The 57,671-nt window shown below is 72.7% G+C and carries 48 protein-coding genes; 22 read left to right on the top strand and 26 right to left on the bottom strand.

Going from position 1 to position 57,671, the window contains the following annotated elements:
• The first annotated feature begins 210 nt into the window (after positions 1–210).
• Positions 211–1,092: a hypothetical protein gene (locus M8C11_RS06265; RefSeq protein WP_252448748.1), complete on the top strand. Its 882-nt coding sequence runs from the start codon at positions 211–213 to the stop codon at positions 1,090–1,092.
• 72 nt (positions 1,093–1,164) lie between these two features.
• Here the strand turns inward: M8C11_RS06265 and M8C11_RS06260 are convergent, their stop codons facing one another.
• Positions 1,165–1,635 (bottom strand): hemerythrin domain-containing protein, encoded by a 471-nt coding sequence (locus tag M8C11_RS06260; RefSeq protein WP_252448747.1) that lies wholly within the window; start codon positions 1,633–1,635, stop codon positions 1,165–1,167.
• A 235-nt stretch (positions 1,636–1,870) separates the two neighbouring features.
• Here M8C11_RS06260 and M8C11_RS06255 point away from each other — a divergent pair, with 235 nt between their 5' ends.
• A complete protein-coding gene (locus M8C11_RS06255; RefSeq protein ID WP_252448746.1) occupies positions 1,871–3,037 on the top strand; it encodes a serine hydrolase in 1,167 nt (388 codons plus the stop codon).
• 59 nt (positions 3,038–3,096) lie between these two features.
• Here the strand turns inward: M8C11_RS06255 and M8C11_RS06250 are convergent, their stop codons facing one another.
• Together M8C11_RS06250 and M8C11_RS06245 are read right to left on the bottom strand one after the other, a co-directional pair.
• Positions 3,097–3,750: a response regulator transcription factor gene (locus M8C11_RS06250; protein WP_252448745.1), complete on the bottom strand. Its 654-nt coding sequence runs from the start codon at positions 3,748–3,750 to the stop codon at positions 3,097–3,099.
• Positions 3,738–4,964: a sensor histidine kinase gene (locus tag M8C11_RS06245; RefSeq protein ID WP_252448744.1), complete on the bottom strand. Its 1,227-nt coding sequence runs from the start codon at positions 4,962–4,964 to the stop codon at positions 3,738–3,740. Before M8C11_RS06245 ends, M8C11_RS06250 begins: the two co-directional genes overlap by 13 nt.
• A gap of 167 nt (positions 4,965–5,131) precedes the next feature.
• Here M8C11_RS06245 and M8C11_RS06240 point away from each other — a divergent pair, with 167 nt between their 5' ends.
• The 4 genes from M8C11_RS06240 (at position 5,132) to M8C11_RS06225 (ending at position 10,217) form a co-directional block, all read left to right on the top strand.
• Positions 5,132–5,344 carry a hypothetical protein gene (locus M8C11_RS06240; protein ID WP_120570380.1) on the top strand — a complete coding sequence of 71 codons (213 nt, stop codon included), beginning with the start codon at positions 5,132–5,134 and terminating at the stop codon, positions 5,342–5,344.
• 113 nt (positions 5,345–5,457) lie between these two features.
• Positions 5,458–5,928, top strand: a complete 471-nt coding sequence (locus M8C11_RS06235; RefSeq protein WP_252448743.1) for a low temperature requirement protein A — start codon at positions 5,458–5,460, stop codon at positions 5,926–5,928.
• Positions 5,929–6,027: 99 nt separating this feature from the next.
• The gene (locus M8C11_RS06230) at positions 6,028–7,410 is read left to right on the top strand and encodes a glycoside hydrolase family 43 protein (protein ID WP_252448742.1); all 1,383 of its coding nucleotides are present in this window, start codon (positions 6,028–6,030) and stop codon (positions 7,408–7,410) included.
• Between the two features lie 53 nt (positions 7,411–7,463).
• Positions 7,464–10,217, top strand: coding sequence for a beta-L-arabinofuranosidase domain-containing protein (locus M8C11_RS06225; RefSeq protein WP_252448741.1), 2,754 nt, complete (start codon positions 7,464–7,466; stop codon positions 10,215–10,217).
• Between the two features lie 62 nt (positions 10,218–10,279).
• On the opposite strand, the gene M8C11_RS06220 is transcribed toward M8C11_RS06225, so the two are convergent.
• From M8C11_RS06220 to M8C11_RS06200, 5 genes are all read right to left on the bottom strand, one after another.
• Entirely contained in the window at positions 10,280–11,464 is a 1,185-nt protein-coding gene (locus tag M8C11_RS06220; RefSeq protein ID WP_252448740.1) for a hypothetical protein, read from the bottom strand.
• A complete protein-coding gene (locus M8C11_RS06215) occupies positions 11,451–12,026 on the bottom strand; it encodes a SigE family RNA polymerase sigma factor (RefSeq protein ID WP_308212725.1) in 576 nt (191 codons plus the stop codon). The genes M8C11_RS06220 and M8C11_RS06215 overlap by 14 nt, the downstream gene beginning before the upstream one ends.
• Positions 12,027–12,080: 54 nt before the next feature.
• The gene (locus M8C11_RS06210; RefSeq protein WP_252448738.1) at positions 12,081–12,899 is read right to left on the bottom strand and encodes an endonuclease/exonuclease/phosphatase family protein; all 819 of its coding nucleotides are present in this window, start codon (positions 12,897–12,899) and stop codon (positions 12,081–12,083) included.
• A gap of 114 nt (positions 12,900–13,013) precedes the next feature.
• Entirely contained in the window at positions 13,014–14,969 is a 1,956-nt protein-coding gene (locus M8C11_RS06205) for a translation factor GTPase family protein (RefSeq protein WP_252448737.1), read from the bottom strand.
• A 107-nt stretch (positions 14,970–15,076) separates the two neighbouring features.
• A complete protein-coding gene (locus M8C11_RS06200; RefSeq protein ID WP_252448736.1) occupies positions 15,077–16,120 on the bottom strand; it encodes a hypothetical protein in 1,044 nt (347 codons plus the stop codon).
• A gap of 63 nt (positions 16,121–16,183) precedes the next feature.
• Between M8C11_RS06200 and M8C11_RS06195 the strand changes: the two genes are divergently transcribed.
• On the top strand, positions 16,184–16,765 hold the full coding sequence (locus M8C11_RS06195; protein WP_013285698.1) for a TetR/AcrR family transcriptional regulator: 582 nt from the start codon (positions 16,184–16,186) through the stop codon (positions 16,763–16,765).
• A gap of 9 nt (positions 16,766–16,774) precedes the next feature.
• Here the strand turns inward: M8C11_RS06195 and M8C11_RS06190 are convergent, their stop codons facing one another.
• The 7 genes from M8C11_RS06190 to M8C11_RS06160 all read right to left on the bottom strand — a co-directional run bounded on the left by M8C11_RS06190 (position 16,775) and on the right by M8C11_RS06160 (position 23,600).
• The gene (locus M8C11_RS06190) at positions 16,775–17,329 is read right to left on the bottom strand and encodes a DedA family protein (protein WP_252448735.1); all 555 of its coding nucleotides are present in this window, start codon (positions 17,327–17,329) and stop codon (positions 16,775–16,777) included.
• 49 nt (positions 17,330–17,378) lie between these two features.
• Entirely contained in the window at positions 17,379–17,540 is a 162-nt protein-coding gene (locus M8C11_RS06185) for a hypothetical protein (protein WP_252448734.1), read from the bottom strand.
• Positions 17,534–19,198, bottom strand: coding sequence for an RICIN domain-containing protein (locus tag M8C11_RS06180; protein WP_252448733.1), 1,665 nt, complete (start codon positions 19,196–19,198; stop codon positions 17,534–17,536). The genes M8C11_RS06185 and M8C11_RS06180 overlap by 7 nt, the downstream gene beginning before the upstream one ends.
• A gap of 55 nt (positions 19,199–19,253) precedes the next feature.
• Positions 19,254–20,747: a family 43 glycosylhydrolase gene (locus tag M8C11_RS06175; protein WP_252448732.1), complete on the bottom strand. Its 1,494-nt coding sequence runs from the start codon at positions 20,745–20,747 to the stop codon at positions 19,254–19,256.
• A gap of 23 nt (positions 20,748–20,770) precedes the next feature.
• Positions 20,771–22,222 (bottom strand): family 43 glycosylhydrolase, encoded by a 1,452-nt coding sequence (locus M8C11_RS06170; protein WP_252448731.1) that lies wholly within the window; start codon positions 22,220–22,222, stop codon positions 20,771–20,773.
• 129 nt (positions 22,223–22,351) lie between these two features.
• Complete coding sequence (locus tag M8C11_RS06165; protein WP_252448730.1) at positions 22,352–22,792, bottom strand: OsmC family protein; 441 nt, start codon at positions 22,790–22,792, stop codon at positions 22,352–22,354.
• Complete coding sequence (locus M8C11_RS06160) at positions 22,785–23,600, bottom strand: TIGR02452 family protein (RefSeq protein WP_252448729.1); 816 nt, start codon at positions 23,598–23,600, stop codon at positions 22,785–22,787. The genes M8C11_RS06165 and M8C11_RS06160 overlap by 8 nt, the downstream gene beginning before the upstream one ends.
• Before the next feature lie 223 nt (positions 23,601–23,823).
• Here M8C11_RS06160 and M8C11_RS06155 point away from each other — a divergent pair, with 223 nt between their 5' ends.
• The 11 genes from M8C11_RS06155 (at position 23,824) to M8C11_RS06105 (ending at position 39,269) form a co-directional block, all read left to right on the top strand.
• A complete protein-coding gene (locus M8C11_RS06155) occupies positions 23,824–24,933 on the top strand; it encodes a carboxypeptidase-like regulatory domain-containing protein (RefSeq protein ID WP_252448728.1) in 1,110 nt (369 codons plus the stop codon).
• Positions 24,934–25,487: 554 nt separating this feature from the next.
• Positions 25,488–26,138, top strand: coding sequence for a transaldolase family protein (locus M8C11_RS06150; RefSeq protein WP_252448727.1), 651 nt, complete (start codon positions 25,488–25,490; stop codon positions 26,136–26,138).
• Between the two features lie 27 nt (positions 26,139–26,165).
• The gene (locus M8C11_RS06145) at positions 26,166–26,870 is read left to right on the top strand and encodes an HAD family phosphatase (protein WP_252448726.1); all 705 of its coding nucleotides are present in this window, start codon (positions 26,166–26,168) and stop codon (positions 26,868–26,870) included.
• A gap of 81 nt (positions 26,871–26,951) precedes the next feature.
• Positions 26,952–28,655 carry a class II aldolase/adducin family protein gene (locus M8C11_RS06140; protein WP_252448725.1) on the top strand — a complete coding sequence of 568 codons (1,704 nt, stop codon included), beginning with the start codon at positions 26,952–26,954 and terminating at the stop codon, positions 28,653–28,655.
• Complete coding sequence (locus tag M8C11_RS06135) at positions 28,652–32,089, top strand: DUF4915 domain-containing protein (protein WP_252448724.1); 3,438 nt, start codon at positions 28,652–28,654, stop codon at positions 32,087–32,089. Before M8C11_RS06140 ends, M8C11_RS06135 begins: the two co-directional genes overlap by 4 nt.
• Positions 32,082–33,491, top strand: coding sequence for a glycosyltransferase (locus tag M8C11_RS06130; RefSeq protein WP_252448723.1), 1,410 nt, complete (start codon positions 32,082–32,084; stop codon positions 33,489–33,491). The genes M8C11_RS06135 and M8C11_RS06130 overlap by 8 nt, the downstream gene beginning before the upstream one ends.
• Positions 33,491–34,465 (top strand): aldo/keto reductase, encoded by a 975-nt coding sequence (locus tag M8C11_RS06125; RefSeq protein WP_252448722.1) that lies wholly within the window; start codon positions 33,491–33,493, stop codon positions 34,463–34,465. Before M8C11_RS06130 ends, M8C11_RS06125 begins: the two co-directional genes overlap by 1 nt.
• A 20-nt stretch (positions 34,466–34,485) precedes the next feature.
• Positions 34,486–36,048 carry an alpha-amylase family glycosyl hydrolase gene (locus M8C11_RS06120; protein ID WP_252448721.1) on the top strand — a complete coding sequence of 521 codons (1,563 nt, stop codon included), beginning with the start codon at positions 34,486–34,488 and terminating at the stop codon, positions 36,046–36,048.
• A complete protein-coding gene (locus M8C11_RS06115; protein ID WP_252448720.1) occupies positions 36,038–37,336 on the top strand; it encodes a D-arabinono-1,4-lactone oxidase in 1,299 nt (432 codons plus the stop codon). The genes M8C11_RS06120 and M8C11_RS06115 overlap by 11 nt, the downstream gene beginning before the upstream one ends.
• On the top strand, positions 37,333–38,232 hold the full coding sequence (cysD, locus tag M8C11_RS06110; protein ID WP_252448719.1) for a sulfate adenylyltransferase subunit CysD: 900 nt from the start codon (positions 37,333–37,335) through the stop codon (positions 38,230–38,232). Before M8C11_RS06115 ends, cysD begins: the two co-directional genes overlap by 4 nt.
• A gap of 65 nt (positions 38,233–38,297) precedes the next feature.
• Positions 38,298–39,269: a DUF4432 family protein gene (locus M8C11_RS06105; RefSeq protein ID WP_252448718.1), complete on the top strand. Its 972-nt coding sequence runs from the start codon at positions 38,298–38,300 to the stop codon at positions 39,267–39,269.
• A gap of 32 nt (positions 39,270–39,301) precedes the next feature.
• Here M8C11_RS06105 and M8C11_RS06100 read toward each other — a convergent pair whose 3' ends face one another.
• The gene (locus M8C11_RS06100; protein ID WP_252448717.1) at positions 39,302–40,351 is read right to left on the bottom strand and encodes a LacI family DNA-binding transcriptional regulator; all 1,050 of its coding nucleotides are present in this window, start codon (positions 40,349–40,351) and stop codon (positions 39,302–39,304) included.
• 400 nt (positions 40,352–40,751) lie between these two features.
• Between M8C11_RS06100 and M8C11_RS06095 the strand changes: the two genes are divergently transcribed.
• On the top strand, positions 40,752–42,011 hold the full coding sequence (locus tag M8C11_RS06095; RefSeq protein ID WP_252448716.1) for an MFS transporter: 1,260 nt from the start codon (positions 40,752–40,754) through the stop codon (positions 42,009–42,011).
• A 50-nt stretch (positions 42,012–42,061) separates the two neighbouring features.
• Here the strand turns inward: M8C11_RS06095 and M8C11_RS06090 are convergent, their stop codons facing one another.
• The 7 genes from M8C11_RS06090 to M8C11_RS06060 are packed head-to-tail and all read right to left on the bottom strand — an operon-like array spanning position 42,062 to position 50,805.
• Entirely contained in the window at positions 42,062–43,318 is a 1,257-nt protein-coding gene (locus tag M8C11_RS06090; protein ID WP_252448715.1) for a HAMP domain-containing sensor histidine kinase, read from the bottom strand.
• Between the two features lie 23 nt (positions 43,319–43,341).
• Positions 43,342–44,013: a response regulator transcription factor gene (locus M8C11_RS06085; protein WP_120570405.1), complete on the bottom strand. Its 672-nt coding sequence runs from the start codon at positions 44,011–44,013 to the stop codon at positions 43,342–43,344.
• 52 nt (positions 44,014–44,065) lie between these two features.
• Positions 44,066–45,334, bottom strand: coding sequence for a cation:proton antiporter (locus M8C11_RS06080; RefSeq protein ID WP_252448714.1), 1,269 nt, complete (start codon positions 45,332–45,334; stop codon positions 44,066–44,068).
• Positions 45,331–46,665: a cytochrome P450 gene (locus M8C11_RS06075; RefSeq protein WP_252448713.1), complete on the bottom strand. Its 1,335-nt coding sequence runs from the start codon at positions 46,663–46,665 to the stop codon at positions 45,331–45,333. Before M8C11_RS06075 ends, M8C11_RS06080 begins: the two co-directional genes overlap by 4 nt.
• Positions 46,662–47,738 carry an alpha-hydroxy acid oxidase gene (locus M8C11_RS06070; RefSeq protein ID WP_252448712.1) on the bottom strand — a complete coding sequence of 359 codons (1,077 nt, stop codon included), beginning with the start codon at positions 47,736–47,738 and terminating at the stop codon, positions 46,662–46,664. Before M8C11_RS06070 ends, M8C11_RS06075 begins: the two co-directional genes overlap by 4 nt.
• Before the next feature lies 1 nt (position 47,739).
• On the bottom strand, positions 47,740–49,305 hold the full coding sequence (locus M8C11_RS06065) for an NAD(P)-binding domain-containing protein (protein ID WP_252448711.1): 1,566 nt from the start codon (positions 49,303–49,305) through the stop codon (positions 47,740–47,742).
• Between the two features lie 12 nt (positions 49,306–49,317).
• On the bottom strand, positions 49,318–50,805 hold the full coding sequence (locus M8C11_RS06060; protein ID WP_252448710.1) for an aromatic amino acid ammonia-lyase: 1,488 nt from the start codon (positions 50,803–50,805) through the stop codon (positions 49,318–49,320).
• A gap of 63 nt (positions 50,806–50,868) precedes the next feature.
• Here M8C11_RS06060 and M8C11_RS06055 point away from each other — a divergent pair, with 63 nt between their 5' ends.
• From M8C11_RS06055 to M8C11_RS06045, 3 genes are all read left to right on the top strand, one after another.
• Complete coding sequence (locus M8C11_RS06055; protein ID WP_252448709.1) at positions 50,869–52,413, top strand: NAD(P)-binding domain-containing protein; 1,545 nt, start codon at positions 50,869–50,871, stop codon at positions 52,411–52,413.
• The gene (locus M8C11_RS06050; protein ID WP_252448708.1) at positions 52,403–53,836 is read left to right on the top strand and encodes a class I adenylate-forming enzyme family protein; all 1,434 of its coding nucleotides are present in this window, start codon (positions 52,403–52,405) and stop codon (positions 53,834–53,836) included. Before M8C11_RS06055 ends, M8C11_RS06050 begins: the two co-directional genes overlap by 11 nt.
• A gap of 255 nt (positions 53,837–54,091) precedes the next feature.
• Positions 54,092–55,660, top strand: a complete 1,569-nt coding sequence (locus M8C11_RS06045; protein WP_252448707.1) for a CopD family protein — start codon at positions 54,092–54,094, stop codon at positions 55,658–55,660.
• A gap of 33 nt (positions 55,661–55,693) precedes the next feature.
• Here M8C11_RS06045 and M8C11_RS06040 read toward each other — a convergent pair whose 3' ends face one another.
• The 3 genes from M8C11_RS06040 to M8C11_RS06030 form a co-directional block, all read right to left on the bottom strand.
• On the bottom strand, positions 55,694–56,617 hold the full coding sequence (locus tag M8C11_RS06040) for a M56 family metallopeptidase (RefSeq protein ID WP_252448706.1): 924 nt from the start codon (positions 56,615–56,617) through the stop codon (positions 55,694–55,696).
• Positions 56,614–56,976, bottom strand: a complete 363-nt coding sequence (locus M8C11_RS06035; RefSeq protein ID WP_252448705.1) for a BlaI/MecI/CopY family transcriptional regulator — start codon at positions 56,974–56,976, stop codon at positions 56,614–56,616. Before M8C11_RS06035 ends, M8C11_RS06040 begins: the two co-directional genes overlap by 4 nt.
• A 93-nt stretch (positions 56,977–57,069) precedes the next feature.
• On the bottom strand, positions 57,070–57,663 hold the full coding sequence (locus M8C11_RS06030) for a DUF305 domain-containing protein (RefSeq protein WP_252449003.1): 594 nt from the start codon (positions 57,661–57,663) through the stop codon (positions 57,070–57,072).
• Positions 57,664–57,671: the final 8 nt, after the last annotated feature.

Here is a 57,671-nt window from a genome sequence, read left to right as displayed (position 1 = left end):
GCAGCCTAACGATGGGCGTCGATGCGGTCAAACCTCGGTACGCACTGAACGATGCCGACACGCCGCCCGTATCCACTGCCGACCGGAACATCGGCCGGAACCGCGATGCCGGAGCGGGCACGAGCAGATTCCTCCAGTCGTCACTTCGCACCGCGGAGACGGGGCGGCAGCCGCCGCGCCGGGTCTCCCGGTCAACCAGAGGAGAGGTGCATGGCCAGGGGTACGCGCAAGACCGCGGTCCTGAAACTCGGCGGGGTGGGCGCCCTCGCGGCGCTGTTGTTCGCCGGTGGGCTGCAACTGGCGTCGGCGGGCGAGAACGGCCGCCCGGCCACCACCGCCGCCGCGCAGACCGTGAACTGCCCGACCGTACGCGACAAGCTGCCCGCCGTACCCGCGGCGGCCGCGGCCCAGGTGGAACGGGAACTGGCCAACCTGGACCAGGAGATCGCCCGGCAGAACGAGCGGCTGGCCCGGCAGGCGGTACGCCCCGAGGGCGGCCCGAACTTCGTCGACAACGCGATCCTCGGCCCGCTGCGCAACAAGCGGATCGCCGTGCTCGACCGGATCGAGATCGCCTTCAACCGGATCGGCGCGCAGCGCCCGGACCTGGACGCGCTCGCCACCTGCTCGCTGAACGCCCCGGGCGTGCCGAGCGCCGTCAACGGCGGCGCCACCCAGGGCGGCGACGGCCAGAACGGTGACGGCCGGAACGGTGACGGCCGGAACGGTGACGGCCAGAACGGCAACGGTCAGGGCGGCAACGGCAACGCCGGTGGTCAGAACGGCAACGCGGGCGGCGCGGCCCGGACCGTCGACTGCCCCCGGGTCGACCTGCCCGCCGTCCCGGCGGCGGCCGCCGCGCAGGTGCAGGCCGAACTGGCCACGCTGGACAAGCAGATCGCCGAGGCCGACGCCCGCCTCGCCCGGCTCGCGGTACGCCCCGAGGGCGGGCCCGCGTTCATCGACAACGCGATCCTCGGCCCGCTGCGCAGCAAGCGGATCGCGGCGCTCGACCGCATCGAGATCGCGTTCAACCGGGTCGGCGCGCAGCGGCCCGACCTGGACGCGCTCGCCACCTGCGGCCTGAACTGATCCGGCCCGGTCGCGGCCCCGCGCGGGGCCTCCCCCCCCGCCGCCCCCGCCCCCCCCCCCCCCCCACCGCTGTCACAGCGGCCCGAACACGTCGCCCGGGTCGTCGTCCAGCGAGAGCGTCTCCAGCACCGTCAGAAGCTGCCGTTCCTCGTACCGGAAGTGCGACTCCATGATCGCCGCCACGCCCTCCAGGTGCCGGGCCAGCTCGCCGGGCGGGGCGTCGCGGGCCACGGCCGCGCCCAGCCCGGTCAGCAGGTACCCGATCATCGAGTGGTCCTGCCGCAGCCGGTCCAGCGTGGCGCGCAGCTCGGGATGCCGCGCCGCGATCGCCGGGAACAGGCTGCGGTCCTCGCCCTCGTGATGCGCGGTCAGCGCCGCGCAGAACCCGTGGCAGTACAACAGCAGGTCACGCGTCGCCGGGCGGGCCGGCTCACCGTCGGCGAGCGCCCGCCGGGTCAGCTCCAGCGCCTCGCGCAGCCGCTCGTGGACGGCGCGCATCTCGCGGCTCCAGGCCACCAGCCTGGTCTGTCCGCCCTCAGCCATGTGGCGAGGGCGAAGGGACGACGAGTGTCATCGTCGTGCTCCCTTCGATCCGGCGCCTCCATGCCTGACACGGTCTGCCACCGGCACGCGACGCTGCGCGGAGCCTAACCGGCGGCACCGGTGCCATCAAGTAGTGCCAGCGCTACCCCGGTTCGGGCAGCAGGCGGTATGGAGCGTGGCGCCCGATTCTCCGAGGCTTGAGGCCGTACCCGTTCACCTCCGTCGAGGAGTTCCCATGATCCGCCGTACCTTCCCGGTCGCCGTCGGCGCCACGGCCCTGCTGACCGTCGCCGCGCTGGGTGTGCCCGCCGCGTCCGCCACGACCACCGACGCGCGGCGTCCCGCCGGCGACGCCGTTCAGCAGCGACTGGACGGCCTGGTCGCCGAGCAGGGCTTCCCCGGGGCGCTGGCCTCCGTACGCCGCGACGGCCGGGTGCGCGACTACACCGCCGGGGTCGGTGACCTGCGCACCGGCGCCGCGATCCCCCGCGACGCCCGGGTGCGCGTCGGCAGCAACACCAAGACGTTCACCGCCGTGGTCGTCCTCCAGCTCGTCGGCGAGGGGCGCATCGACCTGGACGCCACCGTCGAGCGCTACCTGCCCGGCATGGTGCGCGGCAACGGCAACGACGGGCGGCGGATCACCGTACGCCAGTTGCTGCAGCAGACCAGCGGCCTGCCCGACTACGACGACGTGGTGTTCAGCGAGGCGCAGGACCTGGTGGACCGGCGCAGCGACTACTTCGACCCGCGCCGGCTGGTGGACGAGGCGCTCACCCAGTCGCGGCACTTCCCGCCGGGCGAGAAGTGGGAGTACAGCAACACCAACTTCGTCCTGGCCGGGCTGATCGTCGAGCGGGTCACCCAGCGCCCGGTCGGCGAGGAGATCACCCGGCGGATCATCGAGCCGCTGCGGCTGCGCGAGACGTACTGGCCGCAGACCGGCGAGCAGGACCTGCCCGGCAGGCTGCCGCGCGGATACGTGGCGGTGGAGCCGGGCGCGCCGTGGGTCGACGTGACCCGGATGGACCCGTCGCTGGGCTGGGCCGCCGGCCAGCTCGTCTCGACCCCGTCGGACCTGCGCACGTTCTTCGAGGCGCTGCTGGCGGGCAAGCTGCTCGAGCCGGCCCAGCAGGCGGCCATGACGCGTACCGTGCCGGCGCCCGATTTCGAGCCCACCGGCGTCTGGGAGTACGGCCTGGGCATCGCCCGGCACGAGCTGCCCTGCGGCGGTCACGCCTGGGGGCACGGCGGCGACATCCAGGGCTTCGAGACGCGCAACCTGTCCACCACGGACGGGCGCAGCGCCGTGGTCGCGGTGACCGCGCTGCCGACCGGCCTGGAGATGATGGATGCGGTCAGCAGCACCGTCGACGCGGTCCTGTGCGGCACCGGCCGCTGATCCCGGGTCACCGCACGCGCGCCGCCTCCCCGCGAGGCGGCGCGCCTGCGCGCGTGGGCCTACCGCCGGCCGTCGAGATAGCGCAGCACGGCGGTGACCCGGCGGTCGGCGCGGTCGTCCGGCGGCAGGCCCAGCTTCGCGAAGATGTTGCGGATGTGCTTGTGCACCGCGCCCTCGGTGACGAACATCCGTTCCGCGATCGCGCTGTTGCCCAGCCCTTCGGCCATCAGCGCCAGCACCTCGTGCTCACGCGGCGACAGCTCGGCCAGCGCGGTGTCCGGCCGCCGGTTGCGGGCGAGCAGCTGCCCGACCACCTCGGGGTCGATCACGCTGCCGCCGGCCGCGACGCGGTGCAGCGCGGCGAGGAACTCCTCGACCCGGCCCACCCGCTCCTTGAGCAGGTAGCCGAGCCCCGACGCGCCGACCGAGAACAGCTCGGTGGCGAACGCCTGCTCGACGTACGCGGACAGGACCAGCACCGCGAGGCCCGGCCGGCGGCGGCGGGCCTCGACCGCGGCGACGATGCCCTCGTCGGTGTGCGTGGGCGGCATCCGCACGTCGACGATCGCCACGTCGGGGCGGTGGTCGTCCACAGCGGTCAGGAACTCCCCCGGTGTGCCGGCGGTGGCCACCACGTCCAGGTCCTCGGCGCGCAGCAGTAGCGCCAGCCCTTCGCGCAGCAGCGCGTCGTCCTCGGCGATCACGATCCGCATGGCAGCTTCACGTGCATCCTCGTCGGTCCTCCCGGTGGACTCGTCAGCGTCATCCGCCCGTCGTAGGCCCCGACCCGGCGGCGGATGCCGGTCAGCCCGGAGCCGCGCGTCTCGTCGGCGTCCCCGCGCCCGTCGTCGGTGACGGTCACGAGCAGCCGGTCCCCCTCCCGGCGCACCGCGACCTCCACCGCGCTCGCGCCGCTGTGCCGGACCACGTTCGTCAGCGCCTCGGCCACCACGAAGTACGCGGTGGCCTCGACCGACGCCGCGCAGCGCACGTCGACCTCCACCGACAGGCGGCACGGCACCGCACACGCCGCGGCGAGTCCGTCGAGCGCCCCGGCCAGGCCCCGGTCGCCGAGCACCGGCGGCAGGATGCCGCGCACCACCGTACGCAGCTCGCCGAGCGCCTGCTCGGCCGCGTCCTGCGCGCGTTCCAGGATCTCGTCGGCGCGGGCCGGATCGCGGCGTACCGCCCGCCGCGCGGCGCCGAGCAGCACGTTCACCGCGACCAGCCGGTTCTGCGTGCCGTCGTGCAGCGAGCGTTCGATCCGGCGCAGCTCGACCGCGTGGGCGTCGAGCGCGGCGGCCCGGGTGGCGGTGAGTTCGGCGACCCGCAGCGACAGGTCGACACCGGGCGGCGGGGGCAGCAGCCGGCGGCCCGGCCCGGCCTGGAGCCGCGCCAGCGCCGGGCCGGACGCGACCGCGAGGACCAGCCACCCGACTCCGAGGACGCCGACCGCGAGCGCGTCGCCGAGCCCGTCGATGCGCCACCACCCGATCCCGGGCGCGCCCGCGTCCGGTGGCACCAGCCGGTACCACAGCGGGAACGTCATGTCCTGCACGGCGTAGATCGGCAGCGCGAGCGCGATCAGCCCGGCGCCGAAGCCGAGCGTTCCGTGGGCGGCGATCCAGCGCAGTTCCCGCCGCACGACCGGATCGCGCAGGGCCGGGCGCAGGGCCTCCGGCGCCGGGCCGGGCGACGGGATCGGCGGCCCCCACCGGGACAGCCGGGCACGCTCGCGGTCGGCCACCGACCGCACCGCCCGCAGCATCCCGGGTACGAGCAGCAGCCCGACCCCGCCGACGCAGGCCGCGGCCACGACGACCAGACCGAGCAGCGCGCCGAGCGCCAGCACGGCGGTGCCGAGCCCGCCGACGAGGTGCTCCAGCGCGTCCACCGCGGCGCGGAACCGCCTGCGCACGTACTCCATCCCCGGCCCACCCCCGGCCGCCACCATAGGTCACCGCCGTCGCCGCCCGTCACTGCCGGACGCGGAAAGTACAGCCTGCTGTACCCCGGCCGTCGTGCTGGCGGGATCGTTCCCGGCCGGCCGCGCGCCTAGCGTGGTGGCAGAAGAGATCACCCGAGGAGGCAGCCGTGAACGACCTGGACCGTACCGCCGAGACCGCCGCAGCCCCGACGCCGGTCACCCGGATGCGCCCGCTGCTCTGGCTGGTGCTGATCGTGAGCGTGGCCGCCAACGTGACGCTGTCGGCCGTCCTGGACAACCCGTGGGCCGGTTCCGCCTTCGGCGCGCTGGCGCTGGCGTGCGGGGTGACCCTGGCGATGAACCACTACCGCAACCGCTGACCGCCGCGGGCGGGCCGTGACGACGATCGGCCCGCCCTGCCGCGTTCGCCCGCGCGAGCGCCGCACCGGCTGGTACGACTGGTGTCGGCGACGGCGCGTACCGAGGGGACCGGATGGCGAGTGGGCTGCGAGGACATCTGCTGCGGCCACGTGAGGCCTCCCGCCGGGCGTCGTTCCTGGAACTCTTCTTCGACCTGGGTACGGTGATCGACGCGCTCGGGCCGGCCGGGAGCCGGCTGGGCCTGCTGGCCGGCTACCTGCACCTGGTGATGGTGGCGGGCGTGGTGGCCGCCGCCGTCGGCGCGAAGGTGATGATCGCCGAGCCGCTGTCCCGCGACCCGGCCGCGTTCCTGGTGACGCTCAGGGGCCCGGCGCTGTTCCTGATCGGCTGGATCCTGCTCGCGGCGGCCGTCCATCACCGGGTGTCCTGGCACCGGCCGGCCGGGCTGGTGGCGCTGGTGGCGCTGGGACTGCTGGCCCACCGGCTGCCGCTGCTGGCCGGCTCCGCGCTGATGGCCGCGCTGCTGATCGCCGTCGTGGTCGTGGAGACCGCCACCCTCCGGCGGACGGGCCGGCCGCGTTAACGCTGCGAATCGATTGACAGTCAGCTATGTAAACGCCAGGCTAGAGGGCGTTGTTAGCGTTAACTCGGCCGACATCTCCCCGCAGAGAAAGGCCCCCTCGTGCCCCTGACCCGACGCGCGTTCACAGTCGGCGCCCTGTCCGCCGCCGCCGCCGCATCCGGCGCGCTCAGCCTGCCCCGCGGCGCACTCGCCGCGCCGAACACCGCCTACGCGATGGCGTACTTCACCGAGACGCCGAACGGCGTCGGCGCCGACTACGGCCTGCACCTGGCCGTCAGCCGGGACGCCCTCAACTGGACCCCGCTGAACCAGAACAATCCCGTGGTCACCCCGACCGCCGGGCAGCTCGGCCTGCGCGACCCGTTCGTGCTGCGCAGGACCGACGGGACGTTCGTGGTGCTGGCCACCGACCTCAAGGGCACCAACTGGGGGCTGACCAGCCAGTACCTGCACGTGTGGGACTCCACCGACCTCACCGCGTTCACCGGCTACCGGCGCATCCGGATGCACACGCTCGACACCCACACGTGGGCGCCGACCGCGTTCTGGGACGCCGCCCGCGGCCAGTACGCGATCGTCTACTCCGCCAACAACGGCCGGGACGTGCTGTTCGTCAACTACACGAGCGACTTCCGCACCGTCAGCGCCCCGCAGGTCTACTTCAGCCCGGGCTTCGGCGTGCTCGACGGCGACGTGGTCGTCGACGGCGGCACCACGTACCTCTACTACAAGAACCTCGACGACGGCTACCTGTACGGCGCCCGGTCCGCCACCGGCGCGCCGAACAGCTTCACCACGTACACCAGCGGCCTGCGGCAGGGAAACGCGATCGAGGCGCCGCTGCTGCTGCGCACGAACGAGGGCGGCTGGCGGCTGTGGGGCGACTCGTTCAGCCCGGTCAACAACGACTACTACGCCTGGTCCACGACCACCATCTCGGGCAACTCGTGGACGCCGCTGAACCAGCGCGACTACACCCCGCCGCTGAACTCCAAGCACGGATCGATGATCGGCATCAGCGACGCCGAGTACGCCGGCATGGTCAACCGCTGGGGCACGCCGAACTGGGTCCGGCTCAAGTCGTCGAACCTCCCCGACCGCTACGTCCGGCACGCCGACCGGATCGCCCGCGTCGACGCGTACCCGTTCGACCCCTACCAGGACCAGATGTGGCGCATGGTCCCCGGCCTGGCCGACTCCGCCGGCGTCTCGTTCGAGTCGGTCAACTATCCCGGCAACTACCTGCGGCACTACGACTACGCGGTCCGGCTCGACCCGGACGACGGCACCGCCACGTTCCGCGCCGACGCCACGTTCCACCGCACCGCCGGCCTGGCGGACGGCACCTGGTCGTCGTTCCGCTCGCACAACTTCCCCACCCGCTACCTGCGGCACTACGACTACCGGCTGCGCATCGACCCGCTCGGCGCCGGCTCCCCCGCGATCGACCGCCAGGACGCCACGTTCCGGGTCACCGCGTAACCGTTCCCCACCACCACCACCGTCCCCCACCGTCCCCCGCCACGGAGGCCGACATGCCCGCTCCCCTGGTGAACCGCCGCTTCGTCCTGCGCACCACCGCCGCCACAGCCGTCGCGGCCACCGCCGGCGCCGCCGCCGGGTCCGTCGCCGCAGGCGGTACGGCACACGCCGCGCTGCCACCGGCCCGCCCCGACATCGGCGTGTCCGCGTACGCGTTCGACCCGGGCCAGGTACGGCTGACCGCCGGCCGCTGGCAGGACAACCAGAACCGTACGGTCGCCTACCTGCGCTTCGTCGACGTGAACCGGCTGCTCTACAACTTCCGGGCCAACCACCGCCTGTCCACCGGCGGCGCCGCCGCCAACGGCGGCTGGGACGCGCCGAACTTCCCGTTCCGCACCCACATGCAGGGGCACTTCCTGACCGCCTGGGCACAGGCGTGGGCGGTGCTCGGCGACACCACCTGCCGGGACAAGGCGCTCACCATGGTCGCCGAGCTGGCCCGCTGCCAGGCCAACAACGGCGCGGCCGGGTTCAGCGCCGGATACCTGTCCGGCTTCCCCGAGTCCGACTTCACCGCGCTGGAGGCCCGAACGCTGAGCAACGGCAACGTCCCCTACTACTGCATCCACAAGACGCTCGCCGGGCTGCTGGACGTGTGGCGGTTGATCGGCAGCACCCAGGCCCGGGACGTGCTGCTGGCGCTGGCCGGCTGGGTCGACCAGCGCACCGGCCGGCTCACCTCGGCCCAGATGCAGGCCATGCTCGGCACCGAGTTCGGCGGCATGAACGCGGTGCTCACCGACCTCTACCAGCAGACCGGTGACGGCCGGTGGCTCACCGTCGCGCAGCGGTTCGACCACGCCGCCGTGTTCAACCCGCTCGCCGCGAACTCCGACCAGCTCAACGGGCTGCACGCCAACACGCAGGTGCCCAAGTGGATCGGCGCGGCCCGGGAGTACAAGGCCACCGGCGCCACCCGCTACCGGGACATCGCCGTGAACGCGTGGGCCATCACGGTCGGCGCCCACACGTACGCCATCGGCGGCAACAGCCAGGCCGAGCACTTCCGCGCCCCGAACGCGATCGCCGGCTACCTGCGCAACGACACCTGCGAGGCGTGCAACACGTACAACATGCTCAAGCTGACCCGGGAGCTGTGGCAGCTCGACCCGGACCGGGTCGCGTACGCCGACTTCTACGAACGCGCGCTGCTCAACCACATGATCGGCCAGCAGAACCCGGCCGACGCGCACGGCCACGTCACGTACTTCACCCCGCTCAACCCGGGCGGGCGGCGCGGTGTCGGCCCGGCGTGGGGCGGCGGCACCTGGAGCACCGACTACAACTCCTTCTGGTGCTGCCAGGGCACCGGGCTGGAGACCAACACGACGCTCGCGGACGCGATCTACTTCCACAACGACACCACGCTGACGGTCAACCTGTTCGTCCCCTCGGTGCTCACCTGGAGTCAGCGCGGCATCACCGTCACGCAGGCCACCTCGTACCCGGTCGGCGACACCACGACGCTCACCGTCACCGGTTCGGTGAGCGGCTCGTGGACCATGCGGATCCGGATCCCGGCGTGGACCAGCGGGGCGTCCGTCAGCGTCAACGGCGTCGCGGCGGGCATCGCCACCACGCCGGGCAGCTACGCCGTCCTGACCCGCGCCTGGACCTCCGGCGACACGGTCACGGTCCGGCTGCCGATGCGGGTCGCCACGGTGGCCGCCAACGACGACGCCGCGGTGCAGGCCGTCACGTACGGGCCGGTGGTGCTCTCCGGCAACTACGGCAACACCACGTTGAGCGGCCTGCCGACGCTGGACCCCGCCTCGGTCACCCGTACCGGCACCGGCAGTCTCGCGTTCACCGCGCGGGCGGACGGCGCCACCGTCAACCTCGGCCCGTTCTACGACGCCCACGGGCACAACTACACGGTCTACTGGCGGGTCGGCGCGGGCGCCGGCGGCGGGGAGGCGAGCTTCCGGCTCGCCAACGCGGCGAGCGGCCTCGTGCTCGGCATCCAGAACATGTCCACCGCCGACGGTGGGCTCGCGCTCCAGTGGGGCGACACCGGCACCGCCGACCACGACTGGCAGCTCGTCGTCGACGGGTCGGCGCTGCGGCTGCGCAACGTCAACAGCGGCAAGGTGCTGGGGGTGGAGAACATGTCCACGGCGGACGGAGCGCGGATCCTCCAGTGGGCGGACAACGGCACCGCCGACCACCTGTGGACCGTCGTCGACGTCGGCGACGGCAGCCACAAGCTGCGCAACGTGCACACCGGCAAGCTGCTCGGCATCTCCGGCGGTTCGACCGCCCAGGGCGCGTTCGCCGTGCAGGACCCGGACAACGGCAGCCTGGACAACCAGTGGCGGTTCCTGCCCAACGGGGCGCGGCGGATCCAGAACCTCGGCAGCGGGCTGGTGCTCGGCGTACAGAACATGTCCACCGCCGACGGCGGGCTGGTCGTCCAGTGGGGCGACACCGGCACCGCCGACCACCTCTGGACGGCCCTGGTGGACACCGGCGGCTACCTGCGGCTGCGCAACGGCAACAGCGGCAAGGTGCTGGGCGTCGAGGGCGGCTCGACAGCGGCCGGCGCCCGGATCGTCCAGTGGGCCGACAACGGCACCGCCGACCACAGGTGGCGGCTGCGGCACGGCGGAGGCGGCTGGTTCCGGATCCAGTGCGCGAACGGGGGCCGGGTGCTCGGGCTCAGCGGCGGCTCCGGCGCCCAGGGCGCGCAGGCGGTCCTCGCCGACGACACCGGGGCCGCGCACCAGCGCTGGCGGTTCCTGTAGATCAGGCGGTGACGGTGGGAGCGGTCCGGCCGCTCCCACCGTCACCGGGGCGTTCCCCCGGGTCAGGGTGTCAGGGCGTCCCCGGCGGGCGTCCAGGTCGACTCGTCCCGCACGTCGTCGGCGACGGTGATCCCCTCGGCGATCCGCAGCAGCTCGGCCTGGGGCAGCTGGCCGCCGACGCCCTCGGAGCTGACCTGGACCACGACACTGCCGTCGGCGCTCCAGACGTTGCAGAACCCGCCTCTGCGGGCCGCACCCGGATAGCACCTCGTCGCACCGGGCTCCGGTGACTGGTTGGAGCTGGTGCTCGGCGTGACGAAGATGTGGAACCCGTCCCTGATCCCGCCCTCGACCGAGTCGAACGGCGCCGTCAGGCCCGAGGTCCGCAGAGGCGGCCTGGTGTACGTCGCGCCGCCGTAGTCACCGGCGCGGGCGGTGGCGATGCCGCTCAGGCCGGGCATGGCGTGCGTGCCCACCTGGAGCGGCACGTAACCCCGCGGCAGGTAGCCCACCGTGAACGGCAGCGGAGCCGGCGTCGGCCCGGCCGGCTTCAGGCCCGCGACCAGGCCGCTCAGGTCCGCGAAGCTCGGCGTCGCCGTGTCGCCGGAGATCGACGTGACGGCGGCCCAGGCGTTGTGGGCGTACTCCCAGGCGAACAGCTTGTTGCCCGGCTCCACCGGGTTGCGCGGGTCGAGGCCGAACGGCAGCGTCGCCTGCACCGCCCTGCGCCCGGCCACCCGGACGCTCCGGCCGTCCTTGATCGCTGCCGGATCGAAGGCGCCGGGCCGGTAGACGGTCAGGTAGGCCCAGAGCCTCGGCTTCGCCCGGGCCGTATTCTCCTGCTCGATCGCCTCGTCCCGGCTGACGGGCTTGTCGTTCGAGGTGTGCCGGTCGGAGTAGACGGGGGCGATCTGGTACGCGGTCGACACGACGATCGGGTCCTGCACGTGCAGCGTGCCGGCGTCGTACCCGGTGAAGGTGAAGGTGAACGGCGAGGCGTCCGGCCAGGGGCTGACGCCCGGACGCGGCGCCCCGGACAGCGCCGAGGAGGTGCGCCTCGCGTCCAGGGTCGGCACCGTGATCGCGGCGGCGACCGCCACCGCGACGAGGCCCGCCGCGCCGGCTGTGGCGAACCGGGTCCGGCGGCGCCGTTCGGCGCGCCGCCCGGCCGCGACGATGTCGTCGACGGTACGGCCCATCGGCGGCTCGTCGCCGGTCACGGCGTCCACCAGTTCACGCAACTGCATTGGTCCACTCCCCTATCGGCCTGCCGGTGAGATTGAGGTGTTCGCCGCCGAGGGACTCGCGCAGCTTCGCCAGCCCACGGGAGACCTGGCTCTTGGCCGTGCCGACCGTGCAGCCGAGCACGGCGGCCGTGTCCTCCAGGCTCAGGTCCAGGTAGTGCCGCAGCACCACGGCGGCCCGCTGCCGCGCCGGCACGGTTTCGAGCGCCGCCCGCAGGCGCATCCGCTCGTCGGTCGTCGCCGCCGTGTCCCGCACCGTGGCGTCCGGCATGGCGTCGCCGGCCGACCGCTCGCGCCGCCAGGGCCGGCGGGTCTCGTCGATCGCGGCCCGGTAGACCATGGTCTTGACGTAGAGATCGGGCCGTTCCAGCTTCCGCCAGCGTGGATAGAGCTTGACCAGCGCGTTGGCCACGGCGTCCTCCGCGGCGTGCCAGTCGCCGCAGGTCATGTACGCCAGCTTGCGCAGGGACGCCATCTGTGACGTCACGAACTCGCGGAACGCTTGCTCGTCTTCGGCTTTCAATCGACTGCCTCCTCGTGACGGAGGTAGAACGGCCAGACCCACCCGGGACGTTGCACGGGCGGCGGACCAATTCCACCGCGCGTCCGGAGACCCCGGTCAGTACCGTCCCGGTGGCGGCACGGAACACGAGCGGATCATGGTCGCCAGCAGCGCCGGATGGTCGGTCGTGCCGCGCATGTCCACCGCGCGGCGGCAGCAGATCGTCACGCCGCTCGACGCCACGATCTGCTGCCGGGCGCCGTCGTCGATCCGCCGGTAGCCGGCCGGCACGCACGAGCGCACGTCCGGCGTGCCACCGGCACGGAGGTTGAGGTCACCGCCGACGACGGCCGGCGCGGTCCCGGCGTCGCCCCGGACGCCCGGCACCACCGCGCCGAGCAGATGCCCGCACTGGGCCAGCGCGACCTCGGCGCTGGTGTTCGCCAGGTGCGTGGTGCAGGCGTGGAGCCCGGCGGCCCGGACGCACAGCCACACCCGCTCCTCCGGGTCGGCGAGGTCCTGCGCCGGGTAGGTCCCCCGGTGCACCGACGGCCGGGCGTCACGGCCGTCGAGGCGGGTCAGCAGCCCGATCCCGTACGGCTCGCCGTTGTTGCACCGGGTGGGACCGCGGGAGGGGCGGTCACCGGCGGCCTGGAACGCGGACACCACCGTCCCACCGGCACGGGCGGCCCGCAGCGTCCGCTCCAGCGTCACCACGTCGTCGCGGCAGATCTCGTTGAGCGTGACCACGTCGGGCGCCTCGGCGGCGATCACGTCGGCGGCCTGGCGGACGGCCCGGCCGGTGTAACAGCCGGCCCGGCCGCTGTTGCACAGGTTCATCTGGAGCACCCGCAGCGTTCCCGTGCCGGTGGCGCCGGCGCCCGACGACCCGGCGGGCAGCCCGGCCACGACGAGCAGGCACACCGCGGCCAGCACCCGGCGGACACGCCGGGCGGGGCGGGTGGCCGGCTGCGCTGACAGCGGGGCTCCAACGGGTACGGGCGGCGGCGGGCGCCGGTGATCCTATCGCCGCAGCGCTCCCGTCGCCGCCTACCTCGGTACGGCCCGGAACCACGCCTCCCGGTCGTCCGGGTCGGGCCCGCGCCGGGGCAGCCTCGGCGGTTCCTCGCCGGTGACCGGCGCGTAGTGGTCGAAGGTGGTGGTCAGGACCGCCTCGCCGCCGGTGAGGTCGGGCAGGGCGGCGACGACCCGCGGCACCCGGGCGGACGGCAGCGTGCCGCTCACCTCCAGGTATCCGCCCGCGACCCCGGTGTCGTGGACGACCGCTCCGAGCCGGCCGAGCAGCGCCAGCACCGTCTCCACGGTGTGCCGGGGGAGGTTGACGTCGAACCGCTCGATCGGCTGGCACACCCGCGTGCCGGCCTGCCGCAGCGCGGCGGCGACCACGACCGGGGCGAGGTTGCGGAAGTCCGCCGCCACCGTCGAGATCGACTTGTCGAACTTCTGGTGCGGCCGGCTCTGCCGGGGCCAGTACCGGGACGCCGTCATGGTGACGGTGCAGTCGGTGACCGGCCACCCGTGCCGGCCCTGGCGCAGCGCCGCCCGCACGCCCTCCTCGGTGGCGGCGACGAACGCCGGCGGCAGCCGGCCCGGCTCGATCCCGGGACGGAACTCGATGCCGTGCCCGGCCGGGGCGGCCTCGATGCGCAACCCCAGCCCGGCCAGGTACGGGTTGCCGCGCTCCCGTACCCGCTCCTCGGCGCCGCCGGTGCCGGCGACCCGCTCGATGCAGGCGGTGAGCGTGCCGGAGAACCGCACCCGGACGCCGTACCGGTCCTCCATCAGGGCGGCCAGCACCTCCTTCTGGACCTCGCCGTGCAGGCGGATCACCGCCTCGGCCTGCTGCTCGTCGAGGCGCAGGTCCACGAGCGGGTCCTCGTCGGCCAGCTCGGCCAGGCCGGCGAACATCGCCAGGCGCTGCGCCGGGTCGACCGGCTCGACGACCGCCTGCCGGGTCGGCGGCGGGAACCGGTAGGCGTGCCGCCGCGGCGGGTCGCCGATGTGCTGGCCGATCCGGGCCGACACCCCGCGTACCGCCGCGATCTGCCCGGCGGAGACCGACCGGCGCACCAGCATGCCCTCGGGCTCGATGACGGCGATCTCGGTCACCGGCTCCGGACGGCCGCCGGTGAGCCGCACCCGGTCCCGCACCCGCAGCCGCCCGGACCACAGCCGCAGCCAGACGCGCCGGCCGTGCCCGTCCCGGTCGACGGCGAAGACGGTGCCCGCCGGCGGGCCGTCCCGTGTCTCGCCGTACGGCAGCAGGTCGGCCAGGACGTCGCACAACTGGCGTACCCCGGCGCCGGTGATCGCCGAACCGCACACCGCGGGGACCAGCTCGGCGCGGCGGACCGCGCGGCGGAGCGCCCGCCGGACGTCGCGGACGCGCGCCGGCCGGTCGGTCAGCCAGCGCGCAGCCACCGCGTCGTCGACCTCGGCCACCTCCGCCACCACGGGTTCGGCGTCGAGGTCCACGGCCTGCACCCGGGCCTCGCGGCGGCCCTGGCCGGTGACCGTGCCGAGAAGCACCGGCCGCGCTCCGAGCCGATGCCGCACCTGGGCCGTCACCCGGTCCACGTCGGCGCCGCCACGGTCGACCTTGTTGAAGAAGAACACGGTCGGTACGCCGATGCGGCGCAGCGCCCGCCAGATCGCGACGGTCTGCGGCTGGACGCCCTCCACGCTGGACACCACGAGCACGGCGGCGTCGAGGACGGCCAGGGACCGCTCGACCTCCGCGATGAAGTCGGGGTGGCCGGGGGTGTCGAGCAGGTTGATGCTCAGGTCGCCGATGGTGATCGACGTGACGGCCGCGCGGATGGTGATGCCGCGGCGGCGTTCCAGGTCCATCGAGTCGGTCCGGGTCGTGCCGGCGTCGACGCTGCCCGGCTCGGACACGGCGCCCGCCTCGTAGAGCAGGCGTTCGGTCAGGCTGGTCTTTCCGGCGTCAACATGCGCGACGATTCCGAGGTTCAACAGGGCCAAGGCGGAGCTCCACGGTAGGACGGGCAAGGGTCCGAAGCGTGGAAGCTGCTCGCATCGTCTCTCCTGGTGATCGTCGTCGTGGCGGCGCTCGCCGCCGGTGTGCAGTCCTACCTTGCCCGCCCGCCGCGATCGCCACCACCGAATTCGGTCCGGCTCAGCGCACGGGCGCGGCCGTATTCGGCCAGGGCGTGGAAGGCGGCCTTGGGCGTCCACGAGCCGTCCGGCAGCACGCGCACGATCCCCCGTGACGCCAGGTCGTAGTCGTGCCCGGGGTCGCCGGTGGTCGGCAGGTGCCGGTTCGCGAACGTGTACACGAACGCCGCCTCCGCCCCGCCGGCCTCGTAGTCGCGCAGCAGGTCGACGAGGTAGCGTGCCTGGCCGTCCTCGTCGCGCTCCAGTTCCGCGGTGAGCTTCGCCGCACGGCCGTGCTCGTCGTAGGCCACCGGCTCCGTCGCGCCCGCGACGTCGGCCGCGCCGCGGAACGTGCAGCAGCCGAACTCGGTCGCCGCGTACGGCTTGCCCTGTCCCACGGCCGCCGCCAGGGACTGCGGGAACACCGCGGAGTTGGTCGCGTCGCGGTAGCCGGCGTCGCTGGCGACGATGTCGATGGCCGTCCAGTCGACGTCTTCGAGCGGGATCGAGGCGTACCCGACGGGGCCGCCGAAGCGTTCCCGCACCGCTGGTACCGCTTCCGCGAGGAAGTCGCGCACCGCGGCCCGCGCGGCCGGGACCGCCTCCCGCATCCGCATCGGGTCGGTGAACACCGCCATGCGCTCGGTCAGGTCACGGCCGGGCAGGAAGCCGTCGGTGAACAGGGAGATCTCGGAACCGGTGAGGTAGACGACCGGGGCGCCGTCACGCCGCAGCCGCTCGGCCCGCTCGGCGCCGTCGAGCAGGAACGCCATGAGACCGTCGCGGTCCAGGCCGTTGGTGAACGGGCAGTACCACACCTCGAGCCCCGCCTCGGCCGCCAGCCGCGCGGTCAGCTCCAGCCGGTCCTGCACGCCGCCGGTGACGCGGACCGCGTCGCAACGCAGCTCGTCGCGGATGACACGCAGGTCGCTGCGCACGACGTCGGGGTCGAACGGCTCGTGGGTGGTGGATCCGGCGCTGACGAAGCCGGTGTCGTAGTTCATGCCGAAGACGCGCATCGAGAACTCCGCTCTTAGGGTACGCGCCGTACCCTATAAGGTACGGCGCGTACCCTGCAAGGCATGAGCAGGAGGCGACGGGGCGAGGAACTGGAACAGGCGATCCTGCGGGCCGCGGCGGAGGAACTGCGCGAGTCCGGATACGCGGGAATGACGATGGACCGGGTCGCCGCCCGCGCCGGGACCAACAAGAACGCCATCTACCGCCGGTGGCCGCACCGGGCGGCGCTGGGCGTCGCGGCGTACCGCCACCTGTCCGACGCGGCCATGCCGAACCCGGACACGGGCACGCTGCGAGGCGACGCGCTCGAGATGCTCCGGCTGGCAAACGAGACGTGGTCGTCCCCGCACGGGGCCGTCCTGCGCGGCCTGCTCGCCGCCGCCGCCGACGACCCGGAACTGCTCACGCTCATGCGTGAACGGTCCGGCGCCGACACCATGGACCGCGCCTGGATCGGGATGCTGGAACGGGCCGCGGCCCGGGGCGAGGCGCCGGCGGCGGCCGTCCGTCACCGGGTGGCGACGGTACCGATGATGCTGCTGCGCGCCGAGTACGCGATGCGCGGCGTCCCCTCCGTCCCCGACGAGGTGCTGGTCGAGATCGTGGACGAGGTGTTCCTGCCCCTGGTACGCGGTCGCGGCTGACGCCACCGTTCATCGGCGGGCCGCCCTCCGCCGCACCCACCAGATCCGCGACGCCACGGCGGCGGTGATCAAGGTCAGCAGAACCCACTCCCCGATACCCAGTTCCCGCTCCAGATACCGGTAGGAGGCGGCGCCCAGATAGCCCAGCACCGCCACGGCTGTCGCCCACACCAGCCCACCGGCCAGGTTGGCCCGGAGGAACACCGGCCAGCGCATCCCGGCGGTGCCCGCGAGCACGGGGACCACGGCCCGCAGGACCGCCACCCAGCGTCCGATCACCACCGCCCACGCCCCGTGGCGGGCGACCAGGTGCCGGGCCCGCGCCAGGTCGAGGCGCCGGCGCAGCACCCGCGGGGCGCGGGCGAGCACTCCCGGGCCGTACCGGCGGCCCAGGGCGTACCCGGCCTGGTCCCCGAGGCACGCCCCGACGGTCCCGGCGGCGGCCACCGCCCACAGCGGCAGCCCGCCGTCGTGGGCCACCAGCCCTCCGATCAGGATCGCCGCCTCACCCGGTACGACGAGCCCGAGCAGCGTCGAGGACTCCAGAGCCGGCAGGACGATCACCCTTGACCTCGTGGCGTCCTCCGGGACCGTAGTACTCGGCCGTACGAGCCTAGAAGTGCAGGTCGCCGAAGTGGATCGCGGCGCGGATGCGGTGGCCGGTGCCGAACCGGAGCTCGAAGCCGTTGCGGGTGGTCCTCCTCGGCGTGCTGCCCCGCGACTGACCGGCTGCCCCGCGGACCACCGGCCGGCGGGGCAGCCGGATCGTCAGCACCAGGTCAGCGTGGAGTTGACCCGTGTGACGTTGCTGATCGTGTTGTTCGCCCCGCCGCACGGGTTCTGGGTGATGTTGGTGTTGGTGACCGTCAGGTTCTGGAAGCGGATGCCGGAGGAGATCGGGAACTCGGTCCGCGAGGCGATCCGCACCTCGCCGCCGCCGGTCACGGTGCCGGACACCCCGGCGATGGTGACGTTGTAGCAGTTCTCCACGAGGATCGAGTTGTTGCCGGTGTTCGAGATGGTCACCCGGTCGATGACCGCGCCGCCGGACTCCGAGACGCAGAAGATCCCTCGCCCGCCACCGGACGCGATCACGGTGCCGACCCGGATGTTCGTCGGGTACGAGCTACCGATCCGGCCGTTGCGGTTGGCCATCCGGAACGCCGCGTACCCGGTTCCGGTGCCGACGCCCTGCGCGTCGACGGTGCCCACTGTGGCGTTGATCGTGTCGTTGAGCAGCAGACCCGAGTAGCCGGTGTTGCGCGCGGTGACGGTGCCGATGGTCAGGCCGTCCACGCCGTACGTCTCCACGCCGTGCGCGCCCGTGCCCGACACGTACACGGTGTCGATGCGCACGTTGCGCACCTTGACCGCCCGGTCACCGCCGTGGTTGTCGATCCGGATCCCCAGGCCGCCGGACAGCCGCATGTCGATCTGCCCCAGCGTCAGGTTGTTCACGTTGCGCATGAAGATCCCGTACAGCGGCGCCCCGGTGAGGGTCAGGTTCTGCACCTCGACGTCGGTGGTCCCCCGCGAGTAGACGGGCGCGTAGTCGCCCGATCCCGAGCCGGTCACGTTGATCGTGCCGCAGACCGCGAGCGTCGTGTACGACGGCAGCGACAACCGCGACCCGGCGCTCATCGAGCCGGAGCCGCGCACCACCACCCGCTGCTTGGCGGTCCGGCCGGCCGGCAGCGAGTTCACCGCGGCCTGCATCGCGGCGAGCATGTCCCCGCCCGAGTACACCGTCGACGACCCGTTGCGGGCCGTCCAGGTGCCGCCGTTGAGCACCGCCTCGGCCTGGTAGGAGCCGCTGCCGCACCCGGTGGACGGCGGCGGGGTGGTCGGTGTGCCGCCGGTGCCCACCCGGACCATCTGCCACTGCTGGTTGGCGCCGTTGAGGTCGGCGTACTGGCTGACCCGGGCACCGTCGGCGGTCGACCGTTCCCAGACCTCCAGGGCCTTCCCGGAGTGCCGGTTGATCAGCCGGATGTAGCCGCTGTCCGAGTCGCGCACCTGGAACTGCTGGTTGGCGGCGTCGAGGTCGGGCCACTGCCGGTACTCCGCGCCGTCGGCGACGTTCCACTCCCACAGGTCCACCACCTTGCCGCTGTGGCGGGCCTTCAGGCGGTAGTAGCCGCTGCCGGAGGAGACGAACTGGAACTGCTGCCACTCGCCGTCGTTGCGGGACCACTGCTGGATCGCCGCGCCGTCGCTGGTCGAGGTGTCCCGGACATCGAGAACCTTGCCGCTGTTGCGGTTGACGAGCACGTACCAGGCGCCGGTGTCGATGGTGGCCGCCTGCGCCGAGGGCGCGGCCACCACGGCGGCGCCGGCCACGGCGGCAAGCGCCGCCACCAGGGCCAGTGCCGGGCCGGCGCGGCGCCGGACCCGTGGGGCGCCGGGCGGTGCCGTCACTGCGGGGTTGAGCATCGTTCGACCTCCGGGAAAGGGGTACGCCGAGTCCGGCGCAGCGGTTGTCGGGCGCCTACTCCAGGTGGAAGGTGGCGGCGCCCCGGTCCGCGGCGGTGCCCACCGTTTCGAGCTGGAGCAGTCCGTCCCGATGGCGGACGTACCGGCCGGGGTAGTTCTGCGACTCCAGTGAGAGCCCTTCGGCGGCGGCCAGACCCGGCCGGCGCTGGAAGCTCGCGTCGCCGTCGAACAGGGCCGAGCCGTCGTCGCGTTCGACGTAGAGGGCGAAGGCCCGGTGACGCAGGTAGTAGCCGGGGAAGTTCGTCGACTCCAGCGAGACCGATCCGGCGCCGGCGAGGCCGGGGACGATGCGGAACTGCGAGTCGGCGAGGTTCGTGACGTTCGGCTCGACCCGGGCCCGGTAGTCGTAGTGCCGGATGTAGCTCGCGATGAGATCGTGCGAGCGCAACCGGACCGGGGTGGCCCCGTCGGGCACGGGGATGCCGAGGTTCGGCGTGCCGTCGGCGTTCCAGTACAGCTTCTGGATCCTGGTCCGCCGGTTCGGGTCGTCGAGCGGGTCGCCGCTGATGTCCCGGTAGTTGCGGTCGTGGTAGACCAGGATGTCGCTCTGCCCGTCCTCGGAGACGGTGAAGGAGTTGTGGCCGGGGCCGTACTGGCCGGTGGCGGCGTTGCCGGCGAACACCGGAGTGGGGCTCTTGCTCCAGGAGGCGGCGTCGAGCAGGTTCGCGCCGGCCGACGCGGTGAGCATGCCGAGGCAGTAGTTCGCGTCGGTGGCGCTGGCCGAGTACGTGAGGAAGACCCGGCCGTTGCGCTGGATCACCGCCGGTCCCTCGGCCACCCGGTAGCCGCGGGTCTCCCAGTCGTACGCCGGCACGACCAGCCGGGCCACCGGGCCGGTGATCTGCCACGGTTCGGCGCCCATCCGGGCGAGGTAGACGTTGGAGTTGGTGGAGATGCCCGGCTCCTGCTGGGCCCAGGTCAGATACCGCACCCCGTTCACCACGAACGTCGAGGCGTCCAGGCTGAACGTGTCCCACGGCGTGGTGATCCGGCCGCGTTCGGTCCACGAGCCGGTCAGCGGGTTGGCGCTCGCGTTCTCCAGCACGTACATCCGGATCCGCCACACGTCGTCGGTCCGCCCGGCGGCGAAGTAGACGTACCATCTGCCGTTTATGAAGTGGATCTCCGGAGCCCAGATGTGGGCGCCCATCTCGCCGCTCGTGTGCCGGCGCCAGATCGTCGTCTCGGTGGCGGTGGCAAGCCCTTGCAGGGTGGTGGCCCGCCGGAGCACGATCCGGTCGTACTGCGGCACCGTCGCGGTCATGTAGTAGTAGCCGTCGGTGTGCCGGACGATGTGCGGGTCGGCCCGCTGGTTCACCAGCGGGTTGGTGTAGTTCACCGCGGGCGCCGCCCGCGCGGGGCCGGGCACGGCGAGGCCGGCCGAGGTGGTGAGCAGCGCGAGCGCCGCGGCCAGGATCGGCCGCAGACGGCGGCGGGCCGGTTCGCCGGTACGGCGGCGGGCCGGGTGGAGGAAGTGCCGAGGCGACATGTGCGCCCTCCCAGGTGGCCGGTTCAGTACACGTAGGGCCAGGCAGCGGCGTCGTAGCCGATGCGGTTGACGCCGAGCAGCGACGCGCCGTCGTCGGCGTAGTAGTGGTAGAAGAGGACGTCGCCGTCGGTGTCCGCGAGGACGGCCTGGTGGCCGGGGCCGTGGACGCTGCCGTGCGAGGCCAGGATCTGCGTGCCGCCCCCGGCGAGCATGTCCCGGCCCGCGCGGTCCACGAACGGCCCGGTGGGGCTCGCCGAACGACCGACCATGATCCGGTACGTGCTGGCGGCGCCCTGGCAGCAGCGGTCGAACGAGACGTACAGGTAGTACCAGGAGCCACGCTTGACCAGGACCGGCGCCTCGATGCCGGGGCCGTAGGCGGCCACGCTGTGCATGGCGCTGCCGAGCCGGCGCCCGGTGGCCGGGTCGATCGGGATCATCTTGATGCCGGACCAGAACGAGCCGAAGCTGAGCCACCAGCGGCCCTGGTCGTCGACGGTGAGGTTCGGGTCGATGGCGTTGAAGTCGTCGGTGGTCCGCGACTCGACGACCAGTCCCTCGTGGACCCAGCTCCCGGAGTCGCCGGTGGTGCTGGTGGCCAGGAAGATCGCCGAGCGGTTGGAACCGAACGTCGACGCCGAGTAGTACAGGTGGTAGCGCCCGTTGCGGTACGACAGGTCCGGTGCCCACAGGTTGCGCGCGCCGCCGGTGTACGTGGTGGTCCACGGCGCGCCACCGGGGAAGACGGCGCCCGCGTTGCGGAAGGTGACCCGGTCGGCGGAGGTCTTCAGCGCGACGTTGTCACCGGTGTGCGCGACGAGGTAGGTGCCGTCGGGCCGCTTGACCACGGTCGGGTCGTGGACGCCGATGTCGCCGGACACCCGGCCGGGCTGCGGGTAGGCCGGTGCCGGGGTGGTGGGCGCCGGGGTGGGCGTGCCGCCGCCCAGCCGGATCAGCTGCCACTGCTGGTTGGCGCCGTCGAGATCGGCGTAGCCGGCCAGCCGGCCACCGTCGGCGGTCGACCACTGCCACACGTCGACGACCTTGTTCCACTGCCGGTTGACGAACCGCACGAACCCGCCCGCCGAGTCCTGCAACCGGAACTGCTGGGTGGCCGACGAGCGGTCGGTGCTCTGCACGAGCTGGGTGCCGTCGCCGCCGGCCGACAACTCCAGCACCTTCCCGCTGTGCCGGGACCGCACCTTGTAGAACCCGCCGCCGGCGTCTACGAACTGCCACTGCTGCACCGCGAGGTCGTTGCGCGTCCACTGGTTCACCGGCGCGTTCTCCGCCGTCGACCAGTCGTACAGGTCCATCGCCTTGCCGCTGTGCCGGTTCACGAACACGTACGCCGCGGACGTGTCGACCGTCGCCGCCGACGCCGGGGGCGTCCCGGCCACCACCCCCGCGGCGAGGACCAGCGCCGCCGACACCACGACCGCCGCCGTCCGCGTCCTCCGAGCGGTCCCTGTCACCGAGAACCTCCTGCGCCTGGTCGTCACCGGCCGGCCGCGGCGGCTCGCCTCACCCGTGACGCTCGTGGCAACGGCATTACCTTCAAGTTACGGCAATGTTCTCGTTAACATAGACGGGTGTCAAGGTATTCACTCCGGGGCGGCCGGCGCGTCCACGATGGAGACGGGCGTGCCCAGCTCCACCGTCCGGGACACGGTGCAGAGCCGGTCGTGCGACTGCCGCAGGGAACGTGGCAGCATCTCGCGGGCCCGGTCGCCGTCCGCACCGTCCGGGAACGTCACCGCGAACGTGACGGTGAGGTTCTCCATCCGGTTGCCGGCCTCCGGGTCGCGGATCTTGTCGCCGCTCACCGTGACGGCGAACCGGGTCGGTTCGGCGCGCCGGCTGGTCACGTGGTCGACGTCCACCGCGGTGCAGCCGCCGAGGGCCGCCAGCAGCAGTTCCACCGGCGTGAAGGTCGCGTCCTCCCCCGTACCCATCGCAAGCTCGCCGCCGCGGGCGTTGCGCGCCACGTATCTGCCCACGCTGGTGCGCTCGATCTCCACCGACCGGAAGGTGTCGTCACTCATGCGACGAACCTACCGAAAAGCGTTCCGCGAACGTGCGGTACACCGGAGTGCCCGGCAGCCCGTCGCGAACGGCGAACACCACGAGGTCGAACCGGTCGACCACCCGGAGCGCGTCGGCGAACGCGCCCGCCACAGTGGCCGGGTCGTTCCGGAACACCCCGCACCCCCAGGCGCCCAGCACCAGGGTCCGGTGCCCGTGCGCGGCCGCGACCTCCAGCACCCGCCGGGCGCGCCGTGCCAGCACCGCCGGCACGTCGGCGGCGCGGTCCGGCTGGTTGCGCAGGATCGCGCCCAGGTTCGGCGCCGCCGCGGTCAGGAAGGACGTGGTGTACGGCCGGTCGAGCAGGTTGCCCTTGTCGTCGCGGAACACCGGCACGCCCGGGGAGTGGACGACCCGGTCGCTGTACCGCAGGTCCCGCTGCGCCCGGTGGAAGGCGTAGAAGTCCGGCGCCGCGAGCAGGCACGGGTAGAGCGCCGACGAGCGGGCGATGCTCTCCTCCTGCGCCTGCGCCCCGCCCAGGAACCCGCCACCCGGGTTCTTCGCCGACGCGAACACCAGGCACGCCGCGCCGGACCCGAGCCGGTGGGCGGCCTGCAACGTCGACTCGTACGTCACCTCCACGGCGCCGGCACCCGGCTGCGCGCCATCGAGGTGGAGGACTTCGTCGGGCAGGTGCTCGCGGGTGCCGGCGACCGCGGCGCGTACCGCCGCCCCGATCTCGACGTCGTCACCGGCGTCGTTGCGATAGCGTCCGGCTTCGGCGATCGCGACCGTCTGCCGGGCGATCTCGCGGAGACGGCCGCTCATCGGGCATACCCGTCGATGTCGTGCATGATCGGCAATCTAGGCAGTCCGCACCGTGGCAGCAACCGATTAGCCACCGGCGGCGGCCTCGCGAGCGTCGACGTCGATCCACGCCGGGCAGCCGTCACTGCTCTCGGGGCGGGTCGCGCAACCCGTCCGCCACAGGGCATAGTGGCCCGCGGCTCCATCGACCGATGTTGCCCGCTCTCGGCGAAGGTGGTGGGAAGTGACGACGCGCTCACGTGTGCGACGGGTCCGGGCGGCCGTACTGGCCGTGCTGGCCGGGGCGACGCTCGCGATGGCGGCGGCACCGGCGACGGCCGCGCCGGAGACGGTGAGCATCCTGAGCGTGTCGGCGGAGAACGTGAAACCCCGCGAGACGGTACGCGTGCAGTTCCGCGTCACCAACAACGGACGCCGGGCCGAGACGGCGATCGTGGTGGTGGGCGGCGGCCTGCGGTGCGCCACCGGCTGCCGGGCGGAGCCGAATCTCGGTCCCGGCCAGAGCCGGACCTTCGACGCGACACTCGTCGCCCCGGATGCCCGCCCGGGCGAGACCACCGGCCTCAACATCTCGATCGGCGTGCGGCTCGCCGGGCAGAACAGCTACGCCTACAAGATGGTCTACGTCCACGGGGCGGGTGCCGCGCCCACCGGCGGTGCCTCACCGGCGGCCGGGGTGAGCGGGGTCTCCGGCCGGGTCCGCGACGCCGACGGGAAGGCGATCGGCGGCGCCGATCTGACCATCCGGGACAGCGCCGGTCACGAGTACCGGACGACCAGCGACCGCAGCGGTCAGTTCTCGATCACCTCCAGGGCCGGCCGGACGATCGCGGAGGGGTCCATCACGGTCCGCGCGTCCATGGACGGCTACCGCACCGCCCGCGCGACCGTGCGGGGCCGGGCCGGTGACGTCGCCACCGTGCGGCTGACCCTGGCCGTGGTGGCGTCGCCCACCACGGCCCCGCCGTCGCCCACCGCGGAGGCGAGCCCTCTCGCCGCGGCGGCCGAGGACGCCGCCCCCGCGGCGACGCCGCCCACGTTCAGGGCCGCCGGTGACGAGGGCGGCAGTACGTCGATGTTCCTCCTGGGCGGCCTGCTGGTCGCCGCGGGCCTGGGCGCGCTCGCACTGGTGCTGGTGCGGCGGAGAAACGTACCGGGCGCGGCGGCGGAGGCGCCCGCTCCCCCGGCGGCCCGGCTGCCGGCGCCGCCCGCGGGGAGCATGGCCGATGCTCCGACGGCGATCCTGCACACCGGGCCGGCCGCCGGCGGCTTCCCGCACTCGTACGGCACGCCCCCGCAGGGCGGCGGCCACCAGCACGGCTACCGAGGCTGAGGATCACCGCTGGCCGAGGGCTCGCTCCGGTGGCGGCCACTGTACCGGTCGAGTAGGCTCGGGCTATACCGGTCCAGCAGCCTGCCCATTATCGTTGAGAAGCCTCCTCCGATGAGCCCTCACGGAGCCGTCGCAACATCGATCCCAGCGACGGTCGACCTCCGATAATGGCGATCCGCGATTCTGTGCGCTCCATGATCAGAAGGCTCTCACGCCAATTCCGTGACCCCTCCTGACGCACCGAGTAACGTTTACGCAGTTTTAACCGAGCACTCCTACGGGCCGCGCTTTTCGAGCCGACCGACACCCCCCGACGATGTCCCTCCTCGCTGGCTTGATGCCTGCTCATGGCCGCTTTGAGCGTCCACACGACCGGGGACGGGAAACAGGGTTACGGATCTGTTAACAGCTCGCACTCACGCCGCCGGTTCACATCTTTGAAGATCCGCATGCGCCGATGAAACGTTGCGAGCCCTCCGACCACATGCTCTACTGAGCGAAGCCTCAGACTGAAATCCTGTCGACGAATGCCTTCTTATCGGAAGGACAATGCTTTGACGTCCATCTATCTGGATTCCGGCGACTCCGAGCAGATACGGTCGGCCGCCGAGGAAGGCCTCATCAGAGGTTTCACGACCAATCCCACGCTGCTGCGGCAGGTGACCGACGATCCGCTCCGCCACTGCTGCGAGCTTCTCGGCAAGTACGACCGGCTGGAGGTCTTCTACCAGCCGACCGGGGCGTACGGAGACCTCGAGGCGGAGAGCTGGGCGGCCTGGCGGCTGGACCCGCAGCGGATGACGCTGAAGCTGATGTCGACACCGTCCGGCATCGCGCTGGCCCGCCGGCTCGCCGACGGTGGCGCGCGGGTGGCGCTCACCGCCGCCCAGAGTCCGACCGTCATGATCGTCGCCGAGGCGATCGGGTGCGAGGCGGTCATCCCGTACGTCGACCGAGCCTGGCGGGACCAGCGCACCGAGAGCCACCTGGTGCGCTCGCTGGCGCAGGTACGCCACGGCGCCACCCGGATCATCGCCGCCTCGGTGAAGAACGCCGGCCAGTTCGTGCAGGCGTACCGCGACGGCGCCGACGCCGTCACCGCGCCACTGGACGTCCTGCGTGCCGTGACCGCCGACGCGGCCGCGATCGAGGCGGAACAGGCGTTCACCGCCGAGTACGCCGAAGCCGCGTTGCCGCTGCCCTGACCGTCTCCGAGAGCGGGGGAGAGAGAAGTGCCGAAGCATGCGTACGAAGCCGTCCTGTTCGACATGGACGGCGTGGTGGTGGACACCGAACGGACGGTAGCCGCGTTCTGGCGACTCCTCGCCGCCGAGCACGGCATCACCATCAGCGACGAGGAACTGGAGGAGCACGTGTTCGGCCGGCATGCCGAGCACACCCTCAAGGTGCTCTTCCCGGCGATCGCGGGCACCGACCACGGACCGGTGTACGAACGGCTTCGGGTCAACGACCAGACGCTGCGCTACGCGGAGATACCGGGGGCGACCCGCCTGATCGGCGAGCTGCGCGCCGCGGACGTGCCGGTCGCCCTGGTCACCGGCGCACAGGACTGGAAGGCCACAGCCGTCCTCGCCCAGTTGGGTCTGGCCGGATCCTTCGACGTCCAGATCCGTGCCGACGACATCGCCGTCGGCAAGCCGGATCCGGGCTGCTACCGACTCGCGGCTCAGCGCCTGGGCGTCGACATCACCCGCTGTGTGATCTTCGAGGACGCCTTCAGCGGAGTGGCCGCGGCGGTTTCCGCGGGCGGCACCTGCGTCGCGATCGGACCGGCGCGCCGGGCGAGCCGGCTCACCACCATCGGGGCACTCACGGTCGTACCCGACCTCCGGCAGACCCGCTACGAGCCGGGCCGGTTGCGCGTCGACCCCGTGACCGAGCTGCCCCTCACCCAGGTCCGCGCACGCACGCCCTGATCCGGCACACCGGATCCACCTCTCCCCCCTTCCACCGGCGGCGTCACCCGCCGTGGAACCACCCTGCCCAGAAGGGGCGACATGTCCAGTCTGATCAATGTGCCGACGACGCGCGCGGCATCCTCGCCCGGAGCCGTCGCCGGTTCACCCACCGACGAGGTTCTGCACCGATCCCATCTGGTCGGCGGGAACCGGGCGCTGACCCGGGCCGGCGGCGGGAACTTCTCCGCCAAAGGCGTCGTCGGCGACGTCCCGGTGCTGTGGATGAGTTCCTGGGGATGCGACGGCGCCGCCACCACGGCCGAGGACTTCCCCGCGCTGCGCCTGGACGATCTGCTCGAACTGCGCCACGCCGTACCCCTGGACGGTCCCGCCATGGTGGAGCGGATCGCCGCTACCGCGCTGACCGCCGACCAGCGACCGCCCGGCATCGAGACGCTCACCCACGCCTTCCTCCCGGCCGCACACGTCGACCACTGCCATCCCGACGCCGTCATCTCGTTGACCTGCATCCCCGACGGCCGCGAGCGGGCTGCCGCCGAGTTCGGCGACGAGGCGATCTGGTTCGACTACCGGCAGTTCGACATGAGCGTGGCGCAGGAGCTGGCCGACCGGGTCGCCGCGCAGCCCGGCTGCCGGTTCGTCCTGCTCGCCAACCACGGCATCTTCACCTGGGCCGACACCAGTGAGCAGTGCTACCGCAACTCGCTCGAAGCGGTGGCCCGGGCCCGGCGGGCCCTCGGCGCCGCCGCGCGCGGACGGCCGGGGGACCTCGGCGGGTCCGCCGTGCGGCCACTGGTCGCCGAACAGGCGGACGACCTGCTCGACGAACTGCTCCCGGTCCTGCGGGGCGCCATGCGTGAGGGCCGGCGTGGCATCGTCCTGAGCACCGACACGAGCCCGGAAGCCGTCCGGTTCGTCTCATCCGTACGCGGGCCGGAACTCACCCAGGCCGGGCCGGGCTGTCCCGACTCGCTGGTGACAGTCGGCTACCGTCCCCTCGCACTCACCCCCACCGACCTGACCGCTCAGGGGGTGCGAGCCGCGATCGGGCGCTACCGCAGCGCGTACGCCGCGATGTTCGAACGTCACGCCGACGCGGCGGCCCGCCGGCACGGTCCCCGCCGTGACCTGCCCCGGGTGGTGCTGCTGCCCGGGCTGGGCGTGGTGGCCGGGGGCGCCGACCCGGCTCAGGCGGCCATCTGCGCCGAGCACTTCGCCCAGACCCGTTCGGTGATCGAAGCCGCAGACGCGGCCGGGGGCTACCGGAGCCTCACCGAACGGCAGGGCATCGCCGACGAGTACTGGCCGCTGATGCGGTTGAAGCCGCTGTTGCGGACGGCACCGGGTCGGCTGGCGGACTCGGTGGTACTCGTCGCCGGTGCGACGGATGCGACCGGCCGTGTCGTCGCCGATCTGCACGCCGCCGGCGCGAACGTCGCCCTGGCCGGCGGTGACGAGCCGTCGCGGACGGGCGTCGTACACCTCCGAGCCCGACTGTCCGCTCCCGAGGCGGTCGTCCGCGAGGCGGTGCGCGCCTTCGGCGGCTTCGACGTGCTCGTCGGTCTCGCCGGTGTCGACGACCGCCTGTTCCACGCGGCCGCGGCGGTCTTCGCCCGCCAGGGCACCCCCGGAATCTTCTGCACGGCCGGACCGACAGGTGGCCGTGTGCACGACGGCGAGCACGTCGACGTGCTCGTCGAGCAGGACCCCAGCATGGTCGCCGGACGAATCATCGCCGCGACCACACAACCCCCACAGGGGAGTACGGAGGATGCGTCGTGACCGAGGAGACCTACGACACCTGGCCGGGAACACGGGACCTGTTACCGCCGGGGCACGTGCTGCTCAGCTCGTGCTTCGACGCCCACCACACCATCGGTGGCGGCCTGTTCTCGATCGGCAGGACGGTGGAGGTGATCGACCGTGTGTCCAGTACGGGCATGTGCGCCGACGACTCGCTGCTCTACCGGTGCCTGTGGAGCGCCGAGGGCAGCCCTGCCGAACTGGTCGCGTACGACACCGCCGGGGTGCGGCGGTACCAGCGGCTCGACGACGTCTCCACGCCGCACGACATCCTCTGCGTGAACGACCAGGTGCTGGTGGTCGCCACCACCCAGAACGAGGTGCAGTCGATCGGCCGGGACGGCGAGGTGCTGTGGCGCTGGCGGGCTCCGGGTGAGCCGGACAGTTGGCACCTCAACAGCCTGGCCCGGTACGGCGACCGGCTCGTCGTCTCCGGTTTCGGACCGTTCCTGCGGCGCCGCGGGTGGGACGAGAACGGCAAGCCCGCCACCGGCAGGGTGGTCGCGCTCGACACGGGTGAGCCCCTGCTCAGCGGCTTCCGAGCGCCGCACCATCCGCACTACTCCGACGGGATGTGGCTGGTGTGCGACTCGGCCGCCGGAGAACTCGTCGAACTGCCCGACTCAATCCGGCGTCCCACCCGCCGGCTGCCCCTGCCGGGCTGGCCACGTGGCCTCGCCGTCACCCCGGACCACCTGTACGTCGGCATCAGCCCTCACCGGTACCTGGACTCCTCCGTCGACACCGCGGCGGTGGTGGTCGTCGACCGGGCGCAGTGGAGGATCCTCGGCGTCATCAAGCTGCCCGCGCGGGAGATCTACTCGCTGGCCATCGTTCCGGAGGCCCTCGCCGAGGGTGCCCGTCACGGCTTCAACGCCAACAACACCCGGACACACGAGCAGGGCCAGCGCCAGTTGTTCGACCAACTCGGCAAGCAGCCGCGGCAGCTCTGGGCGGTCGGCGACCACCTCCGCGAGGAGGAGTGCCGGATCACCGTCACACCCGAGGAGCCGATCTACGAGGAGGTCGAGGCGGGCAGCCTGCTGAGCGTCGCCTGCCTGATCCAGAACACCGGCGCCGGGATGCTCACGCCGGCGCCGCCGAAGCCGGTCCGCGTGGTGTCCCGGTGGTACGACGCGGACGGCGAGCCGGTGCCGGGCGCGGTCGCCAAGTCCGCCCTGCCCCGGTCCCTGCCGCCGGAATCGGCGACCCGGGTGCTGGTCCGCGCACGCGTCCCGGAGGAGGCCGGGCGGTACCGGCTGCGGATCACCCTGGCGCAGGACGACGGTCTGGTCTTCGACGAGCTGCACGCGGACAACCTGACCGAGATCGAGTTCGACGTGGTGCCGGACGGCGTACGCGACGACGCGCTGGCCGAGTTCGGCCTGTACCCGTCGGAGGTCCGCGCCGCGCGGATGGCGAACACCGTCGAGGAGTTCCTGCACTCACTGCTGCATCACCCCGACGGCGCGCCACGCGCACTCAGCAGGGCGCTGATCGCCGACCGTGGTGCGGCGGAGTTCGGGGACGCGGTCGCCGCCGTCCTGGGTTGCTCCCCCGACTCCATCCGGTACGTGGTGAACCAGGCGCTGGACGGGACGAGCGACCTGACCCTCACCGGCGCCGAGGCGATCGCGCTGATGATGCGCCGGCTCGGCGTCACCGTCGCCTTCACCTACGCCGGCACGTCCGAGCTGGCCCTGTGCGACGCCACTGCCCGGCTCGGCATCCTCCGCAACGGCAGAGGTGACCGGGAGAGCGTCTTCCAGGCCGCCGGCGCCAGCATGTTGCGACCCGGCCACGGTGCCGCCGTCGTCCACGCGGCACGGGGCCTGACAAACGCCCTCGGCGCGGTCGGCGCGGCGCGCCGCAACGAGGTCGGCACGCTGGTGGTGGTCGGAATGCCGTCCACCGCGTCCGCGCCGTTCCTGCCTCCGCACGGCGAACCGCGGCTCATCGAGGCATCCGGCGAGTTCGCCAAGGCCGCGTTCGAACTGGGCCCGGTTCCCCCCGCCGACGCGCCGGACGAGCGGGCCGCCGCCGCGGCACACCTCGTCGACGTTCTCCACCAGGCCGACCTGGCGATCCGCCAGGCCCCGTGCGGACCGGTGCTGCTCGGGGTACCGCAGGACGTCGCGGAGAGCAGTTGGGTGCCACTGGAGCGTGCGCTGCAGTTCCGGCCGGCGGACCCGCACCGGCCGGTCGACCGGGACACCCTGCGGGAGGCCGCCGCCCGGCTGACCGGCGCCGGCCGCCCGGTCGTGCTGATCGACGACTACGCGCTCCGGCACGAGGGGATGCGGCCCGCGCTCGCCGCGTTCAGCAGGGCCACCGGCAGCGCTGTGCTTCAGGTCAAGTACCGGCGCGGCCCGATGCTCTTCGAGCGTATCGACGAGACGGAGGTGCCCGGATTCGTCGGCTGGTACGACCCGAACGACCAGGCGCACCGGAGGATCATGGAAGCGACCGACATGATCGTCACGGTCGAGGACCGCAACATGTATCCCCGCGTCATCGGCGAGCTGCCGCCGGGACCGAAGATCGCCCTGACGTCCAAGCCCGCGGGCGTGCTCAAGAACGGCTACCTCGCCGGCGACGACCTCCTCGTCGACGGTGACGTGGTCGGCTCGCTCCACGAGCTGGCCGCGGTGCTCGGTGACCGCAACGGGGCCCCGCGCTGGTACGCCGAGTCGGTCCGGGAGCCGTCCCCGCCGCGCCACGTGGTGCCGACGGCGGCCCTGACGGTCCGCGAAGGACTGGCCCGGGCCGTCACCGCGGTGGCCGGCGAGCAGGACCGCCCGGTCACGTTGGTCGACGACAGTCAGATGTTCGGAGGGCTGCTCGCCGAGGTCTACGACCTGCTGCCGCCCGGGGTCCGGGTGTTCGGCGACCACGGCGGCTTCGTGGGCGGCGGCACGGCCACGGCGACCGGCCTGGCCGTGGGCGAGGCCGGCGTGAGCGTCATCTGCACGGTCGGCGACCAGGGTCTCACCAACGGCATCCAGGGTCTGGTGTCAGCCGTGCAGGAGAACGCGCCGATCACGTTCGTGGTCTGCAACAACGGCGGCAGCGTGTCCCTGCGCAAGCAGTCGCGCGGACAGACGCTGCTGAACTCCGGCTTCCACCAGTATCTCGACAACGCCGCCGGGATGCGGTACGCGGAGATCGCCGAGGTGCTGGGCATGCAGGCACGCCGGGTCGACCTGACGAACTGGCTGGACGACGAGCACGCGGCGACGCGCCTGACCGACTTCCGGCGAGCCCTGTCGTCGGCCGTGAACCACGCCGGACCGTCGCTCATCGAGCTGGTCCTGCCGTCGGACCCGGAGTTCTGGACCGGCGTCTGGATCACCGAGGGCTTCGAACCGCTGGCGAAGCCGGCGGTCAGGGTCGAGGACGCCGCCCATGCGTGAGGTGACTGTCGGTACCGCCGATCTCGCGGCGTACCAGCAGATTCTCGGCCCCGAGCGCAGCGCGGCGCTGCGCTCGGGCGCCGAGCGCCTCGCCGGCCTGCTGGGCGGGCGGACGGTGTGGAACGTGAACTCGACCGCCGCCGGGGGCGGCGTGGCCGAGCTGCTGCACTCCCTGGTCCCACTCGCGACAGCGCTGGATCTCCCGGTCCGCTGGCTGGTGATCGACGGCGATCCCCGGTTCTTCGCCGTCACCAAGCGGCTCTGCACCCTGGTCTACGGTTCACCGGGCGACGGCGGCCCGACCGGGGAGCCGGAGCAGGAGCACTACCGCCGGGTGCTGCGGGCGAACTCCGAGGACCTCGCCGGATTCGTACGCCCCGGCGACGTGGTCGTCGTGCACGAGGCGCAGCCCGCCGGCCTGGTGCCCGCCGTGGCGGAGATGGGCGCCCGGGTGGTCTACCGGGCGCACACCGGTTGCGACGTGCCGAACGAGAACACCGCGCGCGGCTGGGCCTTCCTCCGCCCGTACGTGGAGAAGGCCGACGCCTCGGTCTTCCTCATCGCCGATCACGTGCAGGGCTGGGCGCCGAACCCGCACGTGATCGCCCCCTCGATCGACCCCTGCTCGCCGAAGAACGTCACGCTGAGCCCGGCGGAGACCGTCGAGGTGCTGCGCGCGGCCGGCGTCCTGTCCGGCGGGAACGGCAGGCCGGTCACCGTCTCGCGCGGCGGCCCGCCCATCGAGATACGACACCCGGTGGTCGCGGTCCGCGACGGTGCCCCGCCCGACGCGGGTGTGGCGATGGTCGTGCAGGTCTCGCGGTGGGACCGGCTCAAGGACATGGCCGGGGTCCTGCGGTCGTTCGTCGCCGCCGACGTGCCGGACAGCTACCTCACCCTGGCCGGCTCGGACGTCACAGGCGTCTCGGACGACCCGGAGGCGGCCGAGATGTTCGACGAGTGCAGGCGCGAGTGGGCGCAGTTGCCACAGTCGATCCGGGCCCGCGTGCAGCTGCTGTGCCTGCCGATGACGGACATGCGGGAGAACGCGCTTGTGGTGAACGCGTTGCAGCAGCACGCGACGGTGGTGGTGCAGAAGAGCCTCGCCGAGGGCTTCGGACTCACCGCCACCGAGGCGATGTGGAAGGCCCGGCCGGTACTCGCCAACGCGGTCGGCGGGCTGCGTACACAGGTCGTCCCGGACGAGTCCGGCCTACTGCTGGAGCCGTCCGACACGGCCGGCGCCGCCGCGTCGATCACCCGCGTCCTCGGCGATCCGCAGCTCGCCGCGCATCTCGGCGCCGGCGCCCGGCGCCGGGTGCGCGAGCACTACCTGCCGGACCGGCACCTGCTGCGGTGGGGCCGGCTGATCGAGAACCTGCTGCCGGAGGGAGGGCGCTGATGCGCCGGCTCGGCAAGAACGGACCCGCCACCTTCGACCTCGGTCTGGGCTGTATGGGCATGTCCCAGTTCTACGGCCCCGGCGACGACACCGATTCCCTGCGGACCATCAACCGCGCCCTGGACCTGGGCGTCAACCTGCTGGACACCGCTGACATGTACGGCCCGTACACCAACGAGGAGCTGATCGGCCGGGTCCTGCGCACCCGCCGCGAGGAGGCGCTGGTCGCCACGAAGTTCGGCAACGTCAAGGACGACACCGGCCGGGTGGTCCGGGTCGACGGCAGCCCGGCGTACGTGCGGCGGGCCTGCGAGGGATCCCTTCGGCGGCTCGGCGTCGACGTGATCGACATCTACTGCCAGCACCGGGTGGACCGCAACACCCCGATCGAGGAGACCTGGGGTGCGCTCGCCGAGCTGGTGGCCGAGGGCAAGGTCCGGTACCTGGCCATCTCCGAGGCCGCCGAGGAGACGGTGCGCCGGGCGCACGCAGTGCACCCGGTGGCGGCGGTGCAGACGGAGTTCTCGCTGTTCAGCCGCGATCCCCAGCGTGGTCTGCTGCACGCGCTGGACGACCTGGGGATCGGGTTCATCGCGTACGCGCCGCTGGGCCGCGGCCTGTTGTCCGGGCGGTACGACGCCGATGCCCGCTTCCCGGACGACGACTTCCGTAGCGGCCTGCCCCGGTTCACCGGTGAGAACCTGCGGCGCAACGCCGCGACGGTGCGCGCCATCCGGGAACTCGCCGATCGCCGCGGTCTCACGGTGGCGCAGCTCGCCCTGGCCTGGGTGCTGGCCCAAGGGCCGGACATCGTCCCGATCCCGGGAACGAAGACCGTCGGCCGGCTGGAGGAGAACATCGCGGCCGCCGCCGTACGGCTGACCGACGAGGAGCTGGCGCTGCTCGACGGCATCGCACCGGTCGGCGCCGCCGCGGGTGACCGGTATCCGGACATGTCAGGCGTGGACATCTAGCGGCGCGACGGGAGATCGTCATGGACACCGAGGACTGGTGGCGCACGGCCGTCATCTACCAGATCTACCCGCGCAGCTTCGCCGACTCCGACGGCGACGGCGTGGGCGACCTGCGGGGCATCATCGAACACCTCGACCATCTCAACGGGGCGCCCGGATCGCTGGGCGTCGACGCGCTGTGGCTGTCCCCGTTCTACCCGTCGCCGCAGGCCGACTTCGGCTACGACATCAGCGACTACACGGCTGTCGATCCGGCGTACGGCACGCTGGCGGATTTCGCCGAACTCGCCGACGAGGCGCACCGGCGCGGCATGCGCCTGCTTGTCGACCTGGTCATGAACCACACCTCAGACCGGCATCCGTGGTTCGTCGAGTCCCGGTCGAGCCGGTCGAATCCCAGGCGGGACTGGTACATCTGGGCCGACGGCCGGGACGGCGGGCCGCCGAACAACTGGCTCAGCTCGTTCGAGCGGTGCGGGCCGGCCTGGACGCTCGACCCGGCCACGGGCCAGTACTACCTGCACAGCTTCACCCCGCGGCAGCCCGACCTGAACCTGCGCAACCCGCAGGTGCGGGCGGCGATCCGGGACGTGTGGCGGTTCTGGCTGGACCTGGGCGTCGACGGGTTCCGCATCGACGTGGCGCACCGGCTGTTCAAGGACGCCGCGTTGCGGGACAACCCGGAGCCGCTGGCGGCGTACCGGCGGCACCACAGCCATCCCGAGCTGCGGCAGTTCAACATCGACCTGCCGGAGTGCCACGACCTGCTCCGCGAGCTGCGCGCCGTCCTCGACGGGTACGGGCCCGGCCTGCTGCTGGGCGAGGTGCCGATCAGCGACGACACGCGGCTGGTGCGGTACTTCGGCGCCGACGGCATGCACACCGCCTTCCACGTCGCCTTCTGGGAGCAGCCGTGGGACAGCGCCCTCTTCCGCCGTACCGTCGACGGCCTCTGCGACCTGGCCGCCCCCGACGCGTTGCCCACCTACGCGCTCGCCACGCACGACATCTCCCGGACGGTCAGCCGGTACGGCCTGCCTCAGGCCCGCGTGGCCGCGCTGATGCAGTTCACCCTGCGCGGTCTGCCGTGCGTCTACTACGGCGAGGAGGTCGGCATGGCCGACTCGCGTCCGCCACAGGCTCTCGACGTCGACGGCCGGGACGGGCAGCGGGTGCCGATGCAGTGGGAGCCGACCGGGTCCGGGTTCACCGCCGGCACCCCGTGGCTGCCGTTCGGGCCGGACATCGAGACCGCCAACGTCCGCGTGCAGGACGACGATGCGGCATCGATGTTGAACTTCTACCGCCGTCTCATCCGGTACCGGCGCGACTCCAAGGCGCTGCGGTTCGGCGATTACGAGTCGCTGCCCTCGCCGAAGGACACCTACGTGTACCGGCGGCGCGCCGGCGGCGAGGAACTGCTCGTCGCGCTCAACTTCGCCGACCGGCCGATCGTGGTGGGTCTCGGCGAGGGCACCGCCCGATTGGAGCTGTCGACCGACACCGGCCGCGAACCGGAGACGGTGCGGCTCGCCGCGCTGTCACTCGGCGCCTTGGAGGGAGTGGTGCTCGGTGTCCGCTGAGCTGGCCAACTGGGCGGGCAACCTGCGGTTCAGGGCCCGCCGGGTACACCGCCCGACGACGCTGGACGAGATGCGGGCGGTGGTGGCCGGGGCGGACCACGTCCGCGCGCTGGGCACCCGGCACTCGTTCAGCGACATCGCCGACACCGCCGCCGACCTGGTGTCCCTGGAGGACATGCCGCCGGTGACGACTGTCTACGTGCGCAACGCCACTGTCACCGTCGGCGGCGGCGTACCCTACGCTCGCCTCGCCCGCGAGTTGCACGCCGCCGGGTTCGCGTTGCCCAACATGGCGTCGCTGCCGCACATCTCGGTCGCCGGGTCCTGCGCCACCGGCACGCACGGGTCCGGCGTACGGAACACGATCCTGGCTGGCTCGGTACGGAGCCTGGAACTGGTCACCGCGGGCGGTGAGCTGGTCACGGTACGGCGGGACGACCCCGACTTCGCCGGCATGCCGGTGAACCTGGGTGCCCTCGGCGTCGTCACGAGCCTGACGCTCGACGTCGAGCCGGCGTACGAGGTGAGCACGACGGTCTACCTCGACCTGCCGATCAGGGCCGGGCTGGACCACTTCCGGGAGCTGATGTCGGACGCGCACAGCGTCTGCCTCTTCACCGACTGGAAAGCGCCGGTCTTCAACCAGGTGTGGGTGATGGCACGTACCGACGATCCCGAGCCGAAGTCGCCCGGCCGGGAGTGGTTCTCCGCCACACCGGCGACCCGAGATCTGCACCCGGTGAGCACGCAGTCGGCCGCCGCGTGCACCAGACAGCGGGGCGTTCCCGGTCCGTGGCACACCAGGCTGCCGCACTTCCGGCCGGAGTTCACGCCGAGCTCCGGGGAGGAGCTCCAATCCGAGTACGCGGTGCCGGCCGGGCACGCCGTCGCCGCGCTGGAGGCGCTCGGTGAGATCGCCGAGGTGATCCATCCGGTCCTGCAGATCTGCGAGGTGCGCACGGTGGCTGCTGACGAGTTCTGGCTCAGCCCGGCGTACGGCACCGACGTGGTCACGATCCACTTCACCTGGATTCCGGACGCCGACCCGGTACGGCGGACCATCCACGCGGTCGAGGCGAGCCTCGAACCGTTCCGCGCCCGGCCCCACTGGGCCAAGCTCACCGAGATGCCGCCCGAACGGGTCCGGGATCTGTTCCCCCGCCTCGCCGACTTCCGGGCACTGGCGCACCGGTACGACCCCGGTGGCAAGTTCCGGAACGACTTCACGGACCGGTACCTCGGACCGGCCGCCCGGCGGGGAGGACACGGGGACGGAGGCTCGCGGTGACGCTGCGCGTGTCGCACCTGGACGAGCTCGAGGCGGAGAGCATCTTCGTGATGCGGGAGGTGGTGGCGGAGTTCGAACGGCCGGTGTTGCTCTTCTCCGGCGGTAAGGACTCGGTGGTGATGTTGCGGTTGGCGGAGAAGGCGTTCACCCCGGCGCGGATTCCGTTCCCCGTGATGCACGTGGACACCGGCCACAACTTCCCCGAGGTGCTGGAGTATCGGGACGCCCGGGTGACGGCGCTGGGGTTGAGCCTGATCGTGGCCTCGGTGCCGGAGGCGATCGACGCCGGCCTGGTACGCGAGCCGGCGGACGGCACGCGCAACCGCATCCAGACACCCGTGCTGCTGTCCGCCGTGGAGAAACACCGGTTCGACGCGTTGTTCGGTGGGGCGCGCCGAGATGAGGAGAAGGCCCGGGCGAAGGAGCGGATGTACAGCTTCCGGGACGAGTTCGGGCAGTGGGACCCGAAGAACCAGCGACCGGAGCTGTGGGCGTTGTACAACGGCCGGCACCATGCCGGGGAGTCGATCCGGGTGTTCCCGCTGTCGAACTGGACCGAGTTGGACGTCTGGCACTACATCGCCCGGGAGAGACTGCCGCTCCCCTCCATCTATTTCGCACACGAGCGTGAGGTGGTGGAGCGCAACGGCATGTGGTACGCCGTCAACGAGTTCCTGCGCCCGCGGCCGGGCGAGTCCTCCCGGCTACGCCGGGTGCGCTACCGGACGGTGGGCGACGCCACCCAGACCGCGGCGGTGCTGTCGGAAGCGGACTCGGTGGAGAAGGTGATCGACGAGGTGGCCTCGACCCGGATCACCGAGCGCGGCGCGACCCGTGGGGACGACCGGGTCTCGGAGGCCGCGATGGAGGACCGCAAGCGGGAGGGCTACTTCTGACCGCGGGACGAACACCACGGACACCGGACCCCTGATCCGAATGGAGATCCATGGACGTCGCATCGGTGAGTGAACTCTTCGAACACGGCCTCGTCTCGGACCCGGACGCGGTGGTGGAGATCCGCGAGTCGATCGGCGACCCGCACTCCGGCCCCGGTGGGCGTTCGTACCGGGTCTGTCTCGCCGGTGGCCTCGCCTTCGAGGTGCTCTTGGAGCGCGGCCTCGACATCGGTGCCCTGTGGTGCCGCGGCCTCCCGGTCGCCTGGCGTTCCCCCCTGCGGGCCGCCGGACCGGACACCGCAGCCGCAGGTGGCTGGGTGGGCCGGTTCACCGGGGGCATGCTGGCCACCTGCGGGCTGGACAACATCGGCCGCGCCCGTGAGACGTACGGCCAGCACGGCACGCATCACCAGACCCGGGCGGTCGACGTGGTCGTACGCCGGACGACCGCACCGGCCGGGGTGGTCATCAGCGGGACGGTGCCGTCGGCCTCGGTCTTCGGGCGGCAGCTACTGCTCCATCGGGAGATCTCGTCCACCGCCGGCCGGGCCGCCGTCACGGTGCGCGACACGATCGTGAACGAGGGCATCACCGCCGAGCCGGTCAGCCTCCTCTACCACCTGAACTTCGGCGCCCCGTTCCTCACGCCCGGAGTACGCGTGCGCGCGCCCGCCGAACGCCACATCCCCCGCGACGACGACTCGGACTGGCAGGTCTTTCCGCAACCGCTCGACGCCGTCGGAGAGGTGGTCTGGGAGCACGCCGGCTTCGACGGTCAGTCCGCCGGCGTCGTCGTGCACTCCCCTGCCGTCGGCATGTACGCGGAGGTGATCTGGGACGTCGCCGCCCTGCCGCGGTGTTTTCAATGGATCTATCCCGCGCGGCGCGGCTGGGCGCTCGCCGTCGAGCCGGCGAACGCGCCGCTCTTCGGCCCGGACCGTGAGCTGCCGCATGCCGGCGCACCCGTGCTGGCACCCGGTGGGCGGATCGAGGCGGGCTTCACGCTCGCCCTCCACGACGAGAAGCCGCCCCGGTGAAAGTCGAGGTCGTGCAATGCGGGCGGGACCGCTCAGCGGGGCGGTGGTGCGGTGCTGTCCCGGACCACCAGCTCGGCCGGCAGGACGTGGTGCTGCGGCACATGCGCGACGCCGGCGCGCGCGTCGGCGATCGCCGTGGTGAGAGCGGTGGCCGCGGCCTTGCCCTTGGCTTCGACGTCCTGGTGGACCGTGGTGAGGGCGGGTCGCAGCTGGGCGGCCAGCGGATTGTCGTCGAAGCCGACGACTGACAGATCCCGGGGTACGTCGATGCCGAGGTCGACCGCCGCCCGCAGGACACCGTGCGCGGTCGCGTCGGAGAAGCACAGGACGGCGGTGGGCCGGTCCGGTCGATCCAGCAGCAGACGGGCCGCGGCCCGCGGCTCCTCGGGGTTCGCGCCCGGCTGGCGGGCCACGAGCGGAGTGATCCCCGCTTCGTCCAGCACGTCGCACCATCCGAGCAGCCGCTGCTTGGCGGCGTATCCGTCGATCGTCACGTCCGCCGGGTCGATCAGGCCGTGTGGCGGGTGCATGCCGGACATGAGCAGGCCGATTCGGCGGTGGCCCAGGTCGAGCAGGTGCCGGGCGGCGGCCCGGGCGCCGTGCCGGTCCGCCACGTTGATCGTCGTAACGGTCTCCAGTGGTTCCTGGTCGACGTACACCAGCGGCAGCCGGCGGCGGGTCAGGTAGTCGACCGCTGCCGAGGTGGGGTCGCAGGAGTAGATGAGCGCGCCGTCGATGGCGACGTCCCGGGCGGGAATGATGTCCCCGGAGTCCGCGGAGGTCAACAGCGTGAGGGCCAGCCCGGTCGGGGCCAGCCGTTCGGCGATGGCTCCGAAGAAGCTGGTGGCCACGAGGTCGGTGAACGCGAATCGCAGCGAGGACGTGAGCACGATGCCGACTGCGCCGGTGGTGCCGCGGGCGAGCGCACGGGCCGCCGGATCGGGGCCCACATAACCCAGATCGCGTGCGGCGGCCAGGATCTCCCGCCGCAGGCCGGTGGAGAGCTGGTCGGGCTTGGAGAACGCGTTGGAGACGGTCATCCGGCTGACGCCCACGCGGTCGGCGATGGTCTGGAGTGTCACCCGCCGCCCCACGTCGCCACCCCCCGGAGGAGTCCACCGGCCGGCTGGCACCGGCGATCCAAGGCTACCAGCGGCGGGAGTGGGCGGCGGAGAGCAGATCAGCGGCCTTGCGCAGCGCTCGGGCCACGCGGTGACGGCTCGGCCGCGGATGCGGCCGGCACGGCGCGCCGGGACGGGCGCTGGCCTGCTCGTGAGCCACCAGGCGGACCGAAAGGACCAGAGCGACGGGGAATTCCACGACATCCTCCAGGTGACCGCGTCGGCACTTCTCTATACCGGTACAGTAGGGCACACTGTACCGGTATAGGAACCCCCGTGACGGAGAAGAGCCGGCGCTTCGACCCCGCCCGCCGCCTTCGGGCCGGAACCCCCGCGAGTCCGCTGGACAGAAGGAGCCGCCATGAGTGACGCCCCCGCCCTCGGCACCGACCAGATCGCCCGGCTCCGCCTTGCGACCACCATGTTCTTCGGCATCGGCGGATTCCTGTTCGCGGGCTGGACAGTCCGGATTCCCGCCATCAAGGAACAGGTGCACGCGTCGGCCGGTGAACTGGGGCTTGCGCTGCTCGGCATCTCCGGCGCCGCGGTCCTCACCATGATGGTGACCGGGCGGTTGTGCCGGCGGTGGGGCAGCCGGCAGGTGACGATCGCCGCCGCCGCGTTGCTCTGCCTGGCCGTGGTGCCGCCCACCCTGACCCGGTCGCCGCTCGCCCTCGGCCTCACCCTGGTTCTCTTCGGAATCGGCTACGGCGCCATCGACGTCGCGGTCAACAGCGTCGCGGTCGACCTCATAGCCGTGGTGAAGCGGCCGATCATGTCCGGCCTGCATGCGGCGAACAGCATCGGCAGCCTGACCGGCGCCGGTCTGGGAGCGGTACTGGCGCTGTGGCTCAACCCGCTCACCCACATGCTGGTGGCCCTGCCGCTCGGCCTCGCGGCGACGTTCTGGTCGGCAGGGCTGCTGATGTCGGCGTCGTTGCCCACGGCCCGGCAGCCGGAGGTGTCGGCCGTCGCCGGCAACGGCCGCGGGCGTGACCTCAGGTTCGTCGTGGTGATCGCCTCCGCGGCGGCACTCTGTGCGGCGTACAGCCAGGGCGCCCTGGACAACTGGGTTCCCCTGCACATCGAGACCGACCTCGACGGAAACTCAGCGGTCGCGGCCGCCGGATACGCCACAGTGGCCGGAACCCTCACCATCGGACGGATGGCCGGAGTACGTCTGATCGAGCGCTTCGGTCACTCCCTGGTCGTCGTCGGCGGCGGAGTCGCGGCGGCCGTCGGCGCACTGGTGATGGCGTTGTCCCCGGTGCTGTGGCTGGTCTTCGCCGGCCTGGTCGTCACCGGACTGGGGCTGTCCAACATCTTTCCGTCGGCCCTGGCGCTGGCCGGGGCGAAGGGAGGCCCGGACGGCATCGCCCTGGCGTCCACCCTCGGCTACGCCGGCATTCTGATGGCGCCCCCGACGATCGGCTTCCTGGCCGACGGCTTCGGGCTGCCGCGCGCGCTCACCCTCATCGCGGCCACTCTGCTGACGGCGGGGGCGCTGAGCTTCGTGGTCCGCCACCACATCGACGGCGCGGGTCGGGCCGACGACGCCAGGCGGGACGACGGCACCGGGCGGACCGACGACCGGCCCGTCGCCGGTCCGGCGGTGCGCTGACCAGGGCCGCCGGGCCCGGTTTCACCGACGACAGCGGCAACGTCCCACGTTCACGTACCGGCGCCGAGCTGCCACATCCGAAGGTTCCTGATCCGCGAGGCCCGGCCCGTGGTGCCCGGCGATCGCGTCCGGGGAAGGCGCACCGTGAAGCGGGCTCCCCGGCCCGTCCGGCCCTCCGCCTCGATCGTGCCGTGGTGACTCGTCACGACCTCCTGGAGCAGGGCCAGTCCCAGGCCGAAGCGGCGCTCTCCGGCGCCCGCGCCCCGGTGGAACCGGTCGAAGATCCGCCGGGCGTCCGCCTGGTCGAAACCCCTCCCGGTGTCGGCGATCACGATCTCGGCGACGTTGTCGACGGCCCGGAGCGTCACGTCGATCCGGCCACCCGCGGGCGTGTGGGCCAGTGCGTTCGCGAGCAGTTCGCCGACGACCCGGCGCAGGGCCGACTCGACACCCGGCACCGGCAGCGGTGCGGCGGGGGTGTCCAGGGTGAGGGTGACCTGGCGCTCGGCGGCACGTTCGGCCTCGGCGGCGAGCGTCGCGCCGATCAGCGAGGTGAGGTCGACCGGCGGGTCCGGTTCCCGGTCGGCGGGAGCGGCGGCGAGACGGGCCGAGAGCAGCAGGTCGTCGACGATCTCGCCGAGCCGGCGGGTGGTGCCGATCAGCCGTTCCAGGTCCTCCAGGTTCGTGGCGGCGCCGTCGTGGCGCGCCCGCCGCGCGATCAGCTGGGCCCGGGTGTGCACCTGGGCGATCGGGGTCCGCAGTTCGTGGCTGGCGTCCGCGACGAACCGGCGCTGCCGGGTCAGGGCCTCCGCGAGTGGTGCGACGGCTCGACGGCCGACGACCATGCCGGTCAGCACGGCGGCGAGCAGCCCGACCACCGCCGCGAGGCTGAACGCGAGCAGGAGGTGCCGGCGGTCGGACAGCTGGAAACGGGCGTCGAACACCGCCTGGACCACACCGTCGCCGCGGGGCTCGGTGCGGACGTGGTAGGTCGTGCCGTCACGCGTGACAGTGGTGATCTCGGTGGCCCCGGTGGCCGCCACCGTGGCCAGCGCGTCGTGCAACGGGAAGCCCGGTGGTGGCGGGTTCGCGCCGGTGTGCACCGTGGTGCCCTCGTACTCGAAGATCCAGCTGCAGGCGGGCGGGCCGGCGATGGTGCCGTGTGCGGTGCCCCATGCCAGCTCACGCTGGATCTGCGCGTTCTGGCCGCGGACCAGGACCGTGTAGGAGATGCCGCCCGCCAGCAACAGCAGGGCGCCGATGGTGAGGCCGACGAACAGGCCGATCCGGAGTCGGGTCCGCCGCACGATCGTCTGCTCGGCCGCCTCCATCAGAGCGTGCCGAGGCGGTAGCCGAGGCCGTGCACGGTGCGTACCGCCGCGCGGCCGAGTTTGCGCCGCAGGTAGTAGACGTAGGTGTCGACTATCGACGCCGCCGCGGCCTCCTCGAAGACCTTGCGGCGCAGCACCGCGCGGGGATGCACCGTGTTCGGCCGGGCCGCCAGCACACGCAGCAGCTCGAACTCACGGGTGGACAGGGCCACCCGGGTGCCGTCGGGCAGCACAGCTTCGCGTGGCCCGAGGTCGAGCACCCCGGCACCGATGCGCAGCACGTCGGTCGGCTCGGGCGTACGCCGGCACAGCGCCCGCACCCGCGCGCTCAGTTCGTCGAGGTCGAAGGGCTTGACCAGGTAGTCGTCGGCGCCCGCGTCCAGCCCGGCGATCCGGTCGTCGACGGTGCCGAGCGCGGTGAGCATCAGGGTCCGGGACGGGACCGCCCGGGCGCGCAGCCGGGCGACCAGGTCGAGGCCGTCGAGCGCCGGCAGCATCCGGTCGATGACCATCACGTCGTACGAGCGGGTCAGCCCGAGATGCAGCCCGCGCTGGCCGTCGAAGGCCCGGTCGACCAGGTAGCCTTCGTGACCCAGCGTCTCGGTGAGCATCTCGGTCAGATCCGCGTCGTCCTCGACCAGCAGCAGCCGGTTCGATCTTCCGCCCCGCATGTGTTAACGATCTCATAGATGCTAGTCGATGCAACCATCGGTATTTGCATCTTCAACTATCTGAAACCGCCAGCGCGGGCGTGCGGACGTCGTCGGGCCGTTGCGCCTCCCGGCGCTCGATCCAGCTCAGCGCCGGCGTCGTCATCAGCGTGGTGACCAGCGCGACCAGCACCAGCACGGTGAACAGGGACGGGTTGACGATGCCCGCCTCCAACCCGACGTTCAGCGCGATGAGCTGCATCAGGCCGCGGGCGTTCATCAGCGCGCCGACCCGCAGCGCCACACCGGACGGCTCACCTCGGAGCCTCGCCGCCGCCCAGCAGGCACCGAACTTGCCGGCGATCGCCACCGCCACGCAGGCCAGCGCGAACAGCAGCACCGGCAGCGAACCGAGCAGCCCGAACTCCGTGCGCAGCCCCGAGTAGGTGAAGAACAACGGCAGGAAGAGCGTCGCGGCGACCGGGGTGAGCGTGTCCACGACCCGGTCGGTGTTGTCGGTGCGGGGCATCACCACGCCGACCGCGAACGCGCCGAAGACCGCGTACAGCCCGATCTCGTCGGTGTACCAGGCGACCAGGAACAGCAGGGCGACGGTGCCGAGCAGCCGGGCGCGGTCGCCCAGGGCGCGGTGGGTCATCAACGTGGAGGTGACCGCGCGGCCGCCGAGCCAGAGCAGCAGTCCGAACAGGACCGCTCCACCGGCGGTGACGATCGCGGGGCCGGCCTCGCCGGAGGCGAACGCCAGGACGGCCGCCAGCATGATCCAGGCGGCCATGTCGTCGATCGCGCCGCTGGCCAGGGAGAGCGTGCCGTGCCGGGTACCGGCGTGCCCGTGCTCGGTGATGATCCGGGCCAGCATCGGGAACGCGGTGATGGCCAGCGCGACGCCGACGAACGCGGCCGAGACCCCGAGTGACGTCCCGTCGGCCCGGATCGGCACGGCGCCCGCCGTCACCAGCACCAGCAGCACCCCCAGCACGAGCGGCGCGGTGACCCCGGCCAGTGAGATCACGCCGGCGGTGCCGGCCAGCCCGGTGACCCGGTGGGCGCTGAACGCGTACCCGGCCTGGAACATGAACAGCACCAGGCCCACCTGACCCACCACGTAGAGGACCGGCAGCAGCGGGGCCGGGAACAGGGCGTTCTGCACGTCCGGCAGGAGGAGCCCGAGCAGCGACGGGCCGAGCAGCACGCCGGCGAGCATCTCGCTGACCACGGCGGGCTGGCCCGCCTTGCCGAGCAGCCAGGCGACCCCCTTGCAGAAGATCAGGATCACCGTGACCGCGATGAAGAACCGCGGCGCCAGCTCCGTTGGTGTCATCGGACCGCCCTCTCGAAGTAGTCGGTGCACAACCGCTGCCGGCGGGCGTCGAGCACCATCCAGGTGCCGAACACCAGTTGCCGGACGCTGCGGCCCACGTCGGCCCACCGGTCCCGCGACCGCATCGCGGCCAGCCGCAGCCGCCCCGGACCGGTGCACCCGGCCGGAGTCAGATACGCCGGACCGCGGCTGGGCAGCGAGCGGGTGTGCGAGGCCGAAGAGGTCAGGACGTACCGGCGCAGCACCTCGCGGGTCGCGGCGCGCAGCATCACCGGCGCGACGCCGCGGGCCGGGCAGGCCCGGTTCGCGGTGACCCCGTACGGGATGAAGTGCGCGTCGCCGCGCCTGAGCGTCAGCCACCGGTCCGGGTCGAACCGGTCGTCCCCGGCGGCTCCGCCGCGGTGGAACGCCAGATAGTTGAAGAGCAGTACGGTCCCGGCGGGCAGGGACACGCCGGTGGGCAGCGTGATCGGCGCCGACGTGATCCGGTGCGCCACGCCGAAGAGCGGATGCACCCGCAGCGTCTCGTCGATCACCCGGTCCAGCGCCTCGTCGTCGTCGAGTCCTCGCTGGAGATCGGGATGTGTGGCGAGGGCGAGCAGCACGTGCGCCATCGCCTCGGACATCTGCACCACGGCGGTGTTGAAGAAGGCGCCCTGGAGATACCAGGCCGTCTCCTGCGCGGTGAACGGCGGCGGCAGCGTCACCGGGCAGGTACCCGCCTCGATCCGGTCGCGCAGATAGGCGGTCAGCCGGTCGCGCCGCCGCATGTGCCGCAGGCCGGTGCACTTGAGCCCGTTGACCACGTCGTCGGCGTTGGCGACGATCAACGCCCGCGCGTCAGGGGGACACACCTCACCGAAGACGAGTTCGTAGTAGACGTCGGCCCAGACCGGCATCATCAGGTCGCGCAGCCGTACGTGGCTGGTCCGGCCGGCCGGCAACCGGTCGAGCACCCGCCGGGTGGCGGCGGTCGCGAGGTCGTCGCAGCCCTGGCGGCGTACCGCGAGCACCCGCCGGGTCGTGGCGGCCACGGTCCGGTAGCGCTCCCCCGGCTCCAGATGTTCCTGGTGCATGTGCGGCCCGGGCGCCAGCCAGTACCAGAACAGGTCCGACAACCCGGCTCCCCGGCTGCGCCCGTCCGCCGCCGGATCGGCGTACACCCGCTCGAAGTGCTCCATGCCGACGGTGGGGCCCGGCACCGGTACGCCCTCGACGCCGTTGACCTTGACGAACACCCACTCCCGCAGCCGGACCACGGTCCGGGGCAGCCAGTACGGGACGGTCCACGCGATCCCCGCCAGGACCGGCAGTGCGATCAGGACGTTCATCCGCATGCCACCGTGGCGACCAGGTCACCGCGCAGGTCGGCCGGACCGGTGACGCCGGCCAGCGCCAGCGCCCGGTCGAGGTCGGCGTGCAGCAGGCCGAGCACGTGGCGCACCCCGGCGGCGCCGCCCACCGCGAGCCCCCACAGCACCGGGCGGCCGACCAGCACCGCGCTCGCGCCGAGCGCCAGCGCCACCAGGACGTCGGTTCCCCGGCGAACGCCGCCGTCGAGCAGCACCGGCAGCCGCCCGCCGACCGCCTCGACGACGGCCGGCAACGCGTCCAGGGTGGCGAGCGCCCCGTCGAGCTGCCGGCCGCCGTGGTTGGAGACCAGCAGACCGTCGAGACCGTACGAGACGGCCAGCGCCGCGTCAGCGGGATGCAGCACCCCCTTCAGCAGGATCGGCAGCGTGGTGACCTCGCGCAGCCAGGCGATCCGGGCCCAGTCCAGCCCGGCGTCCATCCCGATGTCGCGCACCCGGCCGCTCGCGTCGCGCATGTTCTCGCAGGCCATCCCCGGCGGCAGGTCGGCGAAGCCGTGCCGCAGATCGCGTTCCCGCCGGCCGAACACGGGTGAGTCGACGGTGACGACCAGGGCGGTGCAGCCGGCCGCCTCCGCCCGCCGCACCACCGACGCGGTGAAGTCGAGATCCGCCTGCGGGTAGAGCTGGAACCACAGCGGCCCGCCGGCGGCGGCGATCTGCTCGACCGGCCGGGTGGCCGCCATGCTGACCACCATGATCGTGCCCGCCTCGGCGGCGGCGCGCGCGGTGGCGACCTCGCCCTCGGGGTGGGCCAGCCGGTGGAACGCGGTCGGCGCGATCAGCACCGGCATCGAGATCCGCGTGCCGAGCAGCGAGGTCCCCAGGTCGCGCCGGCCCGCGCCGCGCAGGACGCGGGGCACCAGGTAGCGCCGGGCGAACGCCGCCTCGTTGGCGCGGACCGTGCGTTCCTCGCCGGCCCCACCGGTGAAGAAGTCCCAGTGCACCGGGTCCAGGCGGCCCCGCGCGTCGGCGGCCAGCTCGGCCAGGTTCAGCGCCGGGCCGTCCAGCGCGGTGCCGTCCAGCGGACGCATCTCAGCCCTCGACGCCGCTCAGGCAGCGGTCGACGAACGCGACCAGCGGCGCGACGTGGGTCTCCGGCCGATCCCACCGGTTCTCCAGGTTCTCCGCGAGGTGGTGCGTGGCGACGACCCGGCCCGCCCGGTGGTGGCGGACGACCGGATGCAGGTAGGCGGCGTCGTGGGCCTGGCCGGGGACGTCCTGGGCGACCCGGCTGACTGTGACGTCGAACGGATCCACCTGGTCGTGCTCGGGCCCGTACTCGAGCGTCACGACGAAGGCGTCGGTGTAGTCGTGGTCAGCGGTACGCAGGCCGGTGCCGGTGAAGTACTCGACCGGCACCTCGTCGTGGTAACGCGCGTCGGATCCGGCCACCGTGACCACGTCGCCGAGGAAGCCGAACTGCTGCCACAGGGCGGAGGTGCGGTTGACCCGCGCGACGACGGCGTCGGCGATCGACTCGCCGGTGGCGTCCAGCTTCTCCGCCGGCCACGGCGTGTCCCCGTACCGTCGCTCCAGGATCCGGTGCAGCGCCCGGACGGCGTACCGGAAACCGTGGATGAACCCGCTCGTCGAGCGTTTGAAGTCCCGTTCCTGGCTGATCGTGCCGGCGAAGTAGAGGCCGGGCACGTTCACCGACTCCCACTCGGGGGTTTGCGCCGGGAAGCGGTCCCGGATCGCGAGTTCCGGACGGCAGGTGTCGTCGAAGACGGACGCGTCGAAGGCGAACCCGGTGCAGGCGAGCACCCGGTCGTACCACAGCTCCTTGACCACCTCGTCGGCGCGGGAGAACGAGAACGTCACCTTGTAACCGGCACCGTCGCGCTCGATCCGCCTGACGTCGCCGTCGAGGATCGCGTTCGCCGACTTGAGCTGGTACGTGTCCAGGAAGTTGTTGTTCACCGCGCGCAGGTGCCCCACGTAGTGCGTGCGCCAGGCCATCCGCACCGAACTCGGCCCGGCGAGGTGGATCAGCGTGGTGGTCTCCATGAGGTTGTCCGCGGTCTCGAACGCGGAGTTCCCCTTGCCGATGATCAGCACCTTCTGGTCCAGGTAGTCGCGCGGGTCGACGGACATCTCCGCGTACTGTTCGGCGAGTTCCAGCCCGGGGATCTCCGGCCGGTACGGCTGGGAGACGCCGGTGGCGACGACCAGCCGGCGCGCCCGGAAGACCTCCTCCCCCGCCCGGACCTCGAACACCCCGTCGACCTTGCCGATCGACGTCACCCGGCAGCCGTACCGGACCCGCACCCCCGTCTTCGCGGCGAAGTCCGCCAGGTAGCGGAGCATCACGTCGGCGTCGGGGAAGTACCGTTCCGTGTAGCCGGTGAACCGCAGTGCCGGGTCGTCGCTGAGCAGTGAGTTCCAGTCCAGCCGCAGGTTCAGCTCCGGGTCGTCCGAGCCGGTGTGCGGCTTGTTGATGGAGATCAGTTGCCGGTGGCGGGGAAAGGTGGCGAAGAACGCCCCCGGGATGTCCGCCTGTTCCAGGACCAGGTAGTCGCGCTTGCCGTCGGCCTCCAGCAGAGCCGCGAGTTGCAGGCCCGCCGGCCCGGCCCCGACGATCAGGTAGTCAAGCGTCATGTGCGCCCACTCTCAGGAGAAAGAAACGGAGAAATCCGCGATCACGTCGGCCGCGCGCCGCACGTCACCGTCCAGCGGCCGGTCCGGGTCGACCGGCGGTACGACGGCGGCCACCGCCGCGAGCGCCCCGGCGCAGCCGGACGCGGTCGGCTCACGCGCCCCGACGTACGCGGCCTGGCGCAGCCCCAGCGCGAGCGACCCGACGACGAGGTGCAGCAGCCGGGCCTGGTCCAGTGCCCGCAGCGCGGCCTGGGTGCCGAGCGGGACGACGTCCTGGTTGTGCAGGTTGGTCGGCACGCTCTGCATGCTCGCGGGCATGGTGTCCCGGCGGATCTCGGTGATCAACGCGGTCGACGCCAGCTGCACCCCCTGGAGCCCGTGCTGCCGGCCCGGCCCGGCGGCCAGCATCGGCGGCAGGCCGCCGTTGCGGTCCGGGTCGACGAGCAGGTCCAGTTGCCGTTCGGCGAGGTTGCCGACCTGCGCCGTGACCATCGACAGCACGTCGGCGGCGAACGCGGCCGGCTGCCCGAAGAAGTTGCCGCCGTGCACCACGAGGTCGTCGTCGGGAAAGAACAGCGGGTTGTCGGTGACGCTCGCGAGGTCGGCCGCGACGACGGCGTCGACGTAGCGCAGGGCGTCCTCGGCGGCGCCGAGCAGTTGCGGCGTGCACCGGATGCTGTACGGCTCCTGCAACGGACGTCGGCCGGACGCGACGAGTCCGTCGCTGACCCGGCGCATCCGCGCGCCCACGTCGACCGTGCCCGGATGGCCGTACGCGCGCAGCAGCCGGGCGTCGAGGAACTGCGTGTCGCTGCCGAGCAGATCGGCGAGCAGGCAGGTGAGCACCTGGACCGCCCGGTGCGCGGCGCGGACCGTGTCCAGCGCCAGCGCCGTCGCCGCCGTGGTCAGGGATGTGCCGTTGACCAGGGCGAGGGCGTCCCGGCCGTCCAGCGGCAGCGGTTCGAGCCCGGCCCGCTTCAGCGCCTCGGCCGCGGGCATCCGCACCCCGTCCAGGTAGGCGTGGCCGCGGCCCCGCAACGCCTGGGCGGCCGCGCCGAGCGGGATCAGGTCACCGCTGGCGCCGACCGAGCCCAGCCGGGGCATCGCGGGGACGAACGTGGTCGCGAGCATCGCCGCGAGGGCGTCGATCACGTGCGGGGACACACCCGACGCGCCGCGGGCCAGCGACGCGGCCCGCAGCAGCAGCGTCGCGCGGACCACCTCCGGATCGAGGTCCGGGCCCTGACCGGCGCCGAGGTGGGCGAGCGTGTTGTCGGCCTGGTCGCGCAGGTCGGCGCGGCCCGCGTACCCGACGAGGGCGCCGAAGCCGGTGGTGGCGCCGTACACCGCGCGGTCGTCGCCGAGCACGGTGGACAGGAACGTACGGGCGGCCGTGACCCGGTCGCGGACCTGCGGTCCGACCACGACTTTGATCGGGTCACGGGCGGCGCGGAGATCGGCGATCCGCAGTGGGACATCGAAGTCCACCTCTGTCGTCATGCGATCGCACCCTAGAGACGAATTCTCAGAACGCTCTGAGATCGGGTCGCTACGTTGCGGCGCATGACGCTCGACTATCTGATCATCGGAGCCGGACCGGCCGGGTTGCAGCTCGCTCACCTGCTCGAGCGCGACGGCCGCGACCACCTGGTCCTGGAAGCCGGCCCGGCGCCGGGCACGTTCTTCACCACCTACCCCCGGCACCGGCAACTCATCTCGATCAACAAGGTGTGGACCGGTTCCGACGACCCGGAGTTCAATCTGCGCGCGGACTGGAACTCACTGCTCACCGACGATTCGGCGCTGCTGTTCAAGAACTACAGCCGGCGCTACTTCCCGGACGCCGCGGACCTGGTGCGCTACCTCGCGGACGTCGCCCGCGGCCTGCGGGTCAGGTACGACACCCGGGTGTCCCGGGTCGCGCGCGACGGCGACCTGTTCACCGTCCACGCCGGCGACGACACCCTCACCGCCCGCCGTGTGGTCGTCGCCACCGGCGTCTCCCAGCTGTACGTGCCGCCGATCGCGGGCGCCGAACTCGCCGAACGGTACGACACGGTCAGCGTCGACCCGGACGACTTCACCGACCAGCGCGTCCTCATCATCGGCAAGGGCAACTCCGCCTTCGAGACCGCCGACGCGCTCGTCGAGACCGCCGCTGTCATCCACGTCGCCGGCCCGCACTCGGTCAAGCTGGCGTGGCAGTCGCACTACGTCGGGCACCTGCGTGCGGTGAACAACAACTTCCTCGACACGTACCAGCTCAAGTCGCAGAACGCGGTCCTCGACGGCACCGTGGAGCGGATCGCCCGGCGCGACGACGGCGGCTACCGGATCGACTTCCGGTACGCCCGCACGGTCGAGGCGATCCGGCAGATCGACTACGACCGGGTGATCCTCTGCACCGGATTCCGGTTCGACGCGAGCATCTTCGACCCGTCCGCCCGGCCCCGGCTCGTCATCAACGACCGCTTCCCCGAGCAGACCTCGGCGTACGAGTCGGTGAGCGTCCCCGGCCTGTACTTCGCCGGCACCCTCACCCAGCAGCGCGACTTCAAGCGCTCGACGAACGGGTTCATCCACGGCTTCCGGTACGGCGTGCGGGCCCTGCACCGGATCCTCGACGCCCGCCACCACGACACGCCCTGGCCGGCCACGCCACTGGAGGTCACCCCGGAGACGATCACCGACGCGATCATCGCGCGGATCAACCGCACCTCGGCGTTGTGGCAGCAGTTCGCCGTCCTCGGTGACGTCGTCGTCATCTCCGGCGACACCGCGCGGTACCACGAGGAGGTGCCGGTCGCGTACCTGCACGACGGCGGCCTGGGCCCGGAACCGTTCGCGTTCGTGGTCACGCTGGAGTACGGGCCGGACCACGACCAGGTCGACCCGTTCGACATCACGGTGCCGCGGATCGCCGAGAACGACGCCGCGCACGCGCACGACGCCAGCTACCTGCACCCGGTCGTCCGGGTCCACCGCGGCGGCCGGGTCGTCGCCGTGCACCACCTCGCGGAGAACCTGGAGAACCACTGGAACCTGCCGGACGTCCACCACCAGCCGCTCGTGCTCTTCGTCAAGGGCGTGCTCTCCGATGCCGGCTGAGGTCTGGCCGCAGCCCGTACTGGACCTGCTCGCCGCCGGCGACGACCGGCCCGTCTTCGAGGACGGCGACCGGACCGTCACCACGGCCCAGACGTACCGGATGGTCCGCCGCATCGCGGCCGGCCTCCGGGCCGCCGGCGCGGGGCCCGGCGTCGGGGTGGCCCTGCGGCTCGGCGTCACCGCGGAGGCGTTCGCGACGATCATCGCGGCGTTCGCGGTCGGCGCCCGGGTCTCCGGGATCCGCCCCGACCTGACCCCGGCCCACCGCGCCTGGCAGCTCGGCGGCAACACGCTGCTGGTCGACGACGCCCGGGTCGCCGAACTGGCACGCACCCCCGACGACGGAAGGCCGCTGGTCGCGGCCGGACGCCCGGAGGACGTCGCCCGGATCATCTGGACCAGCGGCAGCACCGGCAGTCCGAAGGGCTGCGCGCAGACGTACGCGGCGATGAGCGCGGCCTGGGCGCCGTACCCGGATCTCTGGCCGCCGGCGGTCGCGGACCTCGCCACCCGGCTCCAGCGTTACCTCGTCTTCGGTTCGCTGAGCAGCCAGGTGATGCTGGAATACGGCATCCTCACCCTGGCCGCCGGCGGCACCCTGGTCGCGGCCCGGCCCCCGGGTCTCCCGGGCATGATCGCCCGGCACCGGGCGACCGCGAGCGTGATCACCGTGGGCAAGCTGAACCAGCTCGTGCGGGACCAGCGCACCGATCCGGCCGACCTGAGCAGCCTGCGGGCCCTGCTGGTCTCCGGATCCCCGCTCCCACCGGGCCGGCTCGCCGAGGCGCTCGACGTGCTCGGCCCCGTCGTCTTCCACGGCTACGGCCAGACCGAGACCGGCATGATCACGATGGTGACGCCGGGCGAGATGCTGGCGTACCCGGCCGCGCTCGCCTCGGTCGGCCGCCCTCCCCCGGTGACCACGCTGTCCATCCGGGACGCCGACGGCCGTCCCGCCACCGAGGGAGAACTGTTCGTCCGGACGCCGGCGCAGGCCGCCGCCTACTGGAACGATCCGGTCGAGACCGCCGAGGTGTTCGTGGACGGCTGGGTCCGCACCCGCGACCTGGCCCGGCTGGACGGCGACGGCTACCTGCACCTGCTCGGCCGGATCCGGGACGTCGTCATCGTGCAGGCCAACCTGGTGTACGCCGGCCCGATCGAGCGGGTCCTCGCCGCCGACCCGACAGTCGCCGAGGCGTACGTCGTCGGCCGTCCCGACGACGTGACCGGGGAGGCGGTGCACGCGTACGTGGTGCCGGCCGCCGGTTGCGTGCCGGACGCCGAACGGCTGCGCGCGATGGTGGCGGAGGCGCTGGGCGAGGCGTCGGTCCCGCGGACGATCCAGCCGATCGACCGGGTCCCGGTGGCGCCAAGCGGGAAGCCGGACAAGCGCGCCCTGGAGCGCACGCCGGTCAGGTGAACCACCGATGGCCCAGCATCCGTGCACGGCCGTACTCGACGAGGCAGCGCAGCGTACCGTCCGCCTCCGGGATCGACGACGTGACGGGTTCCGGTCCGCATTCGGCCCGGCGACACCGGAACCGCGCCGCTCGGCCACGACGTTGATCACGCCGGCGCTCTACTACCAATAGTTAGTAGTTCCCCTAGGATGGCGACCGCATCAGGTCGGAGCGATGGGCGTCGGGTCCAGGTCTCCCCGACGAAGGGATCAGCGGTGCCAGTCCCGCGGCGTCATCGGTTGCCGGCGCGCGGCGTGGCCCGGTGGGTGCTGCTGGGGTGGCTGGCGCTGTGCCCCGCCGTGTTCGTGGTGCTCGGCTTCGCGTCGCCCGCCGCCGCGCACTTCAAGCTGCTCAAGGTCGTACCGGCGGACGGCGCGCGCGTGGACGGCGCGGTCGCGGAGATCCGGCTGACGTTCAGCGCCCCCGGCACGCCCACAGCGGCCGGCTTCAAGCTCTCCCGCGAGGGTGCTGCCGTTCCGGTGACCACTCACACCCCCGACGGGGGCCGTACGTGGCTGGTCCACCCCTCCGCGGCGTTGACCGACGGGAAGTTCACGCTGCGCTGGAGCGTGGCCGCCCCGGACGCCCATCCGCTGACCGGCGACGTCACGTTCACCGTGGTCCCGGCCGCCGCGCCGCCGGGCGCGACCGCCACGCCTCGGCCCACCGCCGGTGCGCAGGGGCACGCCGGTCACGGTGGACCGGGCGTTCCGTCGGCGTCTCCACCGCCCCACTCCGGCGCTCACGCGGTGGGTCACACCGCCGACGCCGACCAGGGTCCGGTGCGGCTGGTCGGCACGGCGGGGCGCTGGCTGTCCTACGGGGCGATCCTGCTCGGCGTGGGCGGTCTCGTCTTCGCGCTGACCACACTGGTGGGGACGCGCAGCGACATCCGGCTGGTCCAGGTCTGGGTGCGGGCCGCCGGGCTGACGGTGGCGGCCGGCGTGGTGCTCGAACTCGCGGCGCTGGCGGCGGTGTTCGGCGAGGACGGTCTCGCCTCGGCGGTCAGCGTGCAGGCGCTGACCGCGCTCGGCCGTACGCCGGTGGCCGCCGGGCTGGGTCTGCGGTTCGCCGGCGCGGCCGGGTTGCTCGTGGCCGGTTCCCTGGAGGCGGCGCTGATCCGGGGCCGGCACGCGGCCGGGCGGCACGCCGTGGCCACAGTCGCCGCGATCCCGACCGCCCCTCGCCCCCTGGTCGTGCCGCCCGCCGCTGACGCGAGCGGCGACGAGACGCAACGGATCCGCGCGCGAGCGGTCCGGCCGGTGCTCCTCGGCGTCACGGTGGCGCTGCTGGTCGGTTCGTTCCTGTTCGACGGGCACACCGTCACCGCCCGGCCACGGGCCATCGTCGTGGCGGCGGACGTCGCGCACACGGTCGCCGCGTCGGTGTGGGTCGGCGGGGTTCTGCTCCTGGCGGCGCTGCTGCTGGGGCGTGCGCGCCTCGGTGTGCCGACGGGCGCGGCCGAGATGGCGGTGCGGTTCTCCGTTCCGGCCATCGCGGCGGTGACGCTCACGGGCGTCGCCGGTGCCGCGTTGACGGTGGCGATCCTGGACCGGCCGGCTCACCTGGTGAGCACCGGTTGGGGACGGATGCTCCTGGTCAAGGTCGCGTTGGTGGCGGTCGTGGCCCTCGTCGGGCTCTACAACAGCAGGCGGGTGGTCCCCCGGCTGGACGATCCCGCCCCGGACGGCATGCGTCGCCTGCGCCGCACGGTGCTGGCGGAGGCGGTGCTGATGGTGGCCGTCCTGCTGACCACCGCGATCCTGGTGAACGCCGGCACGTAGGTCGCGCCCGCGCCGCCGGGGCGGTCCCGGGGTCTACAGGCAGAACAGGATGCCGGTGACCACGCCGGCGCCCAGAGGGGCGGCCAGGGCGGTCGAGGCGAGCACGGCGCGGGCGAGCAGGTTGCGGCGGTGCGGGCGGCGCCCCTGGAGGCGCTGGAGCCGGATGGCCACGTCGTCGCCGGCCATCGACAGTGCGGACGGCGGGTGCGGCGCGCCGGCGAAGGTCAGCAGCGCGTCGCGTACGGCGGTCGGGCCGCACTCGCGGACGGCGGCGGCGTCGGCGCGCAGTTCGACGAGCAGGCGCACGGCCGCAGGCGCCTGGCGGGTCAGGGGCAGCCACGGTACGGCGGCCGCGAGCCCTTCCACGGCGGCCACCAGGAGGTGGTGGCGTTCTCGCAGGTGTGCCCGCTCGTGGCTGAGCACCGCGGCGAGCTGGTCCGCCGGCAGGTCACCGGCGGCGCTGGCCAGGACCGTCAGCCCGCGGGATCCGCCGAGGCTGTAGGCCATCGGGGTCGGGTGGGGGATCCACAGCACCGCCGCCTCGCCGCGCTCCGACGGGCCGCCGGCCAGCGTGAGCAGGTCGGCGTGGGCGCGGTGAGCACGGTGGGCGCGCAGGGCCCGGCGGGCGCAGGTCGCCGTGAACCGGGCGAGCACGACCAGCAGGACCAGCGCTGCGGCCGCCCCGGCGATCTCGTCGACGGCGGGCGGCCGGCTGGGTTGCGCCCAGTGCCAGCAGATGCGGGCGAGGTCGTGCAGCGCCCACCGCCGGGTGCTGCCCGGGGCGAGGAGCATCACGGTGGCGAGGACGAAGGTGGCGGTCACCGCGACGATCAGGCCGAGCCAGCCGAGCAGCATCGCGACGGGGTCGGCGACGTGCCGGAAGCACAACCGCAGCACGGCGGGGCCGCAGCAGGCGACCAGCGCCGCGCCGGTGACGAGGGCGAGCGCGAGGCTCACGCCCCGGACTCCCGCTCGTCGAGGACCTGCCGCAGGATGTGCAGTTCGTGGTCGGAGGCGGACCGGGCGAAGTGCAGGAGCACCAGGTCGGGATGGGTGCTCGTCTCGACTACCCGGCGCAGTGTCCGCGCGATGATCTCCTCGCGGGTGCCGGCGGCACGGTAGCGGTAGGCCTTGCCGTCCTTCTCCCGTACGGCCCAGCCCTTGCGGTGCAGGTTGTCCAGCACGGTGAGGACTGTCGTGTACGCCAGGGCCCGGTCGGTGGTCACCGCGTCGAGGACGTCGCGTACGAGCACGGGCTCGGGGGCACGCCACAGGACGTCCATCACTGCCGACTCGAGTTTGCCCAGTTCCGCCACGTGCTCTCCCTTCGTGCCGGTCAGGGTACGTCAGGTGTCGTGGCGGTGCGGCCGGTCCCGACGCCGAGGCCGGGACCGGCCGCACCCGGCCGTCTACAGGCGGTCGAGGATCTTCCGCAGGGTCTGCACCTCGGTGGCCTGATCCGCCGCGATCCTGGCGGCGAGCGCCTTGGCCTCGGGGTTGCGGCCGTCGGCCTGCTCGGTCTTGGCCATGTCGATGGCGCCGTCGTGGTGGGCGATCATCATCTCGGCGAACATCTTGTCGAAGGCTGCGCCGTTCGCGGCCGCGAGATCCTTCATCTGCTGCTCGGACATCATGCCGGGCATCCCCGAGGTCATCCCCGGCATGTCGTGCCCGGGCGTGGCGCTCATCTCGGGCATGCTGTGGTCGCCGGGCAGGTCGGTGGGCTTGCCCCAGGCCGTGAGCCACCCCTTCATGGTGGTGATCTCCGGATCCTGCGCCGCCTTGATCCTGGCGGCCAGATCCTTCAGTTCGGTGTCGCTCGCGCGCGTCGGGGCCAGGTCGGCCATCGTGACCGCCTGCTGGTGGTGCGGGATCATCATCTGGGCGAACATCACGTCCGCGTCGTTGAAGGTGGCGCCGGCCGAGGGCGAGGCGCCCGCCGCTGAACTGCTGCCGGTGCCGTGCGTCATGCCGCCGGTGTCGTGGCCCCCCCCCGCGGCCACCGCGACCA

Source organism: Micromonospora sp. CPM1 (genome assembly GCF_023896895.1).
GTDB classification, from domain to species: domain Bacteria; phylum Actinomycetota; class Actinomycetes; order Mycobacteriales; family Micromonosporaceae; genus Micromonospora; species Micromonospora tulbaghiae.
Note: the sequence above shows the minus strand (reverse complement) of the source record. Positions and strands in the feature narration are given on the sequence as shown.

What these genes read in the sequence shown, in the direction of transcription:
- M8C11_RS06165 (WP_252448730.1), bottom strand. Translation starts at nt 22,792, where the DNA reads ATGAGTGACGACACCTTCCGGTCGGTGGAGATCGAGCGCACCAGCGTG.
- M8C11_RS06265 (WP_252448748.1), top strand. Translation starts at nt 211, where the DNA reads ATGGCCAGGGGTACGCGCAAGACCGCGGTCCTGAAACTCGGCGGGGTG.
- M8C11_RS06075 (WP_252448713.1), bottom strand. Translation starts at nt 46,665, where the DNA reads ATGAACGTCCTGATCGCACTGCCGGTCCTGGCGGGGATCGCGTGGACC.
- M8C11_RS06175 (WP_252448732.1), bottom strand. Translation starts at nt 20,747, where the DNA reads ATGTCGCCTCGGCACTTCCTCCACCCGGCCCGCCGCCGTACCGGCGAA.
- M8C11_RS06260 (WP_252448747.1), bottom strand. Translation starts at nt 1,635, where the DNA reads ATGGCTGAGGGCGGACAGACCAGGCTGGTGGCCTGGAGCCGCGAGATG.
- M8C11_RS06085 (WP_120570405.1), bottom strand. Translation starts at nt 44,013, where the DNA reads ATGCGGGGCGGAAGATCGAACCGGCTGCTGCTGGTCGAGGACGACGCG.
- M8C11_RS06140 (WP_252448725.1), top strand. Translation starts at nt 26,952, where the DNA reads ATGTCCAGTCTGATCAATGTGCCGACGACGCGCGCGGCATCCTCGCCC.
- M8C11_RS06060 (WP_252448710.1), bottom strand. Translation starts at nt 50,805, where the DNA reads ATGACGACAGAGGTGGACTTCGATGTCCCACTGCGGATCGCCGATCTC.
- M8C11_RS06065 (WP_252448711.1), bottom strand. Translation starts at nt 49,305, where the DNA reads ATGACGCTTGACTACCTGATCGTCGGGGCCGGGCCGGCGGGCCTGCAA.
- M8C11_RS06180 (WP_252448733.1), bottom strand. Translation starts at nt 19,198, where the DNA reads ATGCTCAACCCCGCAGTGACGGCACCGCCCGGCGCCCCACGGGTCCGG.
- M8C11_RS06120 (WP_252448721.1), top strand. Translation starts at nt 34,486, where the DNA reads ATGGACACCGAGGACTGGTGGCGCACGGCCGTCATCTACCAGATCTAC.
- M8C11_RS06055 (WP_252448709.1), top strand. Translation starts at nt 50,869, where the DNA reads ATGACGCTCGACTATCTGATCATCGGAGCCGGACCGGCCGGGTTGCAG.
- M8C11_RS06130 (WP_252448723.1), top strand. Translation starts at nt 32,082, where the DNA reads ATGCGTGAGGTGACTGTCGGTACCGCCGATCTCGCGGCGTACCAGCAG.
- M8C11_RS06245 (WP_252448744.1), bottom strand. Translation starts at nt 4,964, where the DNA reads ATGGAGTACGTGCGCAGGCGGTTCCGCGCCGCGGTGGACGCGCTGGAG.
- M8C11_RS06255 (WP_252448746.1), top strand. Translation starts at nt 1,871, where the DNA reads ATGATCCGCCGTACCTTCCCGGTCGCCGTCGGCGCCACGGCCCTGCTG.
- M8C11_RS06250 (WP_252448745.1), bottom strand. Translation starts at nt 3,750, where the DNA reads ATGCGGATCGTGATCGCCGAGGACGACGCGCTGCTGCGCGAAGGGCTG.
- M8C11_RS06095 (WP_252448716.1), top strand. Translation starts at nt 40,752, where the DNA reads ATGAGTGACGCCCCCGCCCTCGGCACCGACCAGATCGCCCGGCTCCGC.
- M8C11_RS06125 (WP_252448722.1), top strand. Translation starts at nt 33,491, where the DNA reads ATGCGCCGGCTCGGCAAGAACGGACCCGCCACCTTCGACCTCGGTCTG.
- M8C11_RS06200 (WP_252448736.1), bottom strand. Translation starts at nt 16,120, where the DNA reads ATGCGCGTCTTCGGCATGAACTACGACACCGGCTTCGTCAGCGCCGGA.
- M8C11_RS06070 (WP_252448712.1), bottom strand. Translation starts at nt 47,738, where the DNA reads ATGCGTCCGCTGGACGGCACCGCGCTGGACGGCCCGGCGCTGAACCTG.
- M8C11_RS06080 (WP_252448714.1), bottom strand. Translation starts at nt 45,334, where the DNA reads ATGACACCAACGGAGCTGGCGCCGCGGTTCTTCATCGCGGTCACGGTG.
- M8C11_RS06160 (WP_252448729.1), bottom strand. Translation starts at nt 23,600, where the DNA reads ATGAGCGGCCGTCTCCGCGAGATCGCCCGGCAGACGGTCGCGATCGCC.
- M8C11_RS06195 (WP_013285698.1), top strand. Translation starts at nt 16,184, where the DNA reads ATGAGCAGGAGGCGACGGGGCGAGGAACTGGAACAGGCGATCCTGCGG.
- M8C11_RS06235 (WP_252448743.1), top strand. Translation starts at nt 5,458, where the DNA reads ATGGCGAGTGGGCTGCGAGGACATCTGCTGCGGCCACGTGAGGCCTCC.
- M8C11_RS06050 (WP_252448708.1), top strand. Translation starts at nt 52,403, where the DNA reads ATGCCGGCTGAGGTCTGGCCGCAGCCCGTACTGGACCTGCTCGCCGCC.
- M8C11_RS06220 (WP_252448740.1), bottom strand. Translation starts at nt 11,464, where the DNA reads ATGCAGTTGCGTGAACTGGTGGACGCCGTGACCGGCGACGAGCCGCCG.
- M8C11_RS06225 (WP_252448741.1), top strand. Translation starts at nt 7,464, where the DNA reads ATGCCCGCTCCCCTGGTGAACCGCCGCTTCGTCCTGCGCACCACCGCC.